Annotated in this window: 60 protein-coding genes and 2 other annotated features (2 of these 62 cut by a window edge); of the genes, 7 read left to right on the top strand and 53 right to left on the bottom strand. The window is 29.6% G+C overall.

Annotation, left to right across the window (positions count from 1 at the left end; all coding sequences use genetic code 11):
• From comGA to racE, 7 genes are all read right to left on the bottom strand, one after another.
• On the bottom strand, nucleotides 1-107 hold the 5' portion of the coding sequence (gene comGA / locus DY123_RS05685; protein WP_108983143.1) for a competence type IV pilus ATPase ComGA. The gene continues 751 nt to the left of window position 1, outside the view; the window shows 107 of its 858 coding nt (coding positions 1-107); it begins with the start codon at nucleotides 105-107; its stop codon lies beyond the left edge, outside the window.
• Between the two features lie 97 nt (nucleotides 108-204).
• The gene (locus DY123_RS05680; protein ID WP_105964803.1) at nucleotides 205-939 is read right to left on the bottom strand and encodes a YebC/PmpR family DNA-binding transcriptional regulator; all 735 of its coding nucleotides are present in this window, start codon (nucleotides 937-939) and stop codon (nucleotides 205-207) included.
• 90 nt (nucleotides 940-1,029) lie between these two features.
• Nucleotides 1,030-2,031 carry a catabolite control protein A gene (ccpA, locus tag DY123_RS05675; protein WP_140924359.1) on the bottom strand — a complete coding sequence of 334 codons (1,002 nt, stop codon included), beginning with the start codon at nucleotides 2,029-2,031 and terminating at the stop codon, nucleotides 1,030-1,032.
• Nucleotides 2,032-2,178: 147 nt separating this feature from the next.
• Nucleotides 2,179-2,607: a hypothetical protein gene (locus tag DY123_RS05670; protein WP_105964805.1), complete on the bottom strand. Its 429-nt coding sequence runs from the start codon at nucleotides 2,605-2,607 to the stop codon at nucleotides 2,179-2,181.
• A gap of 14 nt (nucleotides 2,608-2,621) precedes the next feature.
• A complete protein-coding gene (locus DY123_RS05665) occupies nucleotides 2,622-2,999 on the bottom strand; it encodes a DUF948 domain-containing protein (RefSeq protein ID WP_105964806.1) in 378 nt (125 codons plus the stop codon).
• Between the two features lie 73 nt (nucleotides 3,000-3,072).
• The gene (locus DY123_RS05660) at nucleotides 3,073-3,666 is read right to left on the bottom strand and encodes an XTP/dITP diphosphatase (protein ID WP_140924357.1); all 594 of its coding nucleotides are present in this window, start codon (nucleotides 3,664-3,666) and stop codon (nucleotides 3,073-3,075) included.
• Nucleotides 3,666-4,478, bottom strand: coding sequence for a glutamate racemase (racE, locus tag DY123_RS05655; RefSeq protein ID WP_140924355.1), 813 nt, complete (start codon nucleotides 4,476-4,478; stop codon nucleotides 3,666-3,668). Before racE ends, DY123_RS05660 begins: the two co-directional genes overlap by 1 nt.
• A gap of 176 nt (nucleotides 4,479-4,654) precedes the next feature.
• Here racE and DY123_RS05650 point away from each other — a divergent pair, with 176 nt between their 5' ends.
• Nucleotides 4,655-5,143 carry a YslB family protein gene (locus DY123_RS05650; protein ID WP_105964809.1) on the top strand — a complete coding sequence of 163 codons (489 nt, stop codon included), beginning with the start codon at nucleotides 4,655-4,657 and terminating at the stop codon, nucleotides 5,141-5,143.
• A gap of 41 nt (nucleotides 5,144-5,184) precedes the next feature.
• Here the strand turns inward: DY123_RS05650 and trxA are convergent, their stop codons facing one another.
• The 37 genes from trxA to DY123_RS05465 form a co-directional block, all read right to left on the bottom strand.
• Nucleotides 5,185-5,496 carry a thioredoxin gene (gene trxA / locus DY123_RS05645; RefSeq protein WP_108982320.1) on the bottom strand — a complete coding sequence of 104 codons (312 nt, stop codon included), beginning with the start codon at nucleotides 5,494-5,496 and terminating at the stop codon, nucleotides 5,185-5,187.
• An 82-nt stretch (nucleotides 5,497-5,578) separates the two neighbouring features.
• Nucleotides 5,579-7,933, bottom strand: coding sequence for an endonuclease MutS2 (locus DY123_RS05640; RefSeq protein WP_140924353.1), 2,355 nt, complete (start codon nucleotides 7,931-7,933; stop codon nucleotides 5,579-5,581).
• Between the two features lie 17 nt (nucleotides 7,934-7,950).
• On the bottom strand, nucleotides 7,951-8,436 hold the full coding sequence (locus DY123_RS05635) for a CvpA family protein (RefSeq protein WP_105964812.1): 486 nt from the start codon (nucleotides 8,434-8,436) through the stop codon (nucleotides 7,951-7,953).
• Nucleotides 8,436-8,687, bottom strand: a complete 252-nt coding sequence (locus DY123_RS05630; RefSeq protein ID WP_105964813.1) for a cell division protein ZapA — start codon at nucleotides 8,685-8,687, stop codon at nucleotides 8,436-8,438. Before DY123_RS05630 ends, DY123_RS05635 begins: the two co-directional genes overlap by 1 nt.
• 111 nt (nucleotides 8,688-8,798) lie before the next feature.
• Nucleotides 8,799-9,101, bottom strand: a complete 303-nt coding sequence (locus DY123_RS05625) for a DUF1292 domain-containing protein (RefSeq protein ID WP_105964814.1) — start codon at nucleotides 9,099-9,101, stop codon at nucleotides 8,799-8,801.
• Nucleotides 9,102-9,116: 15 nt separating this feature from the next.
• Nucleotides 9,117-9,551, bottom strand: a complete 435-nt coding sequence (gene ruvX, locus DY123_RS05620; RefSeq protein WP_105964815.1) for a Holliday junction resolvase RuvX — start codon at nucleotides 9,549-9,551, stop codon at nucleotides 9,117-9,119.
• Nucleotides 9,552-9,554: 3 nt separating this feature from the next.
• On the bottom strand, nucleotides 9,555-9,824 hold the full coding sequence (locus DY123_RS05615) for an IreB family regulatory phosphoprotein (RefSeq protein ID WP_105964816.1): 270 nt from the start codon (nucleotides 9,822-9,824) through the stop codon (nucleotides 9,555-9,557).
• A gap of 66 nt (nucleotides 9,825-9,890) precedes the next feature.
• Nucleotides 9,891-12,533, bottom strand: coding sequence for an alanine--tRNA ligase (gene alaS / locus DY123_RS05610; protein WP_140924352.1), 2,643 nt, complete (start codon nucleotides 12,531-12,533; stop codon nucleotides 9,891-9,893).
• 267 nt (nucleotides 12,534-12,800) lie between these two features.
• Complete coding sequence (locus tag DY123_RS05605; RefSeq protein WP_105964818.1) at nucleotides 12,801-14,162, bottom strand: DEAD/DEAH box helicase; 1,362 nt, start codon at nucleotides 14,160-14,162, stop codon at nucleotides 12,801-12,803.
• Nucleotides 14,162-15,142, bottom strand: a complete 981-nt coding sequence (locus tag DY123_RS05600) for a DHH family phosphoesterase (RefSeq protein ID WP_140924350.1) — start codon at nucleotides 15,140-15,142, stop codon at nucleotides 14,162-14,164. Before DY123_RS05600 ends, DY123_RS05605 begins: the two co-directional genes overlap by 1 nt.
• A 135-nt stretch (nucleotides 15,143-15,277) precedes the next feature.
• Entirely contained in the window at nucleotides 15,278-15,613 is a 336-nt protein-coding gene (gene yajC, locus DY123_RS05595) for a preprotein translocase subunit YajC (RefSeq protein ID WP_105964820.1), read from the bottom strand.
• 78 nt (nucleotides 15,614-15,691) lie between these two features.
• Nucleotides 15,692-16,699: a Holliday junction branch migration DNA helicase RuvB gene (ruvB, locus tag DY123_RS05590; RefSeq protein ID WP_108982326.1), complete on the bottom strand. Its 1,008-nt coding sequence runs from the start codon at nucleotides 16,697-16,699 to the stop codon at nucleotides 15,692-15,694.
• Between the two features lie 16 nt (nucleotides 16,700-16,715).
• Nucleotides 16,716-17,330, bottom strand: a complete 615-nt coding sequence (gene ruvA, locus DY123_RS05585; protein WP_108982327.1) for a Holliday junction branch migration protein RuvA — start codon at nucleotides 17,328-17,330, stop codon at nucleotides 16,716-16,718.
• 23 nt (nucleotides 17,331-17,353) lie between these two features.
• Entirely contained in the window at nucleotides 17,354-19,294 is a 1,941-nt protein-coding gene (mutL, locus tag DY123_RS05580) for a DNA mismatch repair endonuclease MutL (protein ID WP_140924348.1), read from the bottom strand.
• Between the two features lie 17 nt (nucleotides 19,295-19,311).
• Nucleotides 19,312-21,933 (bottom strand): DNA mismatch repair protein MutS, encoded by a 2,622-nt coding sequence (gene mutS / locus DY123_RS05575; protein ID WP_140924346.1) that lies wholly within the window; start codon nucleotides 21,931-21,933, stop codon nucleotides 19,312-19,314.
• Between the two features lie 24 nt (nucleotides 21,934-21,957).
• Nucleotides 21,958-22,761, bottom strand: a complete 804-nt coding sequence (locus tag DY123_RS05570) for a TIGR00282 family metallophosphoesterase (protein ID WP_108982330.1) — start codon at nucleotides 22,759-22,761, stop codon at nucleotides 21,958-21,960.
• 81 nt (nucleotides 22,762-22,842) lie between these two features.
• Nucleotides 22,843-24,408 carry a ribonuclease Y gene (gene rny, locus DY123_RS05565; RefSeq protein WP_105964826.1) on the bottom strand — a complete coding sequence of 522 codons (1,566 nt, stop codon included), beginning with the start codon at nucleotides 24,406-24,408 and terminating at the stop codon, nucleotides 22,843-22,845.
• A gap of 194 nt (nucleotides 24,409-24,602) precedes the next feature.
• Nucleotides 24,603-25,658, bottom strand: a complete 1,056-nt coding sequence (gene recA / locus DY123_RS05560) for a recombinase RecA (RefSeq protein WP_108982332.1) — start codon at nucleotides 25,656-25,658, stop codon at nucleotides 24,603-24,605.
• Between the two features lie 102 nt (nucleotides 25,659-25,760).
• Entirely contained in the window at nucleotides 25,761-26,231 is a 471-nt protein-coding gene (locus DY123_RS05555) for a nicotinamide-nucleotide amidohydrolase family protein (RefSeq protein ID WP_140924344.1), read from the bottom strand.
• A 47-nt stretch (nucleotides 26,232-26,278) separates the two neighbouring features.
• Nucleotides 26,279-26,860 (bottom strand): CDP-diacylglycerol--glycerol-3-phosphate 3-phosphatidyltransferase, encoded by a 582-nt coding sequence (gene pgsA, locus DY123_RS05550; protein WP_140924342.1) that lies wholly within the window; start codon nucleotides 26,858-26,860, stop codon nucleotides 26,279-26,281.
• 59 nt (nucleotides 26,861-26,919) lie between these two features.
• On the bottom strand, nucleotides 26,920-27,786 hold the full coding sequence (locus tag DY123_RS05545) for a helix-turn-helix domain-containing protein (protein ID WP_140924340.1): 867 nt from the start codon (nucleotides 27,784-27,786) through the stop codon (nucleotides 26,920-26,922).
• Nucleotides 27,787-27,863: 77 nt separating this feature from the next.
• Nucleotides 27,864-29,141: an EF-P 5-aminopentanol modification-associated protein YfmH gene (gene yfmH / locus DY123_RS05540; protein ID WP_140924338.1), complete on the bottom strand. Its 1,278-nt coding sequence runs from the start codon at nucleotides 29,139-29,141 to the stop codon at nucleotides 27,864-27,866.
• 2 nt (nucleotides 29,142-29,143) lie between these two features.
• Nucleotides 29,144-30,406 (bottom strand): EF-P 5-aminopentanol modification-associated protein YfmF, encoded by a 1,263-nt coding sequence (gene yfmF / locus DY123_RS05535; RefSeq protein WP_140924337.1) that lies wholly within the window; start codon nucleotides 30,404-30,406, stop codon nucleotides 29,144-29,146.
• 3 nt (nucleotides 30,407-30,409) lie between these two features.
• Entirely contained in the window at nucleotides 30,410-31,282 is an 873-nt protein-coding gene (locus DY123_RS05530; protein ID WP_140924335.1) for an amino acid ABC transporter substrate-binding protein, read from the bottom strand.
• A 14-nt stretch (nucleotides 31,283-31,296) separates the two neighbouring features.
• Nucleotides 31,297-31,923: an amino acid ABC transporter ATP-binding protein gene (locus tag DY123_RS05525; RefSeq protein ID WP_140924333.1), complete on the bottom strand. Its 627-nt coding sequence runs from the start codon at nucleotides 31,921-31,923 to the stop codon at nucleotides 31,297-31,299.
• A 12-nt stretch (nucleotides 31,924-31,935) separates the two neighbouring features.
• Nucleotides 31,936-32,574 (bottom strand): amino acid ABC transporter permease, encoded by a 639-nt coding sequence (locus DY123_RS05520; protein WP_105964835.1) that lies wholly within the window; start codon nucleotides 32,572-32,574, stop codon nucleotides 31,936-31,938.
• A 48-nt stretch (nucleotides 32,575-32,622) separates the two neighbouring features.
• Nucleotides 32,623-32,846 (bottom strand) — a binding site (T-box leader).
• A gap of 50 nt (nucleotides 32,847-32,896) precedes the next feature.
• Nucleotides 32,897-33,709 (bottom strand): septum site-determining protein MinD, encoded by an 813-nt coding sequence (gene minD, locus DY123_RS05515; protein ID WP_140924331.1) that lies wholly within the window; start codon nucleotides 33,707-33,709, stop codon nucleotides 32,897-32,899.
• Nucleotides 33,709-34,380 carry a septum site-determining protein MinC gene (locus tag DY123_RS05510; RefSeq protein ID WP_108982339.1) on the bottom strand — a complete coding sequence of 224 codons (672 nt, stop codon included), beginning with the start codon at nucleotides 34,378-34,380 and terminating at the stop codon, nucleotides 33,709-33,711. The genes minD and DY123_RS05510 overlap by 1 nt, the downstream gene beginning before the upstream one ends.
• Before the next feature lie 27 nt (nucleotides 34,381-34,407).
• Nucleotides 34,408-34,926, bottom strand: a complete 519-nt coding sequence (mreD, locus tag DY123_RS05505) for a rod shape-determining protein MreD (RefSeq protein ID WP_140924329.1) — start codon at nucleotides 34,924-34,926, stop codon at nucleotides 34,408-34,410.
• Between the two features lie 13 nt (nucleotides 34,927-34,939).
• Entirely contained in the window at nucleotides 34,940-35,791 is an 852-nt protein-coding gene (gene mreC, locus DY123_RS05500) for a rod shape-determining protein MreC (protein WP_105964838.1), read from the bottom strand.
• 63 nt (nucleotides 35,792-35,854) lie between these two features.
• Nucleotides 35,855-36,859 (bottom strand): rod shape-determining protein, encoded by a 1,005-nt coding sequence (locus tag DY123_RS05495; protein ID WP_105964839.1) that lies wholly within the window; start codon nucleotides 36,857-36,859, stop codon nucleotides 35,855-35,857.
• 144 nt (nucleotides 36,860-37,003) lie between these two features.
• A complete protein-coding gene (locus DY123_RS05490) occupies nucleotides 37,004-38,305 on the bottom strand; it encodes a bifunctional folylpolyglutamate synthase/dihydrofolate synthase (protein WP_140924327.1) in 1,302 nt (433 codons plus the stop codon).
• Nucleotides 38,306-38,358: 53 nt separating this feature from the next.
• Entirely contained in the window at nucleotides 38,359-41,019 is a 2,661-nt protein-coding gene (locus DY123_RS05485) for a valine--tRNA ligase (RefSeq protein ID WP_140924325.1), read from the bottom strand.
• Nucleotides 41,020-41,056: 37 nt separating this feature from the next.
• Nucleotides 41,057-41,277 (bottom strand) — a binding site (T-box leader).
• Nucleotides 41,278-41,308: 31 nt separating this feature from the next.
• The gene (locus tag DY123_RS05480) at nucleotides 41,309-41,818 is read right to left on the bottom strand and encodes a thiol peroxidase (RefSeq protein ID WP_140924323.1); all 510 of its coding nucleotides are present in this window, start codon (nucleotides 41,816-41,818) and stop codon (nucleotides 41,309-41,311) included.
• A gap of 40 nt (nucleotides 41,819-41,858) precedes the next feature.
• Entirely contained in the window at nucleotides 41,859-43,076 is a 1,218-nt protein-coding gene (gene thiI, locus DY123_RS05475) for a tRNA uracil 4-sulfurtransferase ThiI (RefSeq protein WP_140924322.1), read from the bottom strand.
• Nucleotides 43,077-43,090: 14 nt separating this feature from the next.
• Nucleotides 43,091-44,239: a cysteine desulfurase family protein gene (locus DY123_RS05470; protein WP_140934563.1), complete on the bottom strand. Its 1,149-nt coding sequence runs from the start codon at nucleotides 44,237-44,239 to the stop codon at nucleotides 43,091-43,093.
• A gap of 115 nt (nucleotides 44,240-44,354) precedes the next feature.
• Nucleotides 44,355-46,073 carry a septation ring formation regulator EzrA gene (locus DY123_RS05465; RefSeq protein ID WP_140924319.1) on the bottom strand — a complete coding sequence of 573 codons (1,719 nt, stop codon included), beginning with the start codon at nucleotides 46,071-46,073 and terminating at the stop codon, nucleotides 44,355-44,357.
• Nucleotides 46,074-46,233: 160 nt separating this feature from the next.
• On the opposite strand from DY123_RS05465, the gene DY123_RS05460 reads away from it, so the two are divergent.
• From DY123_RS05460 to DY123_RS05435, 6 genes are all read left to right on the top strand, one after another.
• The gene (locus DY123_RS05460) at nucleotides 46,234-46,704 is read left to right on the top strand and encodes a free L-methionine (R)-S-oxide reductase MsrC (protein ID WP_140924317.1); all 471 of its coding nucleotides are present in this window, start codon (nucleotides 46,234-46,236) and stop codon (nucleotides 46,702-46,704) included.
• 195 nt (nucleotides 46,705-46,899) lie between these two features.
• Nucleotides 46,900-47,508, top strand: coding sequence for a 30S ribosomal protein S4 (gene rpsD / locus DY123_RS05455; RefSeq protein ID WP_105964847.1), 609 nt, complete (start codon nucleotides 46,900-46,902; stop codon nucleotides 47,506-47,508).
• 116 nt (nucleotides 47,509-47,624) lie between these two features.
• Nucleotides 47,625-48,098 carry a YueI family protein gene (locus DY123_RS05450; protein WP_140924316.1) on the top strand — a complete coding sequence of 158 codons (474 nt, stop codon included), beginning with the start codon at nucleotides 47,625-47,627 and terminating at the stop codon, nucleotides 48,096-48,098.
• Between the two features lie 37 nt (nucleotides 48,099-48,135).
• Entirely contained in the window at nucleotides 48,136-49,404 is a 1,269-nt protein-coding gene (locus tag DY123_RS05445; RefSeq protein WP_140924378.1) for a replication-associated recombination protein A, read from the top strand.
• Nucleotides 49,401-49,688 (top strand): hypothetical protein, encoded by a 288-nt coding sequence (locus tag DY123_RS05440; RefSeq protein WP_140924314.1) that lies wholly within the window; start codon nucleotides 49,401-49,403, stop codon nucleotides 49,686-49,688. The genes DY123_RS05445 and DY123_RS05440 overlap by 4 nt, the downstream gene beginning before the upstream one ends.
• Before the next feature lie 17 nt (nucleotides 49,689-49,705).
• The gene (locus DY123_RS05435; protein ID WP_140934562.1) at nucleotides 49,706-50,161 is read left to right on the top strand and encodes a universal stress protein; all 456 of its coding nucleotides are present in this window, start codon (nucleotides 49,706-49,708) and stop codon (nucleotides 50,159-50,161) included.
• A gap of 166 nt (nucleotides 50,162-50,327) precedes the next feature.
• Here the strand turns inward: DY123_RS05435 and DY123_RS05430 are convergent, their stop codons facing one another.
• From DY123_RS05430 to DY123_RS05390, 9 genes are all read right to left on the bottom strand, one after another.
• Entirely contained in the window at nucleotides 50,328-51,530 is a 1,203-nt protein-coding gene (locus tag DY123_RS05430; protein ID WP_140924310.1) for an IS3 family transposase, read from the bottom strand.
• Between the two features lie 77 nt (nucleotides 51,531-51,607).
• Complete coding sequence (locus DY123_RS05425; protein ID WP_140924309.1) at nucleotides 51,608-52,438, bottom strand: helix-turn-helix transcriptional regulator; 831 nt, start codon at nucleotides 52,436-52,438, stop codon at nucleotides 51,608-51,610.
• 89 nt (nucleotides 52,439-52,527) lie between these two features.
• Nucleotides 52,528-53,067: a DNA-3-methyladenine glycosylase I gene (locus DY123_RS05420; protein WP_140924307.1), complete on the bottom strand. Its 540-nt coding sequence runs from the start codon at nucleotides 53,065-53,067 to the stop codon at nucleotides 52,528-52,530.
• 88 nt (nucleotides 53,068-53,155) lie between these two features.
• Nucleotides 53,156-54,256, bottom strand: a complete 1,101-nt coding sequence (locus DY123_RS05415; RefSeq protein WP_140924305.1) for a D-alanine--D-alanine ligase family protein — start codon at nucleotides 54,254-54,256, stop codon at nucleotides 53,156-53,158.
• Between the two features lie 73 nt (nucleotides 54,257-54,329).
• Nucleotides 54,330-55,139: a hypothetical protein gene (locus tag DY123_RS05410; RefSeq protein ID WP_140924304.1), complete on the bottom strand. Its 810-nt coding sequence runs from the start codon at nucleotides 55,137-55,139 to the stop codon at nucleotides 54,330-54,332.
• A gap of 15 nt (nucleotides 55,140-55,154) precedes the next feature.
• Nucleotides 55,155-55,457 (bottom strand): hypothetical protein, encoded by a 303-nt coding sequence (locus DY123_RS05405; protein ID WP_140924302.1) that lies wholly within the window; start codon nucleotides 55,455-55,457, stop codon nucleotides 55,155-55,157.
• A gap of 489 nt (nucleotides 55,458-55,946) precedes the next feature.
• Nucleotides 55,947-56,261 (bottom strand): hypothetical protein, encoded by a 315-nt coding sequence (locus DY123_RS05400; protein ID WP_140933845.1) that lies wholly within the window; start codon nucleotides 56,259-56,261, stop codon nucleotides 55,947-55,949.
• A 425-nt stretch (nucleotides 56,262-56,686) separates the two neighbouring features.
• Complete coding sequence (locus tag DY123_RS05395) at nucleotides 56,687-57,556, bottom strand: ATP-binding cassette domain-containing protein (RefSeq protein ID WP_181398806.1); 870 nt, start codon at nucleotides 57,554-57,556, stop codon at nucleotides 56,687-56,689.
• Nucleotides 57,549-57,671: the 3' end of a GntR family transcriptional regulator gene (locus tag DY123_RS05390; protein WP_105964857.1), read on the bottom strand. Its footprint extends 249 nt past the window's final position; 123 of the gene's 372 nt are visible here — the last part of the coding sequence; the start codon falls outside the window, past its right edge — the gene reads right to left on this strand; its stop codon occupies nucleotides 57,549-57,551. The genes DY123_RS05395 and DY123_RS05390 overlap by 8 nt, the downstream gene beginning before the upstream one ends.

The raw sequence follows: 57,671 nt of genomic DNA, 5'->3' as shown, positions 1-57,671 counted from the left end.
TGCATTTTAATATTAAAATTATCACCTGCTGGAAATATATAAATATCACTTGCTTTAATATCAATGGCATGATTAATTAAATCATTAAAGTACTCCTTCATTTTCATATAAATATCCTCCACTAATATATTCGCAAAAAAGTGTATGTATTTTTTATAAAAAAAAGATGTGTAGAATAACTACACATCTTAAATCATTATTTAATTATTCAGCATCTTCTGGTAACTTAGCAGCTTCATAGACGTCTTGAACATCGTCATTTTCATCTAATTCATCAATTAAGCCAGTATATTGTGATGCTTTATCACTAGGAACTTCAGTAACAGTTTGTGGGAACATTGTTACTTCGGCAGTATCTAGTGTATATTTCTTTTGCAATTCATCACGAACAGCATTTAAATCTGAAGGAGTAACAAAAATTTCAAATTTTTCATCGCTAGCCTTCATATCATCTGCACCGGCATCCAATGCATCCATTAACATATCATCTTCATCAACATCTAAGCCATCACGTAAAATTACAATGTAACCCTTACGATCAAACATATATGAAACAGAACCATTAGAACCTAGAGATCCACCATGATGAGTGAATGCAGAACGAATAGCTGCAGCAGTACGGTTTTTATTGTCTGTTAAACAAGAAACCATAACGGCTGTACCAGCTGGTCCGTATCCTTCATAAGTTATTTCTTCATAATTAGCTCCACCAACACCAGTTGCTTTATCTAGTGCACGTTGGATATTATCTTTAGGCATGTTAGCAGCATGTGCCTTATCAATAACTAAACGTAATTGAGGGTTACCATCTACTTCTGCACCCCCTGCTTTAGCTGCTTGGTATAAATCACGTGAAATCTTTTGGAAAATCTTACCACGTTTTTTATCTTGGGCACCTTTACGACCTTGTATGTTATGCCATTTTGAATGTCCTGACATGATCTCAGCACTCCTCTCGTTTAATTCAAATTCTTCATTTTACAAACATATTAATTATATCAATGCGAATATTAATAATCAAGTACATTACTATTTTGTTGATTGTCTTTCAACAATATCATAATTTAATAGCACTTGTTTTTTATCAACATCTTCATTATTCATTATTTTAGTAAGTAATCTCATCGCAACAGCTCCAACATCATATAACGGATGAGTTATTGATGACAATTGAGGTCTTACCAGTCTTGATATTTTGGTGTCGTTGCTAGCAAATATTTCGAAGTCATCTGGTACTTTAATATTCAGATCCGTTAAACCATTTAGTAAACCTGCAGCCAATTCATCATTAGTAACAACTGCTGCTGTTATATTTTTAGATAAAATACTATTAACTAAATTATAACTGGATTGATAATTACCACTTGTCGAAAATACCAATGAATTATCAAATACATAATTATTTTCTTGTAGAGCATTTTTATATCCCACTAATCGATAATCTAAATTAATTGGCTGATTTAAAGAACCAGAAATAAAAGCAATTTTTTTATTACCATTGTTAATTAATTTACTAGTCTCAGTTTTAACAGCAGAAATATAATCAATATTAACACTAGGAACAGAATTACTTTCATCTACAGATCCAGCTAGTACTATAGGAACATTAGAATTTTTAAATTCTTGGCGTAATTTATCATTAATCTCGTTTCCCATAAAAATAATACCATCAACTTGCTTGCTCAATAGATTATTCAAAACTTTAACTTGTTTAGATGAATCATCGTCTGAGTTGGCTAAAATAATATTATATTTATACATAGAAGCGATGTCATCTATACCTCTGGCTAAAGATGCAAAATATTCATCAGTAACATCGGGAATAATAACTCCCACAGTTGTAGTCTTTTTGCTAGCTAATCCTCTAGCGACAGCATTAGGACGATATTCCATCTTATTAATTACATTCATTACCTTATTTTTCGTGGCAGGTCTAACATTAGAATTACCATTTAAAACTCTTGAAACTGTTGCCATTGAAACTTTAGATTCCCTAGCAACATCATAAATAGTTATATTTTGCTTATTCATATTTTAATCCTTTCTAAACAAATAATAGAAAGTTTTATAGCGCTTTCATTTATTGTATAAATATAGCAGATTAAAATAAAAATAACAAGTAAGCAAAAAAGACTTAGGATTAATCATTTTAATTAATTCTAAGTCCTTTTTGTTCAATTACTTGTCACTATCTTTTTTTAAAAAATCAGGATCTACGACAACATCTTCGTTATCATCATTATTTTTATTATTAACATCCTTAGATTTTTCTCTTAAATTATTAGCAGCTTTATGAAATTGAGTACTACCTTCATCATAGTAGTATTGAGCCTTATTCATTACGTTATCATTAGCCTTGCCTGCAGCATCTTTAATTTTAGATGTAGCATCTGAAGTCTTAGATTGTAATGATTGTTTAGCATCATCTACTGAATCCATAGCATAAAACGCATAGTCTAATGCACGATCTTTCAAACTATTAGCTGCATCTTTAGTAGTATCTACTAATTTTTTGGCTTTGTCGTCATCTAATTTACGATAAGCAACATAAGCAGCTGCCGCAGCTCCAGCAGTTAGTCCCATAAAAAATAATCCTGCTTTTTTCATAAAAAACACTCTCCTTATTTTCTAAATACTTTAAAGCCTATACCTGCTAGCTTTTCAAGAAAAGAAGGTTTGTTTCTCTCTTGAAATTTCTTTGTTAAGCTTTGAGTAGCACTATTCAAATCAGAAACACTTTGACCAACATCAGCAGCAGCTTGATATACAGGATCTAATGTATTAACTTTTTCATTTAAATCTTTAATCATAGAATTAGAACTAATCATAATTTCTTCAGTTTGCTTAGACAAAACATTAACATCTTGAGAAATTGAGTTAATATTCTTATTAACCTCATCAACGGTTTTTGAAAGTTTAATTAAAACAAACGCAGCACTTACAGCTAATATTAAAAATGCAATTGCAGCAATTAAACCAGCTAGAGCTCCTATTGTCATACAATTCCTCCCCCTTATTTATACTATGCTTTTAGAATAGCATTTTCGTAAAAATTTTACAATTAGTTAACATTTAGTTGAGCCACCAATTGTCAAATTCATTGAACAACTTTTTCATTGCGTTACCACGATGACTAATCTTATTTTTTTCTGTTCTATTCATTTGAGCCAACGTCTTTTCCATACTAGGTACATAGAATAATGGATCATATCCAAAACCATTGTCTCCCCTGGATTCTTCTAAAATAGTACCATTCAATTCCCCATTAACAACTAATTTTTTACCATCATGTTTAATTAAAACCAGGCAAGTCTTAAAAGTAGCACTTCGATTCTTTTTACCTGATAATTTGTTTAGTAATTTTTTATTGTTAGCAGAATCATCATGATCACCGGCATATCTAGCTGAATAAATGCCAGGTTCATCATTAATATCATGAACTTGTAATCCCGAATCATCAGCAAGAACTGGCAAATTTGTCATCCTATGAACAGCTTGTGCCTTAATAGTAGCATTTTCTTCAAAAGAATTACCATCTTCCTTAATAGCGCCTATTTCTGGAAAGTCTTTTAAGGTCTTAAAATTAATATTTTTAGATGCAAACATATTTCTAAATTCAATAGCTTTATTTTCATTATTAGTAGCAATTACAATCGTATTTAACATTAATATTCCTCCAATGTTTTCAAAGAAACTTTTTTAATATCAATATCTCGGTCTAACCATTCTTCTGCTACGAAGCGGAATTTTTCAACAGAACCAGTGGTATAAAAGTTTAATTTTCTAGTATGCGATAAACTATTTTTTAAGTTTAATTCATCAATTGTTTGCTTAATATCTTTAATTACAGCAATTCCTGGATCAACTAATCTAACATCAGCACCTACAGCATTTTGAATTAATTTACGCATAATTGGATAATGGGTACATCCCATTACTAAAGTATCAACATTATCTTTTATAATAGGCATTAAATCTTGGGTTACTAATTTCTGATCTTCTTGACTCTTATAATGTCCATCTTCAACCATTGGAATAAATCTAGGACAACCTAGGCTAAAAATTTTAACATCATTATTAATCGAACTAATAGTTTTTTCATAAGCTTTACTTTTTATGGTTCCATTAGTAGCAATCACACCTATACGCTTTTCTTTAGAAATATTAACTGCAGCTAAACTCCCAGGATAAATTACACCTATAACTGGAATGTCTAAGGTATCTTTTAATAAGGATAGTGCATGAGCAGTAGCGGTGTTACATGCAATAACTAAAATCTTAATTCCCTTATCAATCAAGAAATCGGAAATTTGTTGAGCGAATTTTTTTATTTCTTCAGGACTTTTTTCACCATATGGCAATCTAGCTTCATCCCCAAAGTAAATAATATTCTCATTGGGAAATTGTTTAATAGCTTCCTTAGCCACAGTGAGTCCCCCAACACCTGAATCCATAAAACCAATTGCACGTTTATCCAATTACTTAACCTTCTTTCAAAAAGTGTTTAAATATATATTATCATCCTTTTGGAAGTTTTGAGCAACCTAGCAACGATATTTAGTAACACATTCCAAATTTTCTTGGATAAAATATACAAATCAATGATAAATTATAATATAATGAAAAATGACAAAAGGAATTGAGGTTAGTAAGTATGAATAATAATCTTTATAAAAAAATCATGGGTAATAAATCTACTAGTCAATATTGGGGACAAGAATTATTAAGAGATATATTGATAAAAGATTTATTAGGTACTGATGATCATAGTATCCTTTATTGGGCTGGGAAAAAAATTGCACGAAGATTTCCACTTAGAGATGCTTTAGATGTTAGTTTATTTTTTAAGCAATCCGGATTAGGCGAACTATCAATTATTTCAGAAAATAAACATGAAATAAAATGGACCTTAAGTGGAGAAATAGTGAAAGCTAGACTTGAATCTTCAGCTGATGCTGATTTTATGTTTGAAGCGGGCATTTTAGCTCAAATTGCACAACAACAAATGGGCGTTATTGCAGAAGCTGAAATGAATCCCAAGGAAGAAAAAAATGGTAAAGTAACAATTAGAGTACATATGGATCCAAAAAGTCCTACTAATGATTCTGATGATATTTCAAATTTTGATTTATATTCAAACTAAAAAAAGACAACTTGTAATAAAACAAGTTGTCTTTTTGTTACTTATAGATATTGATTTAAAATTTTAGCTAATTGTTCTTTGCTGTGATAGCCAACAATGCTATCAACAGCTTTGCCATCTTTTTTAACTAGTAAAGTAGGTATACTCATAATCCCAAACTTTTGAGGGGTTTCAGGATTTTGGTCAACATCCATTTTATTAAAGGTAACTTTATCCCCCATATCTTCTGACAATTGTTCAACAACAGGTGATTGCATACGGCAAGGACCACACCAAGTTGCCCAAAAATCAGTTAAAGTAACACCATCAGAAGTATCTTTTTCAAAAGTCTTATCTGTAGTTTCGGAAACCATATTAATAACCTCCTTCGTATTTACTAAAAGTAAGTTTAGCATTTTAATATAAGATTGCAAATAATATGTCTTATACGATATATTATCTTAGCTTAACAATCGTAGATCCATCTCCACCAGCATTAGGCGCAGAATATCCAAAATCAGAAACTCTGCGATCACGTTTTAATAAATTAGTTACACCCTTACGTAAGGCTCCAGTTCCTTTACCATGAATAATAGTAATGGAAGGATAGCCAGATAATACAGCTGAATCCAGATATTGATCTACTTCATGCATTGCATTTTCATAACGGTGACCTCTTAAATCAAGGGTAGTCGATAATCCAGATGAACCAGACCTTTTTACACGCGTAGTAAAATTGTTTTCTTTTTCGGGTTTAACCTTTTCCAAATCAGTATCATCAATTTTCATCTTTAAAATACCAAGCTGTACTTCCCAACTATGGTTACCAATTTTACTCATTAATACTCCACGTTGGCCATAAGATTTAACTAGTACGTCGTCACCTTTGTGAAAATCATGCTTAGCTTTTTCTTTCTTTAATACTTTATTATTAGATAAACTAATATCCTGTCTCAATGAATTTAATTCACCCTTAGCGTTAATTAATTCATTTTCTTTAACTGAAACTTTACCAATCTGATCTTGTTTTTTGTGTAATTCTGCAATAATATGATCAGCTTTATTTTTAGCCTTTTTAGCAATTTCATTAGCCTTTTCTTTAGCTTCAGTAACAAGACGTTCTTTTTGATTTTGATACTTACTAAATTTATCGCTCAATTCTGCATGCAATTTAGTGGCATCAGCTAGCTGTGTTCTCAAATATTCAGCATTTTCTCGGGCTTGTTTAGTTTGATCAGTTAGTTCAACAATCATATTGTTTAAATCTTGACTATCTTGATCAGTTAATGAACGAGCTTCATTAATAATCTGATCTGATAATCCCAAGCGTTCTGCAATATTAAGCCCATTACTTTGACCAGGAATTCCCATTAATAAATGATATGTTGGTTGCAAAGTATCAACATCAAATTCCATTGAAGCATTAGTAGTTTTTATACGATTATAAGCATAAACCTTCAGTTCGGGATAATGTGTAGTTGCAACAACTTCAGAATTAACTTCACCAATTTTATCTAAGATAGACATAGCAAGTGCAGCACCTTCTTTAGGATCAGTACCTGCACCTAATTCATCAAGTAAAACTAAGCTTTTGCTAGTAAGATTATTTAAAATATCGACAATGTTATCCATATGTGATGAAAAAGTACTTAAATTTTGTTCAATAGACTGTTCGTCACCAATGTCAGCAAAAACATTATCAAAAACACCAATTGTTGATTCTTCATTAGCAGTAACGAATAAACCAGACTGTCCCATTAATTGTAAAATACCTAAAGTCTTAATAGTAATAGTTTTACCACCAGTATTAGGTCCAGTAATAACAATTGCACGGTTATCTTCACCAATTTTTAAATCATTAGCAACCACTTTATCTTGATCAATTAGTGGATGTCTAGCTTGTTTTAAATTAACCCTATTGTCTGTAGAGACTAAAGGCTTAGTTGCTTTCATCTTACGAGCATACTTAGCTTTAGCATTTATTAAATCTAAATGACCTAAAATTTTAGAGTTATTAATTATTTCCCATTGATATGGTCTAATTAAATCTGATAATTCAATTAAGATACGTCTTTCTTCTTGTCTTTCAGCAATTTGATTTTGTCTAAGTTCATTATTTAATCCAATCACAGAACTAGGCTCTACGTATAAAGTTTGTCCGGAAGAACTACGATCATGAACTATTCCACCAAACTTATTTTTATATTCAGCTTTAACCGGAATAACCATGCGATCTTCACGAATAGTTACTATTGGTTCAGTTAAATATTTGGCTTGTTTTTTGGTGTACCCATTCATAATATTACGAATGTCTGTTTTTACTTTATCAATTCTTTTACGAATGCCATTTAATTCTTTCGATGCAGAGCTTAATATGTTTCCTTCATCATCAATTGAAAAGGATAATTGTTTTGAAATAGTGGGTATAGTTTGAAATTCATCAACAATATCATAAAGTCTTTTAAAAGAAACATGGTCTTCATACATTTTGTCAAAAAAAGATACTAAAGCATTAGCAGATTTTAAAACTTTATTAATTTTAGATAGTTCACTGCCATTTAAAGTAGCATCAATTTTTAATCTCTTCATATATGGAGTTATATCATCCAATTTAGGAATCGATATTTCTTTATCTAAACGTAAAACATGCATTCCATCGTCAGTTTCATCCAACCAAAGATTAATAGACTTATCGTTGTTAGTTGGAACCAACGAAGATAATTCATTTTTACCATTTTTAGTAGTTAAATACTCATAAATTTTATTTTTTATTTTATTGTATTCTAAAGTATCAAAAACTTTAGTATCCATATTGGCATAATACCTCCTTATCTTAACCATTTCTTATATAAATCATGTGATAACAATGGTGTTCTATTAACAACAAAAGTAGCTACTTTAGAATCATAATATTGCTTCTTTATATTATTATCGGGCAGAACTAGTATAATATTTAAGATTAAAAAAATCATAAAATATGAAATTATAAAACTAATAAGAGCTCCACCAAAGGAATTTAATTCATGAATAACTGGAATAGAAGTTACATGGTTTATTATTCTCATAATAAATCTCACAACCACAGAAAGAATAATAAATAATATTAAAAAACTAATACTATTACATAGGAGATGATTACTAATAATATTAGTATGGGAAAATAAAATATCACTCAAATTTCTTGAATAAAGCAATGATAATAATAAAGTAGCTAAGAATCCAATAATTCTGATTATTTCTTGTGCTAATCCTTTTTTATATCCACTGTAAATACTAAAAATAAGTATTAAAGATATAATAATTGTAAATAACATTATTCTTTATAGTCCTTTTTTTCTAATTGATTAATCTTATTTTGCAATTTTACCTGCTCCGAAAAAGCGTTAAATGCCAATAATATTGCAGCATCAGCCTTATCTATATCAGGTGATAATTCTTTTAATTGATTTAATTGTTCATTCATTAATTCGGTAACTGTTTTCATATGTTCAACTGAACTTTTACCTACAAATGTATATGTTTTATTGTCTATTTTTGCTTTAAAGCGCTGATTTGCACTAGTCATGTTACACAAACCTCCTGATTATTCAATCACTATTTTAGCATAAAAATAAATTTAAAACAGTTATGCATAAAAAAAGAGCGTCTTATAAGACACCCTTTTAATGAATAATAATTATTCTTTTTTGTCATCATCTTTAGCTAAAAATGTGTTCAAGACAGATTCAACCATATCCCATTCTTCATCAGAATCAATAGTTTTTAAATCTCCACCTTGAGGATCAGTAGGATCATCATCATCTGGTAATACATAAGCTTCAATGTTTACTTCATCGTCATCTGATTTACCAACTGGATAAAGTAAAATATATGATTTTCCATAATCTTCTGATTGGAAAGTGAATAAAACATCATATAATTCTTCATTTCCATTTTCGTCAACCATTGTAATTTGTTGTGTTTGTTCTTCGTTATTCATTAATAAGCCTTCTCTCTATATATTTGTTAGTTTACCTTTACGATCTAAATAAGTTTGCAAAATTAATTCAGAAGCAATCTTATCAATGACCTTTTTACGACCTTTTCTAGAAGTATCAGCTTTCTCAATTAACATCCGTTCTGCTTCAACAGTCGTCAATCGTTCATCTTCAAAATCAACTGGTAACCCAAACTTTTCTTTTAACAGTTCACCATAGTGCTTTGATGCATCGACTCTAGGTCCGGAAGTGTTATTCATATTTTTTGGTAATCCGAGCACAAATCCTTGTACACCGTATTTTTCAACTAATTGATCAACGCGATCTAAACCAAATTCCTCTTCTTCTTCTTTAATCGGAATAATTTCAACTCCTTGAGCTGTCCATCCCAATAAATCACTAACAGAAATTCCAACTGTTCTAGAACCAACGTCCATTCCCATTAATCTCATAAACTATTTATCCTCACTGTTATTCTTAACCAAATAGAAACGAACTAATTCTTCAATAATTTCGTCTCTTTCATAACGACGAATTAGATTCCTTGCATCATTAAAACGAGGAATATATGCAGGATCTCCTGAGATAAGATATCCTACAATTTGATTATATGGATCATACCCCTTTTCTTCTAAAGATTTATATACTAACAATAAAGTATCATGAACATCCTTAGGAGTATTATTATTTAAATCAAAATACATTGTTTTATCTGAAGCACTCATTCCAAAACACCTCTATATCTATGATGTAAGATAACATAATTTCAATAAAACATTAATTATAAAATATTATAATTTTTGTAACCATTCAATGGCAGCATCCATAGCCTTAGCAAGTCCTTCTGGGTTAGATCCACCGGCTTGTGCTAAATTAGGACGTCCACCACCGCCACCATTAATTTCACTAGAAATAGCTTTAATCAAATCTCCAGCTTTGATACCAGCCTTAACCTGATCATCACTAACGGCAACAATTAAATTAGCTTTACCCTTAATGCTTGTACCTAATACTAACACATCTGAGAGATTTTTATTACGCCAAGTATCAGCTAACTGTCTTAATTGACCCATACCAGAAACTTTTAATACACCTGTAATTACCTTTAGATCACCAGCATTTTGTACATTTTCAAATACAGAATCTGCTTGTTGGTTGGCAATTTTAGTTTCTAAAGTTTCTTGTTTTTGTTGCAATTCTTTAATTTCTTCTTGTAGTTGATTTATTCTATTTGGAACTTCTTCAAGTTTATTAGTCTTAGTATTAATAGCAATTCGTTTCAAAATATTTTCTTCATTGTTCAAATATTTAAAAGCATCACCAGAAGTAACAGCTTCAATTCTTCTTACTCCAGCACCAACACCAGATTCAGAAGTAATCTTAAACAAGCCCAATTCATTAGTATTTTTAACATGATTTCCACCACAAAATTCTACAGAAAAATCACCAGCACTAACAACTCTTACTTTATCGCCATATTTATTATCAAATAAGGCAATTGCTCCCATTTTTTTACCATTTTCTTGGTCAGTTTCAACAGTATTAACAGGTAATTCCTTAAAGATTTGTTCATTAACTAGTTCTTCAACTTTATTTAAATCATCTTCAGTAACTGAACCAAAATGAGTAAAATCAAATCTTAGATAATTAGGTTCAACTAAAGATCCAGCTTGTTGAGTATGATCGCCTAAGATATTTCTTAATGATTGGTCTAACAAGTGAGTGGCAGTATGATTTTTCTCAACTTTACTGTGGAAATGACGGTCAACATCTAATGAATAACTATTATTTTTGTTCATAGGTTTTAGAACTTCAACAGTGTGTAAATTCTGACCATTAGGCGCATTTTGCACATCAGTTACCTTAGCACAAATATCACCATTAGCATCTTTAATTACACCTTGATCAGCAACTTGTCCACCCATTTCAGCATAAAATGGAGTTTTATCAAAAATAAATTCAGCAATTCCTTTATCAACTGAATCAACTAATTTTTCATTAACGATAATGTCAAGCAATTTAGCATCAGTAACACTTAGTTGATCATATCCAACGTACTTACTTGGTGTCTGAATTTCAATTAATAAGTCACGTTGTACACCCATTGATTTCTTATCTCCACGTGCATTACGTGCTCGATCTTTTTGCTTTTGCATTTCAGATTTAAAGCCATCTTCGTCAACAGAATAGCCTTCATCATTTAGATATTCTCTGGTCATTTCTAATGGGAAACCATAAGTATCGTAAAGCTTAAATGCATCTTTTCCACTAACAACTTTATCGTCAGATTCTTTTAATCCATCTAAAAGATTATTTAATAAGTCTAAACCATCAGATAATGTTTCATTAAAACGTTTTTCTTCAGAATGAATAACTTTTGCCAAGTAATCCTTTTGTTCTAATACTTCTGGATAATAAGATTTCATTATTTCACCAACAATTGGTACTAATTTGTATAAGAAATCTTTTTCAATTCCTAATCGATGTCCTGAAACAATTGCTCTTCTAATTAATCTTCTAATAACATAGCCACGACCAACATTAGATGGAAGTGCACCATCGCCGATAGCAAATGTAATCGCACGTGCATGATCAGCAATAATCTTGAAGTCCACATCATCTTGATCATTAACACCATATTTTTTATTATTACTAAATTCTTCAGTTTTATGAATAATTGGTAAAAATAAATCAGTTTCAAAGTTAGTTGGCGCATTTTGGAAAATAGAAGTTACACGTTCTAGCCCCATCCCAGTATCAATGTTTTTTCTTGGTAGAGGTTCATAGGTATCATCAGGTTTATGGTTAAATTGTGAAAATACAATATTCCATACTTCCAGGTAGCGTTCATTTTCACCACCAGGATAATTTTCTGGGTCGTCTGGTTTTAAATCATCATGTTCAGGTCCACGATCATAAAAGACTTCAGTATCAGGGCCTGAAGGTCCTTGACCAATATCCCAAAAATTATCATCCATATCAATTAAATGATCTGGAGCAACTCCAGCAGCTTCCCAGTATTTTTTAGCATCAGTATCCTTAGGATAAACAGTCATATATAATTTGTCTTTATCCCAGCCAAACCAATCTGGTGAAGTTAATAATTCAAAAGCCCAAGTAATGGCTTCTTTTTTAAAATAATCACCTACTGAGAAATTACCTAGCATTTCAAATAAGGTATGATGACGGGCAGTTTTACCAACATTTTCAATGTCATTAGTTCTAATACTCTTTTGTGAACTAGTCAAACGATGATTTTTAGGAACTACACTACCATCAAAATATTTTTTCATAGTAGCAACACCGGAATTAATCCATAACAAAGATGGATCATCTTTAGGTACTAATGAAGCACTAGGTTCAATAGTATGACCATGTTGCTTAAAAAAGTCCAAATACATAGCTCTAATTTGACTACTACTTAAGTTTTTCATAATTTTCCTCCAAAAAGCACAAAAACACCGTTGCAGTAAAGACGCTTACACGCGGTACCACTTTACTTGCAACGATGTTTTCGTTTACCTCTTTATTCTCAATAACGCTGAGTAGCGATTCAATTCATCATAAAAAGACAGCATTTATAAAAATAACTCACCTTTCGCACCAGCCAAGATGTCTCTTAAATAGTTATTTAATATAAATATATTCTCTTCGTTATTCTCATATATGATTATAAAATTTGTTAAAAATGGTGTCAATAATTATCTATAGCGTTGAGAACTATTCTTTCTTGACTTACGTTTGCGACGACCTTCTTCTCGTTGTTCAACTCGACGATTCATTTCATCATTACGTTTTAATTCATTCTTAATCTTACGTTTATAACCAGGTTTAATATTACGTTTCTTCTTCTTAATCATACCAATCATGTTTGGTTGAAGTTTATCATGACCACGACGATGAGATTTACGACGGTTGCGATCATAAGTATCTACAATACGACCACCTTTGATAGCCTTAGGTTTAAATGAAATCCCCATTTTTTCTAAAGCATCAATTTCATCCTCTTCATCTGGATCATACAAAGTGATAGCAGTTCCAGACATATTGTTTCTACCAGTTCTACCAACACGATGAATAAAGTATTCTAAATCTTCGGGAATGTCATCATTAATCACATCAGATACCCCTTCAATATCAATACCACGAGCAGCTAAATCCGTAGCCACTACAAATTGGAAATCAAGATTTTGAATTTGCTTCATCATGCGCTTACGTTCACGAGGAGTCAAAGCACCCGATACCATTCCAACTTTTAATCCTTGATTACGTAAATATTCATATAGCTCTTCAACTCTTTTTTTAGTGTTGGCAAAAATCAATACTAAATATGGTTCACCCATCGTAATTAACTTATAAATTAAATCATTACGATTTTCACCTTTGGTCGATATCAATAAATTATCAATATTAGGATTAATTACAGAAGCATTTGGAATATTTTCAATATATGGATTAGTCATATACTTTTTCAAAAATGTACGTAATTTTTGTGGAATAGTAGCTGAAAATACCATCATTTGAACATCTTTACCAAAACTAGCAGCAATGGTATCAACCTCATTTAAGAAACCTAAATCCATTGTCATATCAGCTTCATCAATCACTAAGTTTTTAGCTGTATGAACATCTAAATGTTGACTTTTAATTAAATCTGCAACTCTTCCTGGAGTCCCGATTACAATTTGTGGTTGTTCATTTTTTAATTTTTCAATCTGACGTTTTTTATCAGTACCACCAACATAATTGGCCAAATGAATAACTTGATCACTATGTTTAGCTAATTGCTTAGCATTTTCATAAATTTGATAAGCCAATTCACGACTTGGTGTAGTAATTACTGCTTGAACACTGTTTTCATCAGGATTAACTTCTTCAAAAATAGGCAATAAAAATGCATGGGTCTTACCACTACCAGTAGCAGATTGACCAATTACACTTCTCCCTTTCATAATTTCGGGAATTATATTTTCTTGTATTTTTGTTGGTTCTTTAAAATTTAATTCATCTAAGGCATTCATAATAAATGGCTTAAAATTGTATTGCTTAAAAGTAGTTGTCATTATTTATCTCCTTTATAATCAGCAACTAACGTATCTAATTGTTCGATGACCTGCTTAATTTCCTCATCATCTTTAGCAACAGCTCCACTAGCTAATGGATGACCTCCGCCACCAAATTTCTTAGCTAGTTCATTAATTGATGGTCCCTTAGAACGTAGTCTAATGCGATAACTGCCATCTTTTTGTTGAACAAAAATTGCCCATGAACTAACCTGCTTAATATTTCCAGGTAATGGAACAACCGCAGAAGTACTCTCATCCCCTAAATTAAATGGTTCTAGGACTTTATCACTTAATATTAAGTAAGCTGCTCCACTATCTTTAATATTTAAATTTTCGTATACATAAGCTGACAAACGTGCTAATGGGATATCAATTTCAGATTCGATATTATTAACTTCAGTTGTAGAAAAATTTAATTTTGCTAATTCAGAAGCTACCCTAAAAGTATTAGCAGACGTTGAAGGATATTTAAATCGGCCAGTATCTCCAACAATTCCTGCATACAATAGTCGGCCAGCTTCATCATTAATTTTTAGTTTCTTAGAAGCATCATATAAATCATAAATAAGCTCAGAAGTACTTGATGCTTCCGGTTTAACCCACATAATATCACCAAACTGATCATCGTTAGGATGATGATCAATTTTAATCATCATTTTCCCCTTATTATAACGAGAATCATCAACACGAGGTTGATTAGCAGTGTCACAAACAATTACTAATGCATTTTTGTAGACATCATCGTCAATATTATCAGTCTTACCTAACCAGTCAAAGCCATGGTATTGTTTACCCACACAATAAACTTTTTTGTTAGGAAAAGATGTTTTAATAATATTTGCTAATCCCATTTGAGATCCATAAGCATCTGGATCTGGTCTTTGATGACGATGAATGATAATCGTATCAAAATCACAAATGGCTTTAATAATTTTCTTTTCGGTTGATAAATTAAATGCTTTTAAAATTTTTTGCATAACTATAACTAATGACCTTCAATCTATTTCTTATCTTAATATATCTAATAATTATATCACACGCTTAAAATGTTTAAATAAAATTATTAGAAATAAAAAAAGCAACTTTCATTATCTTGAAAATTGCTTTTTGAATTAATCTTCTTTTTCTGATTTTTCTTCAGTTTTACTTTCTGAACTTTTATCATCATTTGAAGTTGCCTCACCAACACGTTCAGTTACCTTGGCAACTGCGTTCATATCAAAGACTAAGTAAATACCATCACAATCTAATGTAATAGTCTTATTTTCAGTATCAATATCATCAACTACACCATGAAGGCGACCAATTGTAACAACATGATCACCCTTTTGTAATTGCTTTAAAGTTTCGGCATGCTTTTGTTGTTGTTTCTTTTGTGGTCTAATAATCAAGAAATACATAACAGCAAAAAGGACGATCATAATTCCAAATCCTGCGAAATTACCCATTATTTTCACCTACTCTTTCAATTCATAACATCTCTATATAATAGGTTATCAGAACTAATATTAATAGTCTACCATAAATTAATTATTATTAATTGGATAATCCAAATGTTTGTATGCAGCTTCAGTAACCATTCTTCCACGAGCTGTCCTTTTTAAATAACCAATTTGTAACAAATATGGTTCATACATTTCAGCAATTGTATCAGTTTCTTCACCAATATTAGCAGCCAATGTATTTAATCCTACCGGTCCACCATTATAATATACAATCATTGTTTTCAATAATTTTATATCAGTGCTATCTAGTCCCTCGTCATCAACACCTAGCATATTCAAAGAATGATCAACAATTTCCACATCAATATTTTCTTTATCAGATACCTGTGCAAAGTCACGTACTCTTTTTAGTAAACGATTAGCAATTCTAGGAGTTCCTCTAGAACGACGAGCAATTTCATTAGCTCCTTTTGCAACAATTTCAGCGTTAAAAATATCAGCTGAACGTTTTACAATCTCTTCTAAATCTTTAGTTTCATAATATTTCATATGCTCTACAATGCCAAAACGATCACGAAATGGTGCTGATAAAATTCCTGCTCTAGTTGTAGCACCAACTAAAGTAAATGGTGGTAATGGAAAATGAACTGGATGTGCCGTTGGTCCTTGACCAACAACAATATCAACATAAAAGTCTTCCATTGCAGAATATAGCATTTCTTCAACCATTTTAGGTAATCGATGAATTTCATCAATAAATAAAATATCACCTGGTTGTAATTCATTCAGTAAAGCTACTAAATCACCTGGTTTTTCAATTGCAGGACCACTAGTAGTCTTAATACCAACATCCATTTCATTAGCAATAATCATTGCTAAAGTCGTCTTACCTAATCCAGGAGGCCCATAAAGTAAAACATGATCTAATGACTCTTCTCTTTGTTTAGCCGCTTTAATATAAACAGATAATTCTGATTTTAAATCATCTTGACCAATATATTCTGATAAATGTTGTGGGCGTAGAGATTTTTCAACTGATTCTTCATTATCACTGGCACTGTCACCAGAAACAATTCGATTATCGTCCATACTAGTATTCCTCCTTTTAGTATTGGGTTAATAATTTTAGTCCGCTGCTTAGGTATTCATCAGTGGTCATGGATTTTTCATTAGACAACTGCTTATTAACTTTTTCGACATCACGATGTGTATATCCTAAAGCTTCCAATGCCTGTAATGCATCGCTTAATTCTTGGTTATCTGAATCATTAGTATCAATTGATTTAGCTTCATCCACATCATCAAATAAAGATGGTGCAAGATCATCAATTTTCCCTTTTAAGTCTAAAATAATTTGTTTAGCTGTCTTCTTCCCAACACCAGGAAATTTAGTTAAATAAGTAACGTTTTCTTCATTAATTGCTTTCACTAAGGACTTAGGATCATTGCCAGCTAAAATTGCTAGTGCATTCTTAGGTCCAATACCAGAAACACTTAGTAATTTTTCAAAAATACTTTTCTCTTCTCTAGTATAAAATCCATATAAAGTCTGTGATGAATCACTTACTGCTTGATAAATAAAAATCTTAACTACTTTTTTCTCATCAGAAGAATAGCGATAAGGATCAGAAGTATGCACTAAATACCCTACTCCTGAAACATCAATAACAACATATCCGGGTTTTACATCAGCTATGATTCCCTTTAAATATTCATACATATTTTTTACATCCTTTTAAATAATTATTCGCTTTTATGTGGATCTTGAATACGTTTAAACATCCTTTCCATATCAGCGTTAGAAAATGAAACTAATACTGGTCTACCATGAGGGCAATTAAATGGATTCTGAACTTTTGATAAATTATCAATTAAATTAATTGCTTGCTTACGATCAAGGTGATGATTAGCTTTAATTGCACGTTTACAACTCATCATAATCGCAGTTTTGGCACGAAATGATGCAACTGATATCTTTTTATTTTCAATAACCCAATCAATCATTGATCGAATTGTTTCTTCTTCATCAGAACCCTTAATCCAAGTTGGATGTTGTTTGACCACAAAGCTATTTTTACCAAAAATTTCAATATTAATTCCAACACTGTGCAAAACATCAATTTTTTGTTTAATAATAATTGCATCTGATGCTGGATAATCAAGAACTATTGGCACTAACAGGTTTTGTTGATCATCTGAAACATCCCCAATTTCAGTTCTAAACTTTTCATAATTAATTCTTTCTTGGGCAGCATGCTGATCTAAAATGTACATTCCATTATCTGACTCAGCAATTAAATAAGTTCCATGTAATTGACCAATATAACGTAAATTAGGAAAACGGGTTACTTCAACATCATCCAAATTAGATTCATCAGAATTTAATTCAGATTTAGTTTCTCCAAATGGTAAAGCATCTGATTCATTATCATATTTTTCTTTAAAGTTAATTACTGAAGAACTACTTAAATCAGACTTATTTTTAATAATAATCGAGTTTTCTACATTACTAGCTTCAACATCTGATTTCACTGATTCGTCAATTGTGTCGTCCAAATCATAACTTTTGTTATTATCTTTAAAATTTTCAAGACTACTTATTGGATAGTGAGTCGATGCTTTATTTAAATCCATTTGAATTTGACTAGTTTCATAATGTGGTTTAACTGCTCGATCACGATTCATCGCATCTGGAATTAAATTTTGTGGAAAAATAGCATCATAAACAGTTTTAGAAATTAAATTGCATAATTGTTCTTCTTTACTGATACGCACCGTTTGTTTGGTTGGATGAACATTAACATCAATTAAAGTTGGGTCTAAATTGATATTTAAAGTGACAATTGGATAACGTCCAACCATTAATTTAGATCCGTATCCATCGGTTAATGCTTTAAAAATATTATAATTTTTCACATACCGGCCATTTAAAATAATGGTGACATAGTTTCTAGATGCCCTAGTTAATTCTGGCAAACTAATATAACCATTAATCTTAAAGTCATCATCTTGATTATTGATTTTAATAATTCGTTTTAAATTTCTAGCACCATAAATATCGCCAATTACTTGTTGGAGATTATTACGACCCGAAGTACGAATTAGTTCTCGATTATTATGAACAAGTGAAAAGGCAATATTGGGATGCCCAATTGCTAACCTATCAACAATATCAGTAATCTTAGATAATTCAGTTTGTAAGGACTTCATATATTTTAATCTTGCTGGAGTGTTATAAAATAGATCACTAACTGTGATTGATGTCCCTCTTCTAGATTCAGAAGGCATAATAGATTCAATCTTGCTTCCTCTAATATGAAGTTTAGTACCTTCATCCCCGGTAGAAGTTTTTAATTGCACATCCGAAACAGATGCAATAGAAGGCAATGCTTCACCTCGAAAACCTAATGAATGAACTTTAAATAAATCTTGAGGATTATTAATCTTACTGGTGGCGTGACGCTTAAAAGCCAATTTAATATCATCGTTTTCAATTCCGATACCATCATCAACAACTTGCATACTATTTAACCCAGCATCCTTAACGTTAATATCAATCTGCGTGCTTTTTGCATCAATAGAATTTTCTACTAATTCTTTAATTACTGAAGCAGGTCTTTCAACAACTTCACCAGCAGCAATCTGATCAGCTAAAACCGGTGTTAATTCATGAATTTTTGACAAATAATCCCCCCCATTCACTATTTTTCAATTTTTTGTTTCCACTTATAAACAGCGTTCATAATTTCCATTGGTGTTTTAGACATTAAATCCATACGCTTAATTTCATTAATAATTTTAATATCTGCAACATTTTGTTTCTTATTTTTAGGATTGTCATCATTAAATAATGATAATTGATGTTCTTCTTCATCATTTTTAGTTTCATCTTTTGCAACTGGTGAGGTCTGAATGTTCATCACTTTCTCATTATCATCATCTTTATTTTCAAGTGTTTCCAAAATATTATCTGCACGTGATAACAGCTTATCAGGTAAACCTGCTAATTTAGCAACATGAATTCCATAAGATTTATCAGCAGCACCTTTTTTGACTTTATGCAAAAATACAAGTTCACCATTTTTTTCAACAGCTCCAACATGAACATTGGTTAAATGATGTAAAGTCGTTTCTAGTTCAGTTAACTCATGATAATGAGTAGAAAATAGAGTTTTGGCATGAATATTATTATGAACATATTCAATTATTGATTGAGCTAAGGCCATTCCATCATAGGTAGCAGTTCCACGACCAATTTCATCAAATAAAATCAGGCTATTTTCAGTTGCATTTTGAATTGCCTCGTTAGATTCTTTCATTTCCACCATGAATGTACTTTCACCAGAAATTAAATCATCAGCTGCACCAATTCTAGTGAATATTTTATCAAAAATTGGCATTTGAGCTGATTTAGCAGCAACAAAGCATCCTATCTGAGTCATGATAACTGCTAATGCTAATTGACGCATATAAGTACTTTTACCAGACATATTAGGACCTGTAATTAATAATACATTAGTATCAGGATCCATTTTTACGTTATTTGGCACATATGATTGATGCCCCATAACTTTCTCAACTACTGGATGTCTGCCATCAATAATTTCTAAATCATGATTATCATTTAAAGAGGGCTTAACTAAACGATAATTTTCAGATATAACTGCAAAACTTTGTAACACATCAAGGGTTGATACTGCAGTTGCTAGTTTTTGTAATCTTTTAATTGATTTTTTTACGTTTTCACGTACTTTACTAAATATCGCATATTCTAATGTTTTAGATTTTTCTTGCGCTTCAATAATTAATTTTTCTTTTTCTTTTAATTCTGGTGTAGAAAATCTTTCAGCATTAGTTAAAGTTTGTTTTCTCTCATAACGATCATCTGGTAACTTATTTAAATTAGCCTTAGAAACTTCAATATAATAGCCAAAAACATGGTTATATCCAATTTTAAGGTTACTGATACCTGTTGCATTGCGCTCTTTATTTTCAAGCTCAGCTATCCATTTTTTACCATTATTCATTGCATCACGATAATCATCTAAAGTTTTATTATATCCATCTTTAATCAAATCACCATCAGTAACTGAAATTGGTGGTTCATCAATAATAGAATCATTAATCATTTGTGCAACATCTTCCACTGGATCTAAGGCATCATAAATATCATTAAAAGAATTAGCGTCCATTGATGCTATTTCATACCTTAACTTAGGAATTTGTTCCAAAGAAGACTGTAATTGAATCAAGTCACGACCATTCACAGAACCAAAAGACACTTTTCCAGCTAATCTTTCTAAATCATAAACTTTAACCAAAATATCACTAATTTCATTACGTTCATAATAATGATCTAGTAATTCTTGAACCGCATTTTGACGTTGAATAATTTGCTTTTTAACTATTAATGGACGATCTAACCACGTTTTTAATTTACGACCACCCATTGCAGTTTTAGTTTCATCTAAAAGCCACAATAAACTACCTGATTTTTTATTGGTACGAATATTTTTATTCAACTCTAAATTATACTGTGAATTATGGTCTAATTTTAAAAATTCAGTAGGACGATAAGATTCAGCCGACTTCATATGAGATAAACTACGCTTTTGAGTTTTGATAATATAAGTGATTAAAAGTTCAGCTGTCTTTTTTTCTAAACTATTAATCAAATTACTGGTTAAATTATTCATATCATCTTCAATATTAATATCAAATTGATATGACACTAAAATTCCTAATTTATTAAAAGTATTAATATCATCTTCTGAAACATTATCATCAACAATAATTTCTTTAGTTTGTAAACTCATAACTTCATTAATTAAAGTATCAACATTACTTAAAACACTCGTTTTTAATTCCCCAGTAGACAGTTCAGCATAAGCAAAACCATATTTTTTACTATCTTTGTCATACTCTAAAGCAGTTAAATAATTATTATTTTTGGCATTTTCAGCACCAGTTTCAGTTTTTGTTCCAGGAGTTAATAATTGTGTAACTGCTCGTTTAACCATTCCCTTGGCAACGCTTGGATCTTCCATTTGTTCACAAATAGCTACTTTATAACCCTTATCTACTAAAGTATTGATGTAAGATTCAACTGCTTTATGAGGAATTCCACACATTGGTATTGGATTACTAGAATTTTTATTTCTAGCTGTTAATGTCAATTCCAATATTTGTGCTCCTTTTACTGCATCATCATTAAACATTTCATAAAAGTCACCTAAACGATAAAATAAAAAAGCATCTTTATATTGATCTTTAACTTTTTGATATTGTTCCATCATTGGTGTTAATTTCGCCGATTTTACCATTAGATACCTTCCTTACTAAAAATCCTATCCTTGATAAGGATGATCTGGACTAATTAATATTTTCTTTATAGATTTAGCCTTCATACTATGATTATCAATATCAATAATACAACCAGAAACAATTCCACCGCCGTTTTCTTCGACTTCAAATCTAGTGGGACGTTGTGTTAAAAAGCGATGGATAATATTTTCATATTTCATCCCTAAAACACCATCTGTGGGTCCACACATACCTGCATCAGTCATAAAGGCAGTTCCATTTTTCAAAATACGATTATCATTAGTTTGAACATGAGTATGAGTACCTACCATTGCACTAATTCTTCCGTCTAAATACATAGCCATAACTTGCTTTTCGCTGGTTGTTTCAGCGTGAAAATCAACAAATATATTATCAACTTTTGAACTTAATTTATTAACTAATTCGTCAATCATTCTAAATGGATCATCAATCGGATCCATAAAAATACGTCCTTGTAAATTAATTACAGCAACTTTTTTGCCATTGACGTTAATAATAGTATAACCATTTCCTGGAACATCTTTACCCGGAAAGTTTAAAGGACGAACTAATTTTTTAGTTTCATCTATAAAATCAAATATTTCCTCATTATTCCATGCATGATTACCTAGGGTAATTACATCAGCTCCAGAATCCATAATATCTTTATAAACCTTGCGATTAATTCCACGACCAAAGGATGTAGCATTTTCTCCATTAACAATTGTTAATTGTGGTTTATAATCTCTTTTTAAGATTGGTAGATATTGTTTTATCATTTTCATTCCGATATTTCCAACAACATCACCAAGAAATAAAATTTTCATATTTATCCTCAATTCATTTATATATATGTAATTAATTTTACACCGATTTAATAAAAATAAAAAAGGCCAAATGGCCTTTTTTTATTTTGCATATTCAATTGATCTTACTTCTCTAATGATGGTTACCTTAATATGTCCTGGGTACTCCATATCAGATTCAATTTTATTCTTAATGTCTCTTGCTAAAACAATTGCTTGAGTATCAGATAGTTTATCTGGTTTAACAATTATGCGAATTTCTCGACCTGCTTGAATAGCATAGCTCTTTTTAACTTGATCGAAACTATCACCAATTTTTTCAAGACTTTCAAGACGATGAACGAAACTTTCCAAAGACTTGCTTTTAGCTCCCGGTCTAGAAATTGCAATTTTATTAGCAATACTTACTAATTCTGAAATAATATACTTAGGTTTTCTACTTTCATCATCACTGGCAATTGAATCAATAATAGCGGGACTTTCATGATATTTCTTAGCCAGATCAATTCCAATATCAATATGAGAACCTTCAGTTTCATTATTAACAGAACGACCTATTTCGTGTAATAATCCTGCGCGTTTTGCTAAAACAACGTCTTCGCCTAGTTCAGATGCTAATACACCAGATAATTTTGCGACTTCGATTGAATGACTCAATACATTTCTGCCATAGTAAATTTTGAATTGTAATTTACCAATCATTCCAATCATTTCAGGATTCATAGAATGAATTCCTAAGTCAAAGACAGTTTCTTCACCGATTTCTTGAATTTTTTCGTCAAGTTCACGACGACTTTTATCAACCATTTCCTCAATACGAGCTGGATGAATGCGACCGTCTTTAATTAATTTTTCCAATGCCATTTTAGCAACTTCACGTCTAATTGGATCAAATCCACTCAATACAACAGCTTCTGGAGTATCATCAATGACTAAATCAATCCCAGTGAGGGTTTCAAATGTACGAATATTGCGACCTTCTCTACCGATAATACGACCTTTCATATCATCACTTGGTAAAGTAACCACTGAAACAGTAGTTTCGGAAACAATATCAGCAGCACTTTGTTGTATTGCTTCAATCACAAGATTCTTAGCGTTATTACTTGATTCTTTTTGGGCTTCGTTATAACTATCTTTAACCATTTTAGCCCTTTCATCTGCTAATTGATCACTAGTTTCTTTAATAATCAAGTCCTTAGCTTCGTCTTGAGAAAGTGCGGATATTTTTTCCAATTCAGTTTGACGTTGTTCAACCAATCTATCGGCTTCCTGCTGTTTTTGTTCCAACTTCTTTTGATTAGCGTTAAGTTTTTCATCTCTTCTATTAAGAGAATCTTCCCTTTTGTCGAAAGCATCATCTTTTCTATCTAAAGCATCTTCTCGTTGAATTAAACGATTTTCTTGTCTCTGTACTTCTAGACGTCTTTGTTTAATTTCTTTTTCAATATTAGAACGATACTGATTGCTCTTCTCTTTAGCTTCAAGAATTTTTTCTTTAGAAGATGTTTTTGCTTGTCGTTTAGCATTATCTAAGATGTCTTTAGCACTTTTGTGAGCAATAGCCAATTTCTTTTCAACTATGTTTTTGTGTAAAAACATACCAACAAAAGCACCTAAAACAACAGCGATGATTACGAGGATTATATCAATTAATATATAATTCATAAAATTAAGTTACACCTCCAAACCATCAAAAAATGAATTAAATTATATTTTAAGTGTAATTAAATTATTTAAGTACTACTATATTTTAAATTTTACTGATAAAAGTGTCAATATATCTACTTTAATAAACATCGATATTAAGCGAAAAAATAGAGTTATTTAGCATTATAACTAAATAACTCTATTTTTATTGATTATTTACTATCTTTTTGCTTATTATCTTCTGATTTAGTATCATCAGATTCTTCTTTTGAGTCATCTTCATCCATGCCATAAGCAACACGAACTTTTTTATTAATTTCACTCATTTTATCAGGATTATCGACCAAGTATTGCTTAGCATTTTCTCTACCTTGTCCGATACGTTCATCACCATATGAATACCAAGAACCAGACTTATTAATAATATCTTGATCAACAGCCATGTCTACCAATTCACCGGTTTGAGAAATACCTTTACCATACATAATATCAACTTCAACACGTTTAAATGGAGGAGCTACCTTATTTTTAGCAACTTTAATCTTGGTACGATTACCTATAACATCAGTACCATTCTTAATTTGTTCTGCTCTTCTAATGTCTAATCGAATAGTTGAATAGAATTTTAGAGCACGTCCACCAGGAGTAGTTTCAGGATTACCAAACATAACTCCAACTTTTTCTCTAATTTGATTAATAAATAGAGCAATAGTTTTAGTCTTATTAATAGATCCAGATAATTTTCTAAGGGCTTGTGACATTAAACGAGCTTGTAGTCCAACATGGGCATCACCCATTTCACCTTCAATTTCTGCACGTGGTACTAATGCAGCAACAGAATCAACTACTACTATATCAACGGCACCACTAGAAACTAAAGCATCACAAATTTGAAGTCCTTGTTCACCAGTATCAGGTTGTGATAATAATAAATCATCAATATTAACACCTAAATTATTAGCATAAACTGGATCTAGAGCGTTTTCAGCATCAATATATGCTGCAGTCCCGCCTTGTTTTTGAACTTCAGCGACTGCTTGTAATGCAAGTGTTGTTTTACCGGAACTTTCTGGGCCATAAATTTCCACAATTCTTCCACGAGGGAATCCACCCACTCCAAGTGCATTATCTAATGCAAGTGAACCAGTTGGAATTGTTGAAATTCTAGTGTCTCCACGATCTCCCATTCTCATAATGGATCCTTTACCGAATTCTTTTTCAATTCGTTTTAAAGCACCATCTAGAGCGGCTTTACGTTCATCAGCCATTCAATGACCTCCTTAAAAAATACTTCATTCCTAAATATTCAATATTTATACTATACTAATCTATACTAAAAAAAGCAAGTAAAAAAGGAACAAATGTTCGCACTATTTATTATACTCATCTGCAATTATTTTCAGGGCAGCATTCACAGATTTAACCCTTACATCATTACGATTTCCATCAAAGTGAAACTCTTGAGCATAAGGTAATTGGTCTAAAAAATCTATTCCTATAAAAACGGTTCCCGCAGGATTATTTTCTAAGGAATCAGGACCTGCTACCCCTGTGAAAGAAACTCCAATGTTAGTATGCATTTTTGTCTTAGATTGCTTAGCCATCCAAATTGCAGTTTTATCAGACACAACTCCATTTTTATTAATAACATCGTTTGGAATATCTAATAATAACTCTTTGGCAGAATTAGAATAAGTAACAAATCCACCAGGAAAAATGGCAGATACTCCTGATACGTTTCCTAAAATGGATTGAAACATGCCTGCAGTTAAACTTTCGGCGGCTGTAATCGATATATTATCTTTAATAAGACTTTTAATGATTGAATAATCAATATTCATTATTATTTCGACCTTTCAATATTAAATACGTAAAAAACTATACTTATTTAAAAAGAATCAGAAAATAAATCTTTGCTTCTTACAAAATATTCAATTCCTGAATAAACTGTAAAGAATAAACAAATATACAGTATAATTGTTCCTAATCCAATATTAAATGGTAATGTAATGAAATCGTTCATTAGTAACAAGATAATTGAAATCATTTGACTTGCAGTCTTAATTTTTCCAGGCCAGGCTGCAGCAATCACTTCACCATCATTTTCAACGGCTATTAATCTTAGTCCAGTAACTGCTAATTCACGGCATACAATGATTGCAGCTACCCATGAGGGAACCAAACCATATGATACCAAAATAATGAATGCAGACATTACAATCATTTTATCAGCTAATGGATCAGCAAACTTTCCAAAATTAGTAACTAGCCTTTGTCTACGAGCAATTTGCCCATCTAAAAAATCAGTGATACATGCTAACGCAAATATAATAGCACCAACAATTCTAACGATAGGAACCGTTGTACCAAATAAAATAGTAGTTCCTAAATTCAAAGGAAATGCCAATAATAAAATAAAAATGGGAATCATAATAATTCTAATCAATGTTAATTTATTAGGTAAATTCAAAATATAATACTCCTTTTTTGATATTTCAGATTAAAAAAAGGGCTATTAAGCCCCATTTTTTATTTAAATTTTATATTTAAAACAGTAGTCATAGGCACACTCTTATCAAGATTTAACAACTTATTGTTAATTAAAATCTTAGTTGATGGCACATTTCCTAATGACATAGAAACATCTTTAGTTCCACTAGGTAATTTAACAGATTTCTTATTACCAGATTCTTGTGAACCTGAAAATAGTGACTTACCATTAGTTGAAATAGATGACCAAGCACGATTACTTGCATCTAATGTAATAGTATTTTCCTTACTACCACTAACTTCATATTCAGTTGCATTAACCTTTTTAATAGAGGTTTTATTGATATTTTTCTTAGGAGCAGACTTTTTGTCTTGTTTTTTATTATTATCAGTATTTGATGATTCAGATTTTTCAGAAGAACCACTAACTGAAACAGAACTATTGTTACTATTAATATTTGTATCTGAAGATTTATTGGTTTTAGCAACAACTCCCCAAATAACAAAAATAACAATTAATACAACAATAACAACGCCAACAATTGGAACGAATTTTCTAAAAGAATTAATTTTTTCTTCTTTATTTTGACGCTCAGATCGTTTTGATAAAGTATCTTCTGATACTTTTTGACTATATTCTTCGGTTTGAGTATCAGGTAAGCTATCATCATGTTCATTGAGCAGTTCCATTCCATCGATACCTACAGTATCTGCATACTGTTTAATGAAAGCTCTAACATAAAAATCACCTGGTAGTTCTGAAAAATCTTCATTTTCAATTGCTTCCAAATAGTGAGCCTGAATTTTGGTAATCTTTTGTACATCTTCTAATGACATACCTTTTGCAACACGTGCATCATGTAGTGATTTACCGATTTCTACTTCTTTATTTTCGTCTTTTGCCATAGAAATTACTCCACTTAAATATATTTTTCATAATTTTAGTATATCATAACATAATGAAAATTTAGGAATTAAAATAATTATTTATTAGAATATGGAATAATTATATTAGAAATAATATTATCGCCTAATAACAACTTAGCACCATATTCCTTTAGATCATTGATAGTAATATCATTAATTAGCCTAATTTCATCATATAAATTTATAAAATTATTATCACTATCCCCTAAATTGTTAGCTGTAGCTTCAATAGAATTCATAATCAAAATGTGTTGACCAATTTCTTCACGTTTAATTAACTCTAAATCATCAGTATAATTATCTAAATTATTAATTGCGTTCATCAAAATATCTTTGATGTTATTTATAAATTCTTTTGGATATTCAGTATCTCCAGCAATAATGGAAAAATTAAAGTTTCTATTGCAATCAAAATCAAATCCAAAGGAGTCATCAATAATGCCATGATTATACAAATAAGCATAATTATCAGAATCCTCAGAAAATAATATTTCTAATAGTAATGAAATTGAAAGCTCATACTTAATATTTTTGCCTAATGCTGAATCTCCCTTAATTCCAACAGCAACTTTAGAGTTAAAAACATCCATTTGTCTTCGATTCAAATCATTAATTTTTTTAGAAGGAGCTTGAATCCTTTTAATATCTTTCGCAGGTAAAAAAGTCTTGTTATCTTGATTTTCTTTAATGATTTTAATTACTTCATCAGGATCAACATTTCCAACAACGTTTAATTGCATATTAGCTGGCTGATAAAAAGTCTTGTGAGCAGTATATAAATCATCAGTAGTGATTTTATTAATAGACTCTACAGTTCCAGCAATGTCAACATTAAGATGACTATCAGGATACATATTTTGAATTGTATTGAAATATAATGCAGCATTAGGATCATTGTTATACATCTTGATTTCTTGAGCGATAATTCCTTTTTCTTTATTAACTTTTTTTTCATTAAAATAAGGAATTTGAACGAAATCAAGTAAAGTATTCAAATTTTCATTAACATAGTTAGTACAAGAAAATAAATAACTAGTACGATTAAAGCTAGTAAATGCATTAGAACTAGCCCCATACTTGGAAAAAACATCCATTGCATCATAGCCGTCTTTATCAAACATTTTATGCTCTAAAAAATGTGCAATTCCAGCCGGCATCTCTTTTTTTTCATTATCATAACTAATAAAAGTATTATCAATTGAACCATATTTTATAGTTAAAGAAGCATAGGTTTTCTGAAAACCTTTTTTCGGTTCAATAACCACTGTTAGACCATTTTCTAATTGTTCTTTATAAACAGTTTCATTATATTGAGGATATTTAAGTTTTATCATTTTTATTTATTATCTCCCTTCAATAAAAAAACAGTTTGTAACTGAACTTTTTTAGCAACATTCGCAATTTGATCAACATTAATTGATTCAATATTTTTACGCCATTTTTCAAAATTCCATTTTTTATTTAATAACGAATTAACAAATGATTGTTCTAAACTTTGTCTAGGATTATCCAAAATAGATCTTTTAGCAGTAATCATCTCAGATTTAATACTGTTTAAAATATCAAGATTGATATCTTTATTTTGAATAGAAACCAATTGTTCATTGATAATAGACTGCACTTTTTCAGCATTATTGGCATCAATTCCGGAGTTCACCATAATGACTCCATTCAAAGAATTAAACATACTATTTGCATAATATGCCATACTATATTTTTCTCTAACATTTTTAAATAATTTGGATTGAGCACTACCACCAAAAATAGCATTAAACAGCAATGCTGCAAAAAAATCATTAGAATCATAATAAATAGGCAAATTATATGCCATATTAAGATTACTTTGTGTAGCATTTGTATTTTCAGTAATGTATTCAATTGCATTCTCATTATGCTTAAAACAATCTATTTTATAAATTTCATCACGATCAGATAAATTAATTTCATTAATATATGAAATTAATTTATCATCATCAAATTTACCTAGCGCAGAAATTCTAATGTTATTATCTTTTATAACATCTTGGTAGTATTTATATTCGTCAGAAGAATTAATTTTATCGTATTGATCAACATCCCCAAATAAAAATTTACCTCGATTAATATCATCTTGATAATAAGATTTCTTAAGCTTAATTGATGCATAATATTGTTTATCATCAGCAACTGAAGAAATATATTTTTGCATATTTGATTTTTGTAAATTAAAGGTGTCATTATCAAAAGCATTATTAGATATTAATGGGTGCATCAAAATTGAATTTAAAAACTGAATAGCATCTTTTAACAATGATGAAGGATTCCCCGGAATAAATTCAGGATTAGGGATACTTAAATTTATTCTAATAACCGATAAGTTTCCATATCTCAATAAATTAGTACCAAAACTAGCCCCGTACATTTTAGATAATTGACGAGCCAGTTTAGTTTGTGTTGGATAATCTGCATTGTTAGTTTCAAAAATTTCTGCCAATAATGCCCTTTTTTCAAAATTATTGATATTCAAAGGTTCGATTAAATCACAAGTAATTGTGATTGTTTTAAATTTATCATCATGAATAGTATTCAAACTAACTCCATTTGAAATATATTTTTGCAATATTTAACCTTCCTTTTGTTGTGATTGTTTTTCTAAGTTTAATAATGGGGATTTATATTTCTCACCAAACCATTTATGACAAATTTTTTTCAATTCACCAGTCTTGGCTAGTTCACTAAGACCAGCATTGATTTTATTCTTCATTGTTTTATCGCCCTTACGCAATCCAACAGAAAATTCTTCATTGGGGAATTTACCCGTTGATACTTTATACATTGATGGATCAGATTGATGAGCAATATAGTAATTAGCATAGTTACTATCTATTAATAAACCATCAATTCTGCCATGAGTTAGATCAATAAAAGCATTAGTAAATGAGTTATATAAAATTGGATAATTATTTTTAATTTTATCTTTTAAAACTTTAGGATTATTATTTATATCATTTAATCCAGAAGATCCACTTTGAGCACCTAATATTTTATTATGCATATCATTGAAATTATTAATATGTGAAGACTTTAAAGTAACTAGTTCTTGCTCATTGGATAAGTATGGTTTAGTAAATGCAACATTTTTCTTTCTTTCTGGAGTTGCAGAAAATCCATTCCAAATTAAATCAATAGTTCCATTGCGCAATTCAGTAACATTCATTGACCAATCAATTTGTTGAAAGATTGGTTTAATATCATATTTTTTGAAAACTGCTTTAGCTAAATCAACGTCAAAGCCTGTAATTTGACCATTTTTATTTTCATATCCCATTGGTACAAAGGTCACATCAAGTCCAATTGTAACTTTCTTATCTTTTTTTATTTTACTCCAATTATCTTGCGTATTGGCTCTTTGCGTTAAAGAATGACATCCAGTTAGAGTCATCACACATAAAAAAGATAACAGCAATATTAGAATGCTATAAACTTTCTTGTTCATAAGTCATTCACCTCTTAAATTGGTTTTACTTCTTTTATTTTGTCAGAAATTTGATTAGCAAATTGGATATCATGAGTTACAACTAACTGTGTAATGTTTTTATTTTTTAAGTTCAAAATAATATTTCCAACTTCCTCACTTAATTTGGGATCCAAGGCAGAAGTTGGTTCATCGTAACAAATAATTTTAGGATGCATAGCTAAAGTTCTAACAATTGCTACACGTTGCTTTTGCCCTCCAGATAATTGATATGGATATAATTCTTCTTTACCACTTAAATTTAATTGATTAATTAATTTTTGAGCTTCATTTTCTGCTTCTTCTTTTGATTTCTTTAAAACTAATTGAGGAGCTAAAGTTATATTATCAATAACCGTTAAATTAGGAAATAATCCATAGTCTTGGAAAACAACTCCTATCAAAGATTCAGAACTATCACTAGGATCAAACTTCTTACCATCAATGTAAAAATCACCTGAATCAAATGATTCTAATCCTGTGATACATCTTAATAGTGTAGTTTTACCTGCTCCTGAAGGTCCCACTATTCCAAGAATTTCGTTGCTATCTACAGACAAATTCATGTTTTTAATTATTTGTTTATTTTGAAAACTTTTATTTAGATTTTCTATTTTAAACATTAAAATCGCCTCCTATTTCCAGTAATTAAAACGTTTTTCTAATTTTCGTAAAATTAAAGTTAATAATGCCGTTAAAATTAAATAAAACACTGCTACTAAAATCAATGGTAATAAAGTGACATCTCTCGCAGTAGCGATATTACCGGCTTGCAATAAATCACCAATTCCAATTACATATACTAAGGAAGAATCCTTAACTAAATTAATAACTTCATTTCCAATTGATGGTAAAACGATTTTAAAAACTTGTGGAATAATAATTTTTCGTAGTGTTTGCCAGTTAGATAAACGTAACATTTTGGCACTCTCAAATTGATTTTGAGGGATTGATTGGAAACCACCACGAAATATTTCAGCAAAATATGCGGCATAATTTAGAGAAAACGCAATTAATGCTGCTTCAAAACGTGGAAAAACAATTCCTATGATGGGTAAACCATAAAAGATAAAAATCAATTGCAATAATAAAGGTGTCCCCCTCATTATCCATACATAAAATTCGAAAATAGATTTTATAAAACTTTTACCTGTTAAAGCTAATGAAACTAAAATTCCCAATGGAATTGAAATTAATAAAGTTAACCCAAATATTTCTAAGGTTGTTAATACTCCAGAAAATAATGATGGTAGTATTTCAAATATATAATGCATTTAATATCGACCTCCTTAAATAAAAAAACGTCCTTTTAGTTAATTCACTAAAAGGACGTTCAAACGCGGTTCCACCTAATTTTCTACTTTACTCGCATAAAGTAGCTTGTTGAGTATAAAACTCAAAAGATAACGGATTAAAACCGGTCTATTCTTAATAACTTCAGAATAACAATTTACAGACGTGAAACGTTAATAATAATTGTCTAATTTCACCAAAAATAGACTCTCTATAAATTATCATTTAACGTGCTTCTGATCATAATTTTTTTAATTTATAAAAATAAGAATAACTTAATTTAATGATTAAATCAAATTTAATTTATTTTTTATGACTAAATAGATGGGTCAGTTTGCTCCAAAAGCCATCTTTTTTAGCTGAATTATGAATGTTCATAAGAGGAACTGTTTCTCCTTCTAATCTTCTTGCAACATTGCGATAGCCCTGTGCAGTTGGATTTTCTGGATCCATAACAATAGATTTACCAATATTAGAAGTACTGATAACTTTATCATCATCAATAATCACACCCAATAAATCGATGCCTAAATGAGTAGTTATTTCATCAACATCCATATAACTATCATCTTGCATCAAAGAGGTTCTAATTCTGTTTATAATTAATTTAGGTGATTCTTTTAATGGATGTTGTTCTAACAAACCAATAACACGATCAGCATCTCTAACGGCAGATATTTCAGGAGTTGTTACCACAATTGCTCCATCAGCTCCAGAAACAGCATTAATAAATCCTTGTTCAATTCCTGCAGGGCAATCGATGAACACGTAATCAAAGTCAGGTTTCAACTCATCAACAATATCTTTAACTTGTTCTTGATTGACAGCATTTTTATCAGTATTTTGTGCAGCTGGTAAAAGATATAACAAATCATCAAATCTTTTGTCTTTTACTAATGCTTGAACTAATTTAGCTCTTCCATCAGCAACATCAACAATATCGTACATAACTCGGTTGTCTAGACCTAAAACAACATCTAAGTTTCTTAAACCAATATCTAAATCAATTAAACAAACCCTTTTACCCATCATTGCTAAAGCAATTCCAATATTAGCACTAGAGGTAGTTTTACCAACTCCACCTTTTCCTGATGTAATTACAATGGCCTTTCCCATTAAATAATACCTCCAATCCGATTAAAAAATTTTGGATTAATTTCTTTTAAATCATTAATTTTACCATAACTCAATAGATGTAAATCATTAACATAAACAACCGTATTTTCTTCATCATCAATTGGGTTATCTGAAACAATATCATATTGCTCACCAACTCTAACTTGTTGAGCGTTATGTAAATTACCAATAATTAATTTATCTTCATTATCAGGATATCCTGCCTGAATAATTCCCTTAACATTACCCATATTATAAATGTTGCCTGATGCAAATAGTTTACCACCTTCATGAACAGTTCCAAAAAATAATACATCTCCATCGACATTTACCTCTTGCCCATTTCGGATAGTTTTGCTCATTGGTTCAATATACTTTTGCTTAAATTTAGCCTTTGCATCTTCTTTAGTTAAAACATTGGAAATAAAATGTCCAACCGATAAACCATGATAACTATTTATATTATCTATTATAATATTTTTTTGCTCTTGAGAAAATAAACGATTACCAATACGAATATTTAATTTAATATTTTCTGATTTTTTTAAATTATTTTCGCTCAATCTATTTAACATATTCTTTAAGTCTATATTAATTTGTTCTAAGCTTGAAGATTCATCTAAAATTACTTCATAACCAGATTGAGTTCCCTTTAACACAGCCGATTGCATTAATCAATTGCTCCTCTTTCAATATTTTTAATCTAAGCGTTCAAATAAAATTTGACATGGAATATATAAAATAATTAAAAATATAATATTAATTATTAGCGTAGGTCCCAAGACATGAACTAAGAAAAAGCTGTCTGACATACTAGTTAAATTTTGTAATTTATTTGCAAAAAAAGATAACAAATAGATTATTGATAAATCAACAAAATAAATCAAAATTGCACTAAAAATATCGACAGAAAGTAATTTATATAATTTTTTACCTATATATATTGCTAGCGGAAATATAAATAAATATACACCTATAATACCAGTATAATACATATCAAATATCAATCCAGCTAGTGCCGCCCACAATTCAATTCTAATATTAATTCTTTGTATGAAAAACATAGCAAAAAATAACCATAAGAATGTTAGTTGAGGAATAAAGTAGTAATTACTAAATAATGAATGACTGAATACTAAGGAAATTGATCCATCAAAAAATAATGCAATAAATATTCCAATTGGTAGAATATATTTTAAAGGAGAGTGACTTAGCATATTTATATCCTCCCTATTCTTTCTTAGCAGCTACAGTGACAACTTCTAAGTCATTCATACTAGCTGGAGTTTTAATATAAACTTTAGATGAAGTTCCATAATCATCAGTAGTATTCTTAGCTACTGATCCGACATAAAGTCCCTTAGGTGTAATGCCTCCAAGACCATTAGTAGAAACTTTATCACCCTTTTTAAGTTTAATTTCAGTATTCAAGTGTCCCATTATTAGTTCGCCAGTATTTCTATCAAAACCATTGATTAAACCATTAACAGTTTTACCATCTTTATTGGTAATTGCTACTGAGAACTTATTACTAGAATCAGAATTATCTGAAATTAATTCAACTTTACTATTAGTAGTGTTAACTTCTGAAACTCTTCCAATTAATCCATTACCGCCTAATACTGGCATGTTTTTTTGTACGCCAGCACTACTACCTTTGTTAATAATAAATTGGCTCTGCCAAGCAGAAGGTGTTCTAGATAATACATTTGAAGTAATTGCTTGATAATCAGTTAAACTAGCGTTCATTTTTAGTTGTCTTTTTAACTGTGCATTTTCTTGTTGTAATGCTTGATCTTTAACTTTAGTTGAAACTACAGTTGATACTTGAGATTTTAATTGTTGATTTTCTTTATAAGTATTAATTAAGTTATTAATATTTTCTGATCCATGACGCACAGTATTCACTGGAAAAGCAACAACTGTACTTGTAATACCAACAATATCGTTCCCAAATCGTTGAATAAAGGGAGGCATTGAACGATTGTTTCTAGTGCTAACTGATAAAGTCATAAATCCAAGCGCTAAAACAATGCAAACAATTATAATTACCCATTTACGATTGGAGAAAAACTTATGCATCTTTAATTCCTCCGGACTTAATAAATAAGTGGGAAGATTTTAAATCTCCCCACTTAAATTAATTTATTTTCTCTTCATAACATCAATATTTTTTAATGATTCACCAGTTCCGATTGCAACACAATCAAGCGGGGTCTTAGCGATAGAAACAGGTACTTTAGTTGCTTCAGAAATAACTTGTGGTAAGTTTTTAAGTAAAGCTCCACCACCAGTTAAAACAATTCCATGATCAATAACATCAGCTGAAATTTCAGGAGATGTTTCTTCCAAGGTTTCTTTTACAGTACTAATAATTTCTTGAATAGGTTCTTCGATTGATTTAGCCACATCTTCAGCTGAAATTTCAATGCTCTTTGGTAAACCGGTTAATAAATAACGGCCACGAATAGTAACATTTTCAATATCTTTAGCTGCTTCAAGTGAAGCCGAACCAATATCCCATTTTAATTTTTCAGCAGTTCTTTCACCAATTAACAAATTGTAATGTTTACGAATATATGTAGCAATTGCATCGTTTAAACGATCTCCAGCTACTCGTAATGAACGACTGGAAACAATTCCACCAAGTGAAATTGTAGCAACATCAGTTGTTCCACCACCAATATCAACTACCATACTACCAGTAGGATCCATAATTGGTAATCCAGCACCAATAGCAGCAGCGAAAGGTTCTTCAATTACATAAGCATCCCTAGCTCCAGCTACCCTAGTAGCATCAATAACTGCACGTTTTTCAACAGCAGTAATCCCACTTGGTACACAAACCATTACGTATGGTTTACCAGCTGAATGACCAATAGTCTTATTAATATAATATTTTAACATGGTTACAGTAGTATCATAATCAGCAATTACTCCGTCTTTCATTGGACGAATAGCAGAAATACTAGCTGGAGTACGTCCAATCATATCTCTTGCTTCTTGCCCTACCGCAACAATTTCTCCAGTTTTAGTATTTTTAGCGACAACTGAAGGTTCTCTTAACACAATTTGTTTACCATCAACATAAACAATTGTGTTTGCAGTTCCTAAATCAATTCCAATGTTTTTAGTTCCAAATCCAAACACAATTTTTCATCCCTTCATAATTCATTTGGTTGGCTTATTATTTTTTTCACCTTATTATTATATCATAATTATCTCTTCTAAAATTATAATAACATACCCTAGTGTAAACGATTTTAAATTATTTATCATTAATGTTTTAAAAATTTAATAAAAAAGTTTTCTAACATCTGATATAAAATATAATGATCCGGTAATTAATAGTAAATCATTACTAGACATCTCATTAACACTTTTCATTATTGCCAATTTCCATTTTGGCACAAACCTTACTGGATGTTTAGCATTTACAGCTTTTAAAATATCATTCATATCCGCAGCTTTACGATTCTCAGGGCCTGAAAATTCAGTTAGTATTAAATGAACATTACTAATGCTAGCCAGTGTATTAATCATTTTTAGATACTGTTTATCTGACAAAATTGCAAGCACAATATAAATCTCATTATTCGAAAAATGATTTTTTAATAACTTAGATAGCTCTAAAATAGCAGGTTCATTATGAGCTCCATCTATTACTACTGTTGGATTCTCATTTAATTTTTCAAAGCGACCTGCCCAAAAAGTTTCCATTAATCCCTTTTTTAATATCTTATATTCTATTGATTGGTTATTAATAGATTTATATCTAATATAAGTTTCAATAGCACAAGCAGCATTATCAATTTGATATTGTCCCAACATTTTAATCGTTAAGTTATTCAATGAAACTAAGTCATTGGAAAAAGAAAAATCCTCCTTCCATGATGCTTCCTTACAATTTGAAATGAAATAATCTTTTTTCGGAACAAATAATTTACTTTTATGTTCTTGACAAACTTGATTAATTACATTGAAAGCATCATTAGGTAGTTTACCTACAACACAGTCAACTTTATCTTTAATAATACCGGCTTTTTGATTAGCAATTTCAACTATAGTATTACCTAATATTTTCATATGATCGTAACCAATGGTAGTAATTACAGATACTTTAGGAGTAAAAACATTAGTAGAATCGAGTAAGCCCCCTAGACCTACTTCTACTAATACAATATCCACTGGATTATTAGCAAAATATAAAAACATCATTGCAGTTACAATTTCGAACTCAGTTGGTCCAAGATCTTTAAGATTTTTGTCCATATCGTCAACAATGGGTTTAATTTTTAAAACTAATTCAATAATTTCTTGATCACTAATTGCCACACCATTCACACTAATTCTTTCATTAAAACGAATTAAAAATGGTGATGTAAATGATCCAACTTTTAATCCTTCTGCTTGAAAAATATTGCGCAAGAATGCCAGGGTTGATCCTTTACCATTAGTACCGGCAATATGAATACCATTAATTTTATCTTGTGGATTATTTAATTTTTTCAGTAATAGTTTTATAGTGTTTAAATTGGGATGTTTTTTAAATTTTTGTCTACCGTGAATGAAATTTAAAGCTTCTTCATAATTCATTTTGTTATTTCTCCTAAAAAAGCCGAGCTTAAGCTCGGCTTTTTATTGTTTAACTATTTTTGATTTTTAATATCTTCTAGTCTTTGTTTAGCAGCTTCTAATTTAGATTCATTATCTGATTTTTTACCTTTTTCAGCATCAACAACCTGCGTTGGTGCATTATCAACAAAGCGTTTATTAGCTAGTTTTTTCTCAGCACGTTGAACTTCAAAAGTATAATTATCAATATCTTTTTGAATACGTTTAATTTCTTCGTCTAAATCAACAAGTTCAGCTAGAGGAATACTAATTTCAGCATCGGTAATAATTCCAGTCATTGAAAGTTTAGGTGCATCAACATCAGAACCTACACTAAATTCCTTTGGATGACAGAAACGATCAATATAATGTCTGTTAGTGTTAAAGATATCCTTCAAATCATCATTATCAGTTTTAATCAACAAATCAATGGATGATGACATTGGAGCATTAGCTTTGGCACGAATATTTCTTACAACCTTAATTAGTTCAATTAATGCAGACATATTCTTTTCAGCTTGAGCATCATTAAATTCTTTGTGTTCAACTGGATATGGTGCAACCACAATAGATTTTCCTTCATGAGGCATAGTTAACCAAATCTTTTCAGTAACAAATGGCATCATTGGGTGCATTAATTTTAGAATCTTATCTAATACATAGGCTAAAATATTTCTTGTATTTTCTTTAGCTTTCGCATCCTCACCATTAAGAGTTTCCTTACTCATTTCAATATACCAATCACAAAAGTCATTCCAAATGAAGTCATATAAAGCACGACCAGCTTCACCAAAATTATATTTTTCAAATAAATCTGCAACTTGAGTTACAACATTATTCAAACGACTTAAAATCCAGCGATCAGCTAAATTCCATTGATCTTTATTAGGTAATACAGGCTTATCCATATCACCAAGATTCATAATTACATAACGACTAGCATTCCAAATTTTATTAATGAAATTCCATGCTGATTCAATTTTTTCATAACTAAAACGAACGTCTTGTCCAGCAGTATTACCAGTAGCTAAGAACCATCTAAGTGCATCAACACCATATTTATCAATAACTTCCATTGGATCAATTCCATTACCCAATGATTTACTCATTTTACGGCCTTGTGCATCACGCATTAAACCATGAAGTAAAACATCTTTAAATGGACGTTCATTAGTAAATGTTAAGCTTTGGAAAATCATACGTGAAACCCAGAAGAAAATAATGTCATATCCAGTAACTAAAGTATTAGTAGGGAAATAGCGTTTGAAATCTTCTGAATTTTCATTAGGCCAGCCCAAAGTTGAAAATGGCCATAATGCAGATGAGAACCAAGTATCTAGCACGTCAGGATCTTGTTCCCAATTTTCGGCATCTTTAGGTGCTTCCATTCCAACATACATTTCTCCACTTTGTTTGTTATACCAAGCAGGAATTCTATGTCCCCACCATAGTTGACGTGAAATAACCCAATCATGAATGTTATCCATCCATTGAGTGAATGTATGTTCAAAACGTTTTGGAATAAAGTTTACTTTATCATCAGTTGATTGATTTTCAACAGCACGATCTGCTAATGGTTTCATCTTTACGAACCATTGAGTAGAAAGTCTTGATTCAACTTGCACACCAGTTCTTTCTGAGTGACCAACAGCATGGACAATAGGATCAATATTTATCATATAACCTTGATTTTCAAGATCCTTAACCATTGCTTTTCTAGCTTCAAAACGATCCATGCCATTATATTTACCGGCATTTTCGTTCATAGTAGCATCACCATTCATAGTATTGATGCGTTCTAAATCATGACGGTTACCAACTTTAAAGTCATTAGGATCATGAGCAGGAGTTATCTTAACCATTCCAGTTCCAAATTCAGGATCTACATATTTATCAGCAATAATTGGAATTTCACGATTAACTAATGGGACTACAATCTTTTTACCAACTAATTCTTTATATCTTTCATCATCAGGATGAACTGCTACAGCAACATCCCCAAACATAGTTTCGGGACGAGTAGTAGCAATTTCAATATAATCTTTACCATCAAAGGTTACTCCATCAGCAAATGGATATTTAACATGGTAAAATGCACCTTTATCGTCTTTATGAACAACTTCAATATCTGATAAGGCTGTTTGTGCTTGTGGATCCCAGTTAATAATATATTGTCCACGATAAATTAGCCCTTTATTGTATAAGTCAACGAAAACTTTTTTGACAGCATCGGATAATCCATCATCTAAAGTAAAACGTTCTCTACTGTAATCTAAAGAAAGGCCCATCTTTGCCCATTGTTCTTTAATAGTAGCAGCATATTCATCTTTCCACTCCCAAACTTTATCGACAAATTTTTCACGGCCTAAATCATATCTAGTAATACCCTGTTCTCTTAGCTTAGCTTCAACCTTAGCTTGAGTAGCAATTCCAGCATGATCCATTCCTGGAACCCATACAGTGTCATAACCAAGCATTCTTTTTTGTCTGATTAACATATCCTGTAAAGTTGTATCCCAGGCATGGCCTAAATGTAACTTACCAGTAACATTTGGTGGGGGTAAAACAATTGAATATGGTTTTGCTTTTTTATCACCACTTGGTTTAAAGACATCTTCGTCTAGCCAAGTTTTATAACGACCTTGTTCAACAGCATTATGATCATACTTTGTTGACATTTCTGTTTCTTTAGACATAATTTCCCTCCAAATTATAAAAAAAGAGCACCTCATCCAATAGGACGAAGTGCTCGTGGTACCACCTAATTTAGAATACTAAAACAATTAATATTCTCACTTAATTCCATTTAACGATGGTCCCGTTCATATCTATTCTAAGTTCAATATGAAAGCTCCCAAGCTACCTTCAATTTAAAATAAAGGAAAATTTTTCATCAATTAATTTTCTTTCTGTTCACATTATTTTAAAAATACTCTCTTGTTCAACACTTTCTTTATCAATAACTATATATTAGACAATTTTTGACTAGTCGTCAACATTGTTACTTAATTTTTCAATAGATTTCACAACTTCATTGAAGTCTGGTAGTGTTCCAATTTCTGGAATTACTTGGCGATAAACTACCTTACCATCTTTATCCAGAACAAAAATCATTCTAGCTAAAGCATCAATATCTGGAACATAAGTATGAGTAGCTTTACCGAAAGATAAATCTTTATCTGATAATAATTCTATATTTTTTACACCTTTAGCAGCACACCAGTCTTTTTGTTCATCGACTGTATTTTTAGAAATAGTTAAAAAGTTTACATTTGAAAAGTCATCAGCCTTACGATTAAATTTCTTCGTTTCTAAACTACATACATCGGATGTAATATCTGGAACCGAACTAATTACAGTAACTTTACCTAAAACGTCTTTATTAGTTTCGATTTCATTATTAGAATTTAAAACTTTAAAGTCTGGTAATGTATTACCAACATTAATTGGTTCACCATCAGTATTAACTTTTTTACCTAAAAATGTTAATTCCATTTTTAATCATTCCTATTCATTTAATAATTATAAAATAAATTTATAGTAATTCAGAGAAAACATCTTCATTAGCATTTAAGAATTCTTCTCCTGGTTTAATATCAACAATTTTGACATTATCTAGAGCACGTTCCATTAGACCTTTTACATCAATCATATTCTCACATTCTCTTGTGCGATATAAATTAGGTTTAGTTCTTGGTGCTGGTGGTGTAAATACAGTACAACAGTCCTCAAATGGCATAATAGATAGTTCATAAGTATCAATGTTTTCAGCAATTCTAATAATTTCAGTTTTGTCCAATGAAGTTAATGGCCTTAAAACTGGCATATTAGTTACATCATTAATTGCCATCATACTTTCTAATGTCTGAGAAGCTACTTGGCCTAATGATTCACCAGTAAAAATACCTTTACAATGTCTACTAATTGTTAATGCAGCAGTTAGTCTTAACATCATTCTACGTTGAACAGTCATTAAATATCCTTCAGGAACTTTTTCCTTAATCTCTTCTTGGATTTCAGTAAATGGTACTTGAAGGAATTGAATATTACCACCAAAACGAGTTAATTTTTCAGTTAATTGTTTGGCTTTGGCTAAAGCTTGTTCACTAGTGTATGGAGGACTATAAAAATGAACCATATCTAGTTTAACACCACGTTTCATCCCTAAATATGATGCAACCGGAGAATCAATTCCACCAGATAACATCATAGTTGCACGTCCACCAGTACCAACTGGCAAACCTCCAGATCCAGGAATCGTTAAGCTAGACAAGAAAACCCCATTCATTCTAAATTCTGCACGAATAGCAATGTCGGGCTTATTCATTTTAGCTTTTATTCCGTCAATATTATCAACAATTGCACTTCCCAGTGCTTCATTGATTTCATGAGTATCTAATGGGAAATTCTTATCTTGACGTCTAGTATCAATTTTAAATGTCATACCGGGTTTATATTGGTCTTTAACCATTTCTAAAGCCACTTTTTTTACAGCATCTATATCTTTTTCTACCTTCATAGCAGGAGAAAAAGTTTCAATCCCGAAAACATCTTTTAAACGATCAATAACTTTATCAGAAGTTTCACCATTTAAAGTTACATGCAAGCGATCTCTTCTAGCATTAATTTTAAGATGATCAAAATTATGCAAAACTCGTTTAACATTCTTACCAAGTTGCTTAATAAAGTCTTTACGGTTCTTACCCTTAGTAGATAATTCACCGTATCGAACCATTATCTCAGTATATTGCATCGATTCATTCCTTTCTAAGCATTAATTTTCTTAAACTTTTCATAAAGTATATCAAAAATTTGAATAAATTTCTTAGCTTCATCCATTGTATTATTTTCATCCAATGAAATTCTAACCGCACTAGTAGCATCCTCTTCGGGAATCTTCATTGCCGTTAAAGTGCTAGAAGTTAAATGCTTTTTAGATGAGCACGCACTAGTAGTAGATATAAATATACCATAGCTTTCAAATGCATGAACAATTGTTTCTCCCCTTACTCCTTTAATTGCAAAACACAAGATATGAGGAGCAAACTCAGCATTATCTTTAGAAAAAGTTATAACATTATCAAATTTAGAAATATAATTGAAAATAAAGTTTTTTATTTCTGCTTGCTTTGCAACTTTTTCTTTTTCATTATCAGTTAGCAACCTCAAAGCTCTAGCCATTGCTACTATTGCAGGAAGATTTTCTGTACTACTTCTTAAGTTCTTTTCTTGTCCCCCACCTGCTAGTAGTGGCTCAACTTTTTTACCACGACGCTTATACATAAAGCCTACACCACGAGGTGCATGAAATTTATGGCCAGAAAAAGTTATCAAGTCGGCACGATCATTAAATATGATATCATGCAAGCCTTTACCTATTCCCTGAACTGCATCAATATGATATTGAATTGTAGGATATTTTTTTAATAATTCACCAATTTGTTCAATAGGTTGAATTGAACCAACTTCATTATTAACAGCCATAATGGAAACCAAAATCGTAGAATGCTTGATTGATGCTTTAACATCTTCAACGCTTACTTTTCCATTTTGATCTACAGGTAGATATGTCACTTCAAAGCCTAACTTTTCTAGTTGTTTCATAGAATTTATTACTGCGGGATGTTCAACCGAAGAAGTAATAATATGATTACCATATTTTCTTTTGACCATTGCTGTACCCTTAATAGCCCAATTATCGCCTTCGGTACCTCCACCAGTGAAAAAGATTTCATCTGGAAAGACGTTTAATATCTTAGCTATCTGCTGACGAGATTGTTCTAAAAGATTAAAAGATTGCTCTCCAAATTGATGAAGACTAGATGGATTACCCCAAATATTTTTGCTGACTTTAGAATAAGTATCAACAACACTCAAATCAGGCTTAGTTGTAGCACTATTATCAAAATAAATCATTATTATTCGACCCTCTTTTCATAATACTTACTCAAAGTAATAAGATAAACAATCTTATAATTATAACAGAAAAAAAGAAGTAATGTTAGTTTATAGACATCACTTCTTTATCAATTTAATTTTTTTTCGATTCATTTTGCTTATTTTGATAGTATTCTTTCTTTATGCGATTGAAAGCCCCTGAATCAACATTTTCTATTGCAGAAGAAATAATTTTTAAACTTTTTTCATAGTCGAAGTCATTATCAAAATAATTTTTTGCTTCAACACAAGCAGCATTAACTTCTTCATTATTGTTTCTATATCGATTAGCATATTGCATCAATCGTTCAGCCAAAATTGCGTTGTCTACTATTTCTTCAGTGTCAGAAATTAATTCTTCCATCGCTTTATCCATAGTATTTAATTTTTTATTAATTTCATCCATACTAATTTTAACTTGATTAATAGTAGAACCTAATTCAGAAACCTTTTTGTAAGAATACTTATATTTTTCCATAAAATCATCTTGTAAACCAGGTAAATTTAAGTTATCAATTTTACGACGAATGTTTAAAAGTTGAAAATCAAATTTTTGAATTAATTCACGTGCTGTATTTTCTTCCTCATTTAAATCAGCAACAGAATCATTAATATCTTTTTGCTCTTTTTCAATAGCACTTAATTGTTTTTTAGAATCTTGTTGATGAGATTGAACTTCAGAATAAACAGCTTTTTTATCCATAATAAGTTGATAATCATTATTATAAATACTTTCAATTTGATGAATTTGTTGTGAAAATAATTTAGCCTTTTTTATTTCATCATGTTCTAAAGTATAATTCTTACTTAACTGATCCAGTTCTTCAAGTAACATATGATTCTGACGACGTGCATGATAAATATAATCATAAACTAATTTAATGTTTTTACGAACTTTACGTTTAGCAATAACTTCTTTTTCCATCATTTCGTACATAGAATCAATAGTTTTTTCAATTTTATAATTTTCTTGCTTAACATCATCAATCTTTAAATCAGAAAGCAAAGAGATAGCTTTATTAATTGATGATTTTATTATTTCAATATTTTCATCAATATTATCATCTGAGAAATTATAATCTGTCTCAATCATAGTTCTATGGCCACGATAAATTTCATCAATTTGTTTTGGAAAGTCTTTAGATAAAGATAAATAAAGCTTAGGCGTCTCTTTCATTAATGATTCAATTATTTCAATTTTTTTAACTAAACTATTTAAGATATCATCAGCTGTATATTGATCACCTGATTCAACAGTCTTAATAAATTCTTGATATTCAGATTTGATGTTGCTTAACTCATCTTCTATTTTGTCACTACTAGGACCATAAGAATAATTCTTAGATAAAATGTTTTTATTTAAGTCTTTTATTTGTTTATCTAATTCATCAATAGCTCTTGTATGCTGCTCATCCAAATTTTTAAGTTGATTTAAGCCATTATCAATTTTACCCATAGAATCTTCAATTTCATTAAGTGAATTAACAGATTCGGACAATAATGAATTAGCCTGTAATAAGCTAAATGTCTTAGCATTACTGTTGGCATCATTTAATGCAACATTAATGCTTGGTAAATCATCATTAATAATTTTTTCATATTTTTCTTTGTAATCATTAAATTGATCAAAAGAATCACCAGTTAAATTTAATTTAGAAGTAGCTTCAATATTGTCACCAATTGGTGCTTTACTTAAAGTGTCCTTTTTATTAATAGCATCTTGAATCTTTTTCAAAACACTTTTTTGATAAACAACTAATATTAGCATAATTATTACGGCAACTACTAATATAGCAGATACTATTACAATCATTTTATCGTATGTCCCCTTAATTTTTATTTAATAATATTTTTTATTTGTAATTTATTTTTAATAATAATAGAATAACTCCATATATATTTAAATTATATCAGTATGTAAAGATTATTAAAACACCTAATAAACAATTTATAAGGTAGATAGGTAGGTAAATATGAGCGAAATTAAATCAATGATTGCTAAACAATTAGATGCACTTTTAAGTAACGAAAATAATAATATTGCTAATATGGCGAATGCATCCGCACTGTTAATGCAAAGCATGAAAGATATCAGCTGGGCTGGATTCTATTTATATGAGAAACAAAATGATGAACTAATTCTTGGTCCATTTCAGGGAAAAGTAGCATGTGTTCATATTAAAAATGGCCGTGGAGTATGTGGTAATGCTTTAAAAGAACAAAAAACAAAAAGAGTTAAAAATGTTAACGAATTTCCTGACCACATTGCTTGTGATTCAGATAGCAAATCTGAAATTGTTATACCTATTATGAAAGATGGTAAGAATTTTGGAGTGTTAGACATTGATGCCCCTATTTTAAATCGTTTTTCAATAGAAGATGAAAATATATTAAGAGAATTTGTAAAAGTGTTCATTAATCATTTGAATATTGACAAAGTATAAAAATGAACGTAGAATACTTTTTGTGTAAAATAATGCAGCAATATACGGTAAGCTCGTCAACATATTGATGCCGCAACATTGGTCCTACTAGTAACTTCACGGCTGCTGAAGCGAAAGTCGCAAAACAATATGCACGAATACTAAGTATATAAAGGATTATTTTACTCCAAAACAAATTTATTGGAGGATATTTTTATGTCTAGATATACAGGTCCTAGTTGGAGAATTTCGCGTCGTCTTGGTATTTCATTATCAGGTACTGGTAAAGAATTAGCTCGTCGCCCTTACGCACCAGGTGATCACGGTCAAGGTCGTCGTGGTAAATTATCTGAATATGGTACTCAATTAAAGGAAAAACAAAAATTACGTTACATGTATGGTTTAACTGAACGTCAATTCTCAAAATTATTTACTCGTGCAGGTAAAATTAGAGAAGGTCGTCACGGTGATAACTTCATGATTTTACTAGAACGTAGATTAGATAACGTTGTTTACCGTTTAGGTTTAGCAACTACTCGTCGTCAAGCTCGTCAATTAGTAAACCATGGTCACATTACTGTAGATGGTAAACGTATTGACATTCCTTCATACGAAGTAAAAGTAGGTCAAGTTGTTTCAGTTCGTGAAAAATCAAAAGATCTACAAATCATCAAAGATGCTGTTGACGCCGTTGTTGGTCGTCCACAATACGTATCATTTGATGCTGACAAACTTGAAGGTTCAATCACTAGATTACCTCAACGTGATGAAATGAATGCTGATATTGATGCTTCACTTATTGTTGAATACTACAACAAACTATAATTCAATATTTCATTTTTATCGAAAGTGTTTTGCTTATGCAAAACACTTTTTTGTTACCATTATTTAATAAATGATAGAATGGTATTTATTAAGTGCAAATAAAAAGGAGTTTTATTATGAGCGAAAATAATGTAAATGATAGATTAGAACAGTCTTCAATGGGAGGCACTCCTAAAGTAAACCCAGACGAACAAAGAAAGTATTTAGGAACTTTTAGAGAACGAGTTTCATTTGCAATTAAAATAAAAGATTTAGGTAATTCTAATGCCATTCAAGATTTAAATAAAGAATTTGAAAATAACTCTAGTTATCAACTAATATTAAATGGAAATTTATCACACGATTTAATTTCCCCTTTTATTAAATTAGCTTCACAAAATAATATAAAATTTGTTATAAAAACTGATTCATTTTATAAAACTGAACCTGAAAATTATGGTGTTGTTTACGCTAATAAACAATCCATTAATATTAATAAAATAGATTTTGAAAATAAGTATAATCATAATAATGATTCACAAAAAAATGATTCAAGTAAAAAAGATTCAAAGTCCTCATTTATGGATAAAATTAAAAATATTTTTAAATAATTAAGGTGGTGATTATTTGCATCCTTTAGCTTATCGAATGAGACCCAAAAAGATTGAGGATGTGGTTGGTCAACAACATTTAGTTGGTAAGGGAAAAATTATTAATAGAATGGTTAAAGCCAAAATCTTATCATCAATGATTCTATATGGACCTCCTGGAACCGGAAAAACAAGTATCGCAAGCGCAATTGCTGGTTCTACAAAATATGCCTTTCGACAACTAAATGCTGCCACTGATACTAAAAAAGATTTGCAAATAGTTGCTGAAGAAGCAAAAATGTCAGGTACTGTAGTATTACTTTTAGATGAAATACATCGACTTGATAAAACCAAACAAGATTTTTTGTTACCACTATTAGAAAGCGGAAATATTATTTTAATTGGTGCAACTACTGAAAATCCATATATAAATATTAATCCTGCTATAAGAAGTAGGACTCAAATTTTTGAAGTCTATCCCCTAACTTCTAATGATATTCACAATGCAATAAAAAGATCATTAGAGGATAAAAATGATGGACTAGGTAATATGGATATAAAAATTAATGATGATGCAATGAGTTTTCTAACTAATAGTACAAATGGTGATTTAAGAAGTGCATTAAATGCTTTAGAATTAGCTGCTAAATCTACCAAAATCAATAATGAAGGTATAGTAGAAATAAAATTACCAGATATAGAGGCATGTTTACAAAAGAAAGCTTTAACTCAAGATAAAAATGGTGATGCTCATTATAATGTAGTATCAGCATTTCAAAAATCTATCCGTGGATCCGATGTAAATGCAGCCTTACATTATGCAGCTAGACTATTGGAATCTGGAGATATAAATTCTGTTAGCCGTCGATTGATGGTTATTGCTTATGAAGATATTGGATTGGCTAATCCTCCTGCTTGTGCTAGAACTGTTGAAGCTATTAATGCAGCAAATAAAGTTGGGTTACCGGAAGCGAGAATCCCAATAGCAGATACAATTATTGAACTATCATTGTCACCTAAATCTAATTCTGGTATTAAAGCTATCGATAGTGCTATTGAACGTATTAAAAGTGGTAACTATGGAGAAATACCTAATTATCTAAAAGATTCACACTATTCTGGAGCCAAAAAATTAGGCCATGGCATTGATTATAAATATGCTCATGATTATCCAAATGATTGGGTTAAGCAACAATACTTACCTAATAAAATAAAGAACGATGAATATTATAAACCAAAGAGTAATGGAAAAATTGAAACTGCATATAAAATACAATATGAAAAATTAATCAATGCACAAAGAAAAAATAATGGAGGATCAAAATGATTATTATAATTTTGATGACAATATTTACAATTATTCTATCAATAATGGGGATATATCTATATAAGCATCGTAATAAACCATTCATGTTACTTCATCCTGAAAATAACAATTTATTAAGCTCAATGGTTAAAAAATACGGTCTAATATTTATTGGTTTAGCAATATTATCTTTAATATCAATAATAATAAATAGCATTCCATTTATTATCATAATATTAATCATTAGTTGTATAATGTCCTTAGTGATGGAATTAACATTAATTAAATTTCTACCACAAAAATAAATATTGGGGTGCATAATATGTTAAAAAACTACGAACAAATTTTAGTTCCAATTGATGGATCAAAATATTCTAAATTAGCTTTCAATAAAGCAGTAGAAGTAGCCAAAAGAAACAATGCTAGCTTACACATTGCACATGTTATTGATACAAGAGTTTTTAACGATTTAGCCACTTTCGATACATCAATGTTAGATGAATTAACATCTGATGCAAAAAAGACATTAGATAAATATAAACAAACAGCAATTGATTCCGGAGTTAACAATGTTGATTATGTTATTGAATATGGAATGCCAAAATCAATTATTGCAAAAGATTTAGTCAAAAGATTTAATACGGATTTAATCATGATTGGTGCTAACGGTAAGAATATGACTGAAAGAATTTTAATTGGTTCCGTAGCTTCATATGTAACAAGATCAGCAAGTTGTGATGTTCTAATGGTAAAAACAGATTTACAAAATAAAGAATAAATAAAAAAGCTCATATTGATGTGAACCCCAAAAGTTGGACAACTTTTACTAGGATATTAATCCCAAATATTGATTTGGTGATTGGTATCCTAGTTTTTCTTTTATTCTATTATTATTGTAATCCTTAATCCATGCTTTCATGGCATGGATTAAGGATCCTTTTGTATTATATCATTTCACTTTTCATAATATGAAAAAATGATTCCATCTGTGCATTATCTAAGCATGTCCCTTTACGGGACATATACTGAATCGCATTATATTTTTTCAATGTATTAGCCCAACTATGATGTTGATATTGAAAACCTTGATCACTGTGCACAATAGTTCTATAAGGTAATGATTTTAGATTAAGCATTGCTTCATTTAGTGCCTTTAAAGTAAAACTTACATTTGGATGTTTACTAATATTAAAAGATATTATTTTGTCTGAATATAAATTCATTACTGGTGATAAATAAACCCGATGGTTTATATCTTCATTGCCATATCTAAATTCACTAACGTCAGTAGTAATTTTTTGCCCAAATTTATTGGCTGTAAAATCACCATTTAATATATTATAAGCAATCTTGCCTACTTGACCTTTATATGAATTATACTTACGTTTGCGTCGACTAAACAATTTACATTGCCAATTATTACGTTTCATTATCTTTTGTACACGTTTATGATTGATATTTAATCCGGATTTCCTTAATACTGCAGTTACCCTATGGTATCCATAAGAAGTATGTTTTAGAATGATTTTTTTTATTTGCTTTTCAATACCACATTTATTGAAAGAAAGCGTAGCTTTCTTAAGATTATAATAATAAAGACTCCGAGGATACTCAATAATCTTTAAAATATAGCTCTTGGAGAAATTCTTTAATTGATGAATAAGTTTGTTTACACAAACAAATTGACTACTATTATTATTTTCAATTTTAATTTTTTCATAATGATATTTAACCATATATTTTTTAGATAAAGCTTTTTGATGTGCGTTTATGATTGATTTAGTTTTCTTCATTTTAGGGCGACCACGTTTGTTGTAAAATGATCGTATGCCTTTGGTCTCCATTCTTCTCTGCCAAGTGAAGATAGTACTACTGGCAGATATATTGAATTGAAGTGCTGTTTCTGGATACGACTTGTGGTGGGTGTGAATCCAATTCAGCACTTTTATTTTATACTCACCAGAATACACTTTATCGTAATTTCTTACAATTAAACCCTTTAAGCCGTAGGCTTTATACATATTAATCCATAGCAAAACAGTACTATTATTCACAATATTATATTTTTTACAAAGATAAGTTGAACCATATCCTTGTAGATATTCTAAAACAACATTTAATTTAAATTCATAACTAAATTTAACCAAAAAATGACCCCCAAAATATTGAACAATTTCTTGTCCAACTTTTGGGGGTCACTTCACCTTTTGGAATCCTTTTTTATTTATTCTAAATTATGTTTTTCAATAAGTTTTTGAAAATTATTTGGTAACTTTATTCCTAAACTACATATATAATTACATAAGTTATTAAATTGAACATCATCAGGTCTATTTCTTTTATGATCTCTTAAAATAATTTCAAAGTTTGCAATAAAGGCTAATTCTCGGTATTCAATTAAATTAGATATACATTTTGCATCTTTAAATCTCTTCATTTTGCATAAAACATAATGCAACATATTGTAAGCATCTTTTATATGTTCCAGAGAATGGTCAATACTATCATCTGCATTAATAATTGTTAATACATTATTAATATAATAATTAGACTCATCGTAACTATTTAGTAAATAATATGATTTAGCAAGATAGCTACATGTCCAAACATAATATGATAGATTCTTTTTATCCTTATAAAAACAGTAATATGCATTTAACATTAAAGGAATCACTTTAACATAGTCTTTTTGTTGATAAAAAGTAATATAGCCACTATAAAAATAATATTTACCTTTTGTAATAGTATCATCAATATTAAAAGCAATAATTCCATCCAAACAATGCTTAGCAGAATCTAATTTACCGTCCAAAATATATTCATAAATTTTATCCAATTTACGATGTGTAAGTTGAAAGGTATCATTAGAAAAACTTTCGATTGGAATATTTAATATATCAGATATTAATGAAATGGTATGTAAATCGGTTTTATGATTACCATTTTCAATATTACTAATCGTAGTTTGTGTACAATTTGTTCTTTTAGCTAATTCAGCTTGAGTAATGCCCATAATAATCCTGGACTTCTTTATTAATGCGCCACTTTTTTGCATGGTGATTAAATAATGTATACACCTTATTGTATACCCTTTCGTAAGTATATTACTATAATACCCCTTTATTATTTTTAATCAACACTTTTTTATCTATTATGATAAAAACATTTTAATTCATGGTCATTAATCACACCAATTGCTTGATAAAATGAATATAATGTTTTATTTCCAATCCTTTTAAATCCTTTTCTTTTAAAATTCAAAACATACTTATGGATAAAAGAATCTATATATTTGTATTCACCCGTATTCAATAAATGATCTAACATACTATAATTAAATGGCTCCCATATAAATTTATTTAAATTGATAGATCTACATATTCTTGCATTATAGATAATTGCTTCTATCTTTTTTTGATTTCTAATTATATTTTTATTATTCATTAGACGCTTAATATCATTAATACTATATTCTGAAATTTTTTCAACATCAAAATCATCGAAAGCCTTTATAATTTCATTCCTTTTATCTAGAATTAAAGTCCATTTCAAACCTGCTTGCATAATTTCAAGAGATAGTTTTTCAAACAATTTTCGATTATTAGTTTCCTTAACTCCCCATTCTCTATCGTGATATATTAATAACTTTGGATTATCTTTTGCCCAATCACATCTTTCAACCAAAAGTTATCGCCTCCCATTCATAATATACGAATGTTATTTAACACTAATTCAAAATAAAAAAGTACTCTATTGAGTACTTTTAAAAATATTATGATAATGGTTTAAAATCATGAATAATATTAGCTTGACGATCAAACTCAGCATATGCTAAATCAATTAATCGATCAATCAATTCAGTATAGCTAATACCAGATGATTCCCATAATTGTGGATATAAACTAATATTAGTAAATCCAGGAAGAGTATTAACCTCTCCAAGATATGGTACATCGTCCTTAGATACTAAGAAGTCAATACGCGCCATACCTTTAAGGCCTAATGCTTTATAAGCTCTTAATGCCATATCAGTAATTTCATCAGATAATTCTGTTGAAACATCTACTGGAATATCAAAAATAACTTGACTAGCATCAACAAACTTATTGTCATAAGTATAGAATTTATCTTGTTTAGGAACTCTAATTGCACCTAATTTAGAAGCAATAGGTTTTTCATTACCTAAAATAGAGATTTCTAATTCTTCTGGACCATTAATTGATTGTTCAGCAAGAATTTTATAATCATATCTAAATGCATCTTTTAAGCCATCTTCAAATTCTTGTTCATTGGTAATCTTATGAATACCAACTGATGATCCTTGGTTAGCTGGCTTTAAGAAAATTACATCGCCAAATTTAGCTTGTAACTTAGCATATGACCATTCATCTTTATTATCAGGAGTAATTAATTGGTAATTAGTATTTCTAACATTTGCAAGATTTAACATTTTTTTAGTAATGTCTTTATCAAAACCCATAGCTGATTCTAAGATACCACTACCAACATATGGTTTATGCAATAGTCTTAATAAACCTTGAATAGTACCATCTTCACCTAAATTACCATGAATAATAGGGAAAAATACATCAATATCTTTAACTTCTGATAGATTTTTGATTGGTGCCAAAGGATCTGAAAAATCTAATTTAGACATTTCTTCTTTTACAACATCATCTTCTGGTTCACCATTGAAAACACGATGAGAAGCCTCATTACTTAAGATAATACCCTTCTTAGTAAGTAAAAATAAACTAATATCATATTTTTCTTTATCCATTGCATCATAAATATTATGTGCTGAACGTTTTGAAACATCATGTTCTGATGAATCTCCACCAAATAATAGTGCTAAATGTGTTTTATTTGCCATTTTTATAACCGTCCTATAATTAATCTTTGAAACTATAGTATATCATATTTTAAAAAATTTTGTATTCAATTATTTATCTATTTACTTGCTTTAATTTCGTTAATTTATAATTAATTAAAAATAATATTGAAGATATAATGATTAAAAATAATATTATACAAGTTGGATTGTAAATTATAATATCTTTATAATTTATTTGAGATGCTGGTTTATTATTTATTCCATCAATAAATCCAAATAAAAAGTCTAGTATAAAAGAAGAATTAATGGATACCATAAATCTAGAAAAAATATTATAGTATACTTGATCACTTAATAATAAGCAACAAGATAAAAACATTGATATAAAAAAGATATGAAAAATAAATTTCCAAAAAGCAGAAAACAATGATAGAAAGCTACCCCATGTATTAAGCAATAAAATAAAGAATATCATTACAAACAAGGTAATTAAGAAATTAGAAGTTTGATTAAATATATCAATTCTAAAATAACTGTCATATTGATGAGAATAAAAATTATCTGCGTAAATATGAAAAATGAATTTATCTATAAAACTTTCTAAAAGATTAAAACAAACAGATATTATTGAAAATAATAATATTAACTTGCACTTTATTATAAAGTATTTTCTTCTACTAATTGAATTTTGGATAGATAATTTAAAATTTTTGTAACTAAAACTAAAAATTAACAATAATATTATATTAAATGTAATTCCAAAGGGTGTTGATATAAATATTTCATGCAAAAGATTAAATAGATTTAACTGTCTTGTAGTTTCTGTGATAAATATTTCCCATAAAAATAATAAAAAGATAATACCAAAAGAAATTGATAAATACTTTTTTAAAACATTTTTAAATATTTCTTGTTCTTTCATAAATATCTTCCTATTCTATCTATTTACTTGTTGAAATTTTGTTACTTGATAGTTAATGCATCCCAAAATTAAGCTAGAAACAACTAATGTTGAAATTGCATTTATTGGATTGGCATTAGATAATAAGTGTCTCCTATCTATATCTATAGTGTTAAAACCAGATAAGAATTTAAAAATGGCTTCAACATGCATATTATCCATTAAATTTACAAAATATTCATAAAATCCTTCATGAGTAATTCCAATAAAGAATGAAATCATTAAACTAAATAGTATTAAATATATAATGATTTTAACAATGTGATTAAATAATGACATTAAGCTCCCCCATGTATTAAACAAAAGAAGTAAAAATAGCATCATACAAAAACCAGTTATAAACATAAAAATGAAATTAATTATGTAGGAATTAAAAAAGTGAAAATAATTATCAATATAAAAAGAATTTAAATAATTACTATTAATAGAATACATTATTATAGTAATTATAAAACTAATTATATTGCATATAAGAGCACTAAAAATAATTAAAAATAGTTTAGACTTCCAAAAATTTTTTCTGCTCATACCACTTTGAATTGATATTTTAAAATTATCGTAATTTCTGGACAATAATCCAATAAAACATAAATCTACAAACATTGGTAATGAGTTAATCATACTTAATACTGCATTTTTAGATTGTCCGCTAAAAATCCAATTAAATAAACATATGAAAATTATAAATAATAAACAAGTAAATAAATTTTTTTGATTTATTTTCCTAAATATAGATTTTACTTTCATAAATATCATCCTCTCTTAAGATCATTTTCTTACTTGAGTAATTTTAGTCAATTTATAATTAATAATAAGCAATACAATAATACATATAATAAAAGTTATTGAGATATTTATTGGATTTCCATTATATCCATTACGAGTAGCAGAATTTAATCCTGTTATTAAAGCAAAAATATATTGTACATTATTACTGCCACCTAGTAATTCACTATAAATACCAATAGAAGATAGAATTATTGTTAATACAAAATAAGTACAAATAAATGTAATTATTTTACCAATTACATTGAAAATAGATAAAAGAGTTCCTAAGGTATTAATAAGTAAAATGACTAACATAATAGATATCAATCCAACAATAAACATAGAAATTATGTTTATTGTATAACTATTAAAGAAATGAAAATAGAGTTGATAATAAAGACCATAATGAGTCTTGTCTAATATATTAAATTTAAATAAATTTATAATAAAACCTATCATATTAATAATTATAGAAAAAGATAACAGTAGGTATATCTTTATTTTATATAACTTTTGTCTACTAATCCCATTAGCAATAAATATTTTGAATAAATAATAATTAAATGAAAAAATTAAAGCCATATAAAAAAATATATAGTTACTGATAGAACTAATCATTTCAATAATAGGCATATTATTGAAAAAAAGATTGTTTATGAAAAATATGGAGGAAAAAATTAATAAATAAAATAAATATCTCTTAATAAGATTTTTATATAAAGCTAGTTCTTTCATAAATATTAATCACCTTCACTTCTGTCCATTAAATTAACAATTAATTTTTGAAGTTCCATTTTATTTACTTCAACACCACTAGGAATCTCTTTTTGTGGTAATTGTCCCATAATATGAACCGTTTCATATTGACCAAGTGATTCTTTGCCAATTATATCTAAGCCATGAACATATTCATCAACGAAATCAGCAGGCCCGTTAATTGAATATGCTTTAGATCTAATATTATCAGCAGAATCATTCAAAATAATTTCTCCATTATTTATCATTACAACATCGCTGACCAATTTATCTATTTCTTCAATAATATGTGTAGAAATAACAAATGTTCTAGGATGATCCGTATATGATTCAATTAATTCTCGATAAAAAATATCACGATTCCTAGCATCAAGACCTAAGGTAGGTTCGTCAAGCATGATAAATTCACATGGCACACATAATGCAATAATTATTTTCATAATAGATTTATATCCGGTAGATAACTTATTAAAACGACTCTTAGTATTTAGTTGAAATTCTTTAACTAATTTATTTTGTAAATTAACATCATATCCTTCATACATTGATTGAACAAATTTAAAAGTCTTAGCTACTTTTTTATTTTTAGGATACATATTATTTTGATTCATATAATAAATTTTTGATAGTGCATTATCATTATCATGAACATTTTCACCGTCTAATAAAACTTCTCCACTAGTTGGGAAATTATAATCAGCAATGATGCTCATCAAAGTGGATTTACCAGCTCCATTTTCACCAAATAATCCATAAATCTTATTAGATAAAAAAGATACATTAATATTTTTTAAAACCTTTTGTTTACCAAATTTAAAATTCCTATTTAAGTTTTTAATTTCTAGTTTATCCATTGTCATAACCCCTCTTTATTAATTCCAATATGTCATCTTTAGATAAATGCAATTTTTTAGATTCATTGATTAAATTCAATATATAATCGTGATAGAAATGTTCTCGACGTTCATT

The sequence above is a fragment of the Apilactobacillus micheneri genome (assembly GCF_006493595.1).
Classification (GTDB): domain Bacteria; phylum Bacillota; class Bacilli; order Lactobacillales; family Lactobacillaceae; genus Apilactobacillus; species Apilactobacillus micheneri.
This window is presented reverse-complemented; position numbering and strand designations above follow the sequence as displayed.

What these genes read in the sequence shown, in the direction of transcription:
- DY123_RS05680 (WP_105964803.1), bottom strand. Translation starts at nt 939, where the DNA reads ATGTCAGGACATTCAAAATGGCATAACATACAAGGTCGTAAAGGTGCC.
- ccpA (WP_140924359.1), bottom strand. Translation starts at nt 2,031, where the DNA reads ATGAATAAGCAAAATATAACTATTTATGATGTTGCTAGGGAATCTAAA.
- DY123_RS05670 (WP_105964805.1), bottom strand. Translation starts at nt 2,607, where the DNA reads ATGAAAAAAGCAGGATTATTTTTTATGGGACTAACTGCTGGAGCTGCG.
- DY123_RS05665 (WP_105964806.1), bottom strand. Translation starts at nt 2,999, where the DNA reads ATGACAATAGGAGCTCTAGCTGGTTTAATTGCTGCAATTGCATTTTTA.
- DY123_RS05660 (WP_140924357.1), bottom strand. Translation starts at nt 3,666, where the DNA reads ATGTTAAATACGATTGTAATTGCTACTAATAATGAAAATAAAGCTATT.
- DY123_RS05650 (WP_105964809.1), top strand. Translation starts at nt 4,655, where the DNA reads ATGAATAATAATCTTTATAAAAAAATCATGGGTAATAAATCTACTAGT.
- trxA (WP_108982320.1), bottom strand. Translation starts at nt 5,496, where the DNA reads ATGGTTTCCGAAACTACAGATAAGACTTTTGAAAAAGATACTTCTGAT.
- DY123_RS05640 (WP_140924353.1), bottom strand. Translation starts at nt 7,933, where the DNA reads ATGGATACTAAAGTTTTTGATACTTTAGAATACAATAAAATAAAAAAT.
- DY123_RS05635 (WP_105964812.1), bottom strand. Translation starts at nt 8,436, where the DNA reads ATGTTATTTACAATTATTATATCTTTAATACTTATTTTTAGTATTTAC.
- DY123_RS05630 (WP_105964813.1), bottom strand. Translation starts at nt 8,687, where the DNA reads ATGACTAGTGCAAATCAGCGCTTTAAAGCAAAAATAGACAATAAAACA.
- DY123_RS05625 (WP_105964814.1), bottom strand. Translation starts at nt 9,101, where the DNA reads ATGAATAACGAAGAACAAACACAACAAATTACAATGGTTGACGAAAAT.
- ruvX (WP_105964815.1), bottom strand. Translation starts at nt 9,551, where the DNA reads ATGAGATTAATGGGAATGGACGTTGGTTCTAGAACAGTTGGAATTTCT.
- DY123_RS05615 (WP_105964816.1), bottom strand. Translation starts at nt 9,824, where the DNA reads ATGAGTGCTTCAGATAAAACAATGTATTTTGATTTAAATAATAATACT.
- alaS (WP_140924352.1), bottom strand. Translation starts at nt 12,533, where the DNA reads ATGAAAAACTTAAGTAGTAGTCAAATTAGAGCTATGTATTTGGACTTT.
- DY123_RS05605 (WP_105964818.1), bottom strand. Translation starts at nt 14,162, where the DNA reads ATGACAACTACTTTTAAGCAATACAATTTTAAGCCATTTATTATGAAT.
- DY123_RS05600 (WP_140924350.1), bottom strand. Translation starts at nt 15,142, where the DNA reads ATGCAAAAAATTTTAAAAGCATTTAATTTATCAACCGAAAAGAAAATT.
- yajC (WP_105964820.1), bottom strand. Translation starts at nt 15,613, where the DNA reads ATGGGTAATTTCGCAGGATTTGGAATTATGATCGTCCTTTTTGCTGTT.
- ruvB (WP_108982326.1), bottom strand. Translation starts at nt 16,699, where the DNA reads ATGGACGATAATCGAATTGTTTCTGGTGACAGTGCCAGTGATAATGAA.
- ruvA (WP_108982327.1), bottom strand. Translation starts at nt 17,330, where the DNA reads ATGTATGAATATTTAAAGGGAATCATAGCTGATGTAAAACCCGGATAT.
- mutS (WP_140924346.1), bottom strand. Translation starts at nt 21,933, where the DNA reads ATGGTAAAATCGGCGAAATTAACACCAATGATGGAACAATATCAAAAA.
- DY123_RS05570 (WP_108982330.1), bottom strand. Translation starts at nt 22,761, where the DNA reads ATGAAAATTTTATTTCTTGGTGATGTTGTTGGAAATATCGGAATGAAA.
- rny (WP_105964826.1), bottom strand. Translation starts at nt 24,408, where the DNA reads ATGAATTATATATTAATTGATATAATCCTCGTAATCATCGCTGTTGTT.
- recA (WP_108982332.1), bottom strand. Translation starts at nt 25,658, where the DNA reads ATGGCTGATGAACGTAAAGCCGCTCTAGATGGTGCTTTAAAACGAATT.
- DY123_RS05555 (WP_140924344.1), bottom strand. Translation starts at nt 26,231, where the DNA reads ATGAATATTGATTATTCAATCATTAAAAGTCTTATTAAAGATAATATA.
- DY123_RS05545 (WP_140924340.1), bottom strand. Translation starts at nt 27,786, where the DNA reads ATGGCAAAAGACGAAAATAAAGAAGTAGAAATCGGTAAATCACTACAT.
- yfmH (WP_140924338.1), bottom strand. Translation starts at nt 29,141, where the DNA reads ATGATAAAACTTAAATATCCTCAATATAATGAAACTGTTTATAAAGAA.
- DY123_RS05530 (WP_140924335.1), bottom strand. Translation starts at nt 31,282, where the DNA reads ATGAACAAGAAAGTTTATAGCATTCTAATATTGCTGTTATCTTTTTTA.
- DY123_RS05525 (WP_140924333.1), bottom strand. Translation starts at nt 31,923, where the DNA reads ATGTTTAAAATAGAAAATCTAAATAAAAGTTTTCAAAATAAACAAATA.
- DY123_RS05520 (WP_105964835.1), bottom strand. Translation starts at nt 32,574, where the DNA reads ATGCATTATATATTTGAAATACTACCATCATTATTTTCTGGAGTATTA.
- minD (WP_140924331.1), bottom strand. Translation starts at nt 33,709, where the DNA reads ATGGGAAAGGCCATTGTAATTACATCAGGAAAAGGTGGAGTTGGTAAA.
- DY123_RS05510 (WP_108982339.1), bottom strand. Translation starts at nt 34,380, where the DNA reads ATGCAATCGGCTGTGTTAAAGGGAACTCAATCTGGTTATGAAGTAATT.
- mreD (WP_140924329.1), bottom strand. Translation starts at nt 34,926, where the DNA reads ATGCTAAGTCACTCTCCTTTAAAATATATTCTACCAATTGGAATATTT.
- mreC (WP_105964838.1), bottom strand. Translation starts at nt 35,791, where the DNA reads ATGCATAAGTTTTTCTCCAATCGTAAATGGGTAATTATAATTGTTTGC.
- DY123_RS05490 (WP_140924327.1), bottom strand. Translation starts at nt 38,305, where the DNA reads ATGAATTATGAAGAAGCTTTAAATTTCATTCACGGTAGACAAAAATTT.
- DY123_RS05485 (WP_140924325.1), bottom strand. Translation starts at nt 41,019, where the DNA reads ATGTCTAAAGAAACAGAAATGTCAACAAAGTATGATCATAATGCTGTT.
- DY123_RS05480 (WP_140924323.1), bottom strand. Translation starts at nt 41,818, where the DNA reads ATGGAATTAACATTTTTAGGTAAAAAAGTTAATACTGATGGTGAACCA.
- thiI (WP_140924322.1), bottom strand. Translation starts at nt 43,076, where the DNA reads ATGCAATATACTGAGATAATGGTTCGATACGGTGAATTATCTACTAAG.
- DY123_RS05470 (WP_140934563.1), bottom strand. Translation starts at nt 44,239, where the DNA reads ATGATTTATTTTGATAATAGTGCTACAACTAAGCCTGATTTGAGTGTT.
- DY123_RS05465 (WP_140924319.1), bottom strand. Translation starts at nt 46,073, where the DNA reads ATGATTGTAATAGTATCTGCTATATTAGTAGTTGCCGTAATAATTATG.
- DY123_RS05460 (WP_140924317.1), top strand. Translation starts at nt 46,234, where the DNA reads ATGAGCGAAATTAAATCAATGATTGCTAAACAATTAGATGCACTTTTA.
- rpsD (WP_105964847.1), top strand. Translation starts at nt 46,900, where the DNA reads ATGTCTAGATATACAGGTCCTAGTTGGAGAATTTCGCGTCGTCTTGGT.
- DY123_RS05450 (WP_140924316.1), top strand. Translation starts at nt 47,625, where the DNA reads ATGAGCGAAAATAATGTAAATGATAGATTAGAACAGTCTTCAATGGGA.
- DY123_RS05445 (WP_140924378.1), top strand. Translation starts at nt 48,136, where the DNA reads ATGAGACCCAAAAAGATTGAGGATGTGGTTGGTCAACAACATTTAGTT.
- DY123_RS05440 (WP_140924314.1), top strand. Translation starts at nt 49,401, where the DNA reads ATGATTATTATAATTTTGATGACAATATTTACAATTATTCTATCAATA.
- DY123_RS05435 (WP_140934562.1), top strand. Translation starts at nt 49,706, where the DNA reads ATGTTAAAAAACTACGAACAAATTTTAGTTCCAATTGATGGATCAAAA.
- DY123_RS05425 (WP_140924309.1), bottom strand. Translation starts at nt 52,438, where the DNA reads ATGCAAAAAAGTGGCGCATTAATAAAGAAGTCCAGGATTATTATGGGC.
- DY123_RS05415 (WP_140924305.1), bottom strand. Translation starts at nt 54,256, where the DNA reads ATGGCAAATAAAACACATTTAGCACTATTATTTGGTGGAGATTCATCA.
- DY123_RS05410 (WP_140924304.1), bottom strand. Translation starts at nt 55,139, where the DNA reads ATGAAAGAACAAGAAATATTTAAAAATGTTTTAAAAAAGTATTTATCA.
- DY123_RS05405 (WP_140924302.1), bottom strand. Translation starts at nt 55,457, where the DNA reads ATGTCATTATTTAATCACATTGTTAAAATCATTATATATTTAATACTA.
- DY123_RS05400 (WP_140933845.1), bottom strand. Translation starts at nt 56,261, where the DNA reads ATGTTAGTCATTTTACTTATTAATACCTTAGGAACTCTTTTATCTATT.
- DY123_RS05395 (WP_181398806.1), bottom strand. Translation starts at nt 57,556, where the DNA reads ATGGATAAACTAGAAATTAAAAACTTAAATAGGAATTTTAAATTTGGT.